Here is a 51,534-nt window from a genome sequence, read left to right as displayed (position 1 = left end):
CGATCGGTCCCTCGATCGGTTGGCTCGCGGAAGGCGAGTTCGCGATCGAAGAAGAGTTTGACGCCGTTCAGACCGTGTTCAACCTTTTTGAACAGGTTCCGGGACAGCATTTCATCGATACGATCCGTGACCAGAACGCGGAGACGAGTCTCATCCCTCGTGTTCCCCACTCCTCCGGTCTGCTCAACGAGCAGGTCACTCCTGACACTGAGCTTGGCGACGACGACCACCGCGCGTACCGTCCTGACGAATGGTACGAAACCGGCTGGGAGAAAGTCGATTCACTCCGGTTCCTCGAACGCGATGGGGAGCGAACGATGGGTCAAGCCGCCATCCAGTGGCTGCTCAGCCATGACGAGGTCGCCACGGTCACGCCCACCTTCCGAACCACTGCCGACATTGACGAGTGGGCTGCTGCGTCTGAAACGCCGCCGCTCTCGCCCGAGGAAACCGAGCGCGTCAGTGGACTCGCAGAAACCAACTTTAACGTTTCCCGTGACGACGGTATGGACAGCCTCCGCTCATCCGTCGATGGCGAGGATCTCGAAGACATCGAGAAAGGGTACGCTGGCAGCTAACGCGCCGTTTTGATCTTCGAAAGAGTCTTCATTTCAATTCGGAAAGGTCGGCGTCGTCCATGTGGCGAAGACGACCGCAACCGATGAGGACGTGACCCGGACCCAACTGTTCGTCACCGTTATTGATGATTGGGAGGAGATCGGCCGAGCACACTGGGAGGTGTTCGGAGAGATCCAACCGGCTGCTACGATGGTCCACGTCCAACGGCTCATCGATCCGTGCCTGGGCGTCGAGATCGAAGCGGACGCAGTCATTCCCGAGTCGTCAGGTTCGCAGTAGTGGGTCAGGATTTCGTCAGCGCGGCCTGATAATGCGGGTCGTCCAAATCCGACGATCCTCCGAGTTCGGTGACACGCCACCCGGTGCCGACGACAGCTTCTCGGAGTCGGTCGGGGCTGAACAGACGGAACAGCAGCGGCTCACCCCTCTGTCCCTCGTATTCGAACTGCAACACGCGGTAAGCGAGGCCGGGCGTCGGATCCGACCGGAAGCCCGGCAGTTCCGATGGCTCCCCCCGGTCGGGATCGATGCCGTGGAGTACGACGGTCCCCTCGTGGTCTGTGACGTACGCGAGAGCACCAAGAAATTGTCGAAGGCCCTGCATCGATCGCGTTAATCCGATCTGTGTGCCGTAGACGAGCACCGACCCGAATCGATCCCTGTCGAACGCCTCCTCCAACGCGAACATGTCGACCGTTCGGGCGTCGGCTACGCCGCGCTCGCGCATCGTCTCTGTGAGGTGATCACTCACCTCAATCGCAACCGTCTCGAACTGCTGTTGGAAATACAGGCTGTCGCGTCCCACACCGGCTCCGATATCGAGAAGCGGTCCCGAAAGCCACGCATCCAGAAACGCACCCCGATCGCTGTCCGGATCGTACCGCTCGAAGTAGAACGACTCGATCGGATGCGCTCGTGTTTCGTTCCCACCATGTTGGAGCAACGGTTCCCCCCGATCTCCACGATGGTGATCGTAGATCGCACGACCGAACGGATCTAAATCATCACACATGATCTCGTATCGTCAATGAAAACATAAATATTTCATCTATGTATGGTGTTAACGCTGAGTAATCGATTGATCGTCCGGTTCGAATGAACAGCTATGTCGGAAATGACAGCCCATATTTTTCGGATCGTGACTGTTTTGGGATGAGACACGACAATGACACAACCCTGAATTTTCATCGTACTTTGAACTCGTAGTGAGTTGACAAGCGATGAGCGGCGTGTAATCGATGAATACAAACGCTAAGCCGATTGTTCCTCATCGTTCATTCAGGTTGGTGGGGTGATAACGGCAGAATTTTTAGCCTGACGACGGAAGTTTTGGTATGGCTTCCGTTTACGATAGCGTTGAAGTGCCAGAGGATGGTGCGGCTATCGAGGTGGTAGACGCCGAATCAGACGACCTCAATGTTCCTGACAACCCGATTATTCCGATCATCTACGGAGATGGAATCGGAACGGACGTCGGCCCGGCTGCTCAGACTGTGCTCCAGGCCGCTGCGGAGGCGACGGGACGAGAGATCAATTGGATGCGCGTGTTCGCTGGCGAGTCCGCCCGCGAAAAATACGACGAGAACCTGCCGGACGACACGATCAACGCGATGAAGGAGTTCAAGGTCTCGATCAAGGGACCGCTGACGACGCCCGTCGGCGCAGGCTTTCGGAGTCTGAACGTCGCGTTGCGCAAGCGCCTTGATCTGTACACGAACATGCGGCCCACGTTCCATCTCGACGGTGTTCCCTCTCCCGTCTCTCGACCGGATCAGATGGATATGGTGACGTTCCGGGAGAACACCGAGGACGTGTACGCTGGCATCGAGTGGGAGGCAGGGACCGAGGAAGTCGAACAGGTTCGTGAGTTCGTCGAACAGGAGATGGGATACGACGACACCATTCATGATGGCCCAGTCGGAATCGGGATCAAACCGATCTCGGAGTTCGGCACTAAGCGGCTGGTCCGCAAGGCGATCGACTACGCCCTTGAACACGATCGGGATTCGGTGACGTTGGTTCACAAGGGTAACATCATGAAGTTCACCGAAGGGGCGTTCCGCGACTGGGGCTATGAAGTCGCAGAGGAGTACGGCGACGCGGTCATCACTGAGGATACGCTCTGGGAGGAACGCGACGGCGAGCCACCAGAGGACGCGGTCGTTGTCAACGACCGCATCGCGGACAACATGCTTCAGCAGATTCTCACCCGTACCCCACAGTACGACGTGCTCGCCCTGCCGAACCTCAACGGGGATTACCTCTCGGACGCGTGTGGCGCACAGATCGGCGGTCTCGGCATCGCACCTGGTGCAAACATCGGTGACGGCTTGTTCCTCGCTGAGCCCGTTCACGGGTCGGCACCCAAATACGCTGGACAGGACAAGGTCAACCCCACGGCCATGATCCTCTCTGGGCGCATCATGCTCGATTACATGGGGTGGGACGACGCCGCCGACCTCATCCGTGACGCACTCGAAGAAACGATCACCTCGAAACAGGTCACCTACGACATCGAACGCCAGATCAGCGGCGGCACCAAACTCTCTACCAGCGATTTCGCCGGCAAAGTCGCGGACACGATCCACGACCTCGCCTAACGCTACTCGCGATTCGATTGAAAAATACCATACAACCCATCCGTTTCGGAATCGTTTGTTGGCGGCTTTCCTGTTCTACCACTGCTTTCGCACTTATGCCGCGATCTCGAAGAAAGTCGTGTCGTTCGACCCGGATTGTGATTTGGCCGTTTCGATCCAGTCAGGCTTGTTGACGGCTGTTGACCCGATATCAGTGATACGAATTTCAGATGACATCTTCTGCGTTTTTCCGAAGGAGGTGGCTGTTATATCGAACGTTAACGATCGGAGGATACCTTCCTTATCGACTAGGATTGTGGCGTTGAACGTTTCGACGGAGTCGATCGTTGCACTCTGTGTAAGGTCAGTGTACGTTTCTGGATTGTCCACGTCCGTCGCGTTGTACCGGTAGAGCGTTTCACCGTTGCGGGTGACCGTTCCCGCCCCTTCGAAACTGGCGTTAGCGAACCACCCGTTCATATCAGTCGTGTTCGTCTGATTCTCCTGGAACGAGGAGAACGACTCCTCACTCGTGTTGTAGATGGTGCCGAGCAGGGGCATCTGTGTCTTCTCGTATGTTGTATTGTTTTCTTGATACATTTCCATACGAATCACTTCCTGTTCTTTCCTGTTGGCCGTGATGTCAGCAATAGACTGTTTGTTGGCTTCGTCAATTCGAATGGTGAAGTTCATCTCCACATCCTTCGAACTCGATACATTCATTTTGTATGTATAGGAGTCGTACTCGGACAACGCCTTACTGTGCTGGTTGGCCGCTGTCTCGGGATCAGTAATCCCGGATTCGTTGTATCCGTCCGGGTAGGCAGTGCCTGAACCGAACGGGGACAGTCCTGAACACCCCGTCAATCCGACTACGAGAACGACAGCAAGGACCAACCGTGAACGTGTGTTCATACACTCAAGGATTATAGAGTGGTAGTATTATTCTTGTGATTATCGATGCACAACAAACAGAACTGCTCTACTTCTCTTAGGCGGTTACTCGGCCGTTTCGATCCAGTCAGGCTTGTTGACGGCTGTTGACCCAATATCGGTAAACAGAACGCTGATCGTTGCGGTTTCGGTTTTGCCCTCATCTACGTACGTCGTTGTGGTCTTAAACTGCCGGATGATCCCTTCCTCATCAACGAGTACCGTCCCGTTGAACGACTCAACGGCGTCGATATCAACCGGTTGAACTGTTGAAACGAACGGTTCTGCTTTGCTCACGTTGGTCGCGTTGTACCGGAAAAGCGTTTCACCGTCATGAGTAACGGTCCCAGCGTTTCTGACGCTGACGTTTTCCAACATATTTTCCAGACCGGAGACGTTCGAGTTATTCGCCTTGAACGATGAAAACGGTTCCTTGGTCGTGTTGTACCGATCAGCACCGAGAATACTCGAACTGTCGTAAGTGGTGCCTTCTTCGTGATATGTTGTCTCATTAAATAGGCTGTTTCCAGCCCGAACGGTCGAGATCTTCATAGCGCCACGTTTTTCAGCGACATCGATCTGAGACGTGATATATATCTTCGATTTGGATGCACCGTCCATGATCGTCAGGTTCCGGGTGTGGTTGTCGTACTCGGACAACGCCGCCTGGTGCTGGTCGGCCGCCGTTTCGGGATCAGCGATCCCCGATTCAGCATAGCCAGCGGGGAACGAAATATCGGCTTCGTCAGTCGTGGTAACTGTCGCCTCAGTCTGGTTCGGTGGCGTGCTGGTATCAGACGCGTTACTCCCAAACGGAGAGACGCCTGCACAACCGGCCAGCATGATCGCAACGACAAGACACAACGTCGACACGTACCGCGCTTTCATGCGTAAAACGCATCAGATCTAAATATAATAGTTACGTTTTCATACCAAACTGAGTTCATCACTTGCGTGATTTAAACAGTTTATATAGATAGTAGTTACCTGAATGACGCTACGAACGGTGACAGGTAGACGGAGTAGTTCACTGCTTTTTCACGACCGGTTCGGAGCCGTTCGGTTCGGCGTAGGCCTTGGCCGCTCCGAGCCAGTCGGGTTTCTCGACGGCCGTGGCGTCGATGTCGGTAACGCGGTAGCTGATCGTTCCCTCCTCGGTCTCGCCATCCGAACTGTGCGTTACCGTGACTTCGAACACGCGGATGAGTCCTTTCTCGTCAACGAGGAGCGTGCTGTCGACCGACTCGATGGCGTCGATCGTGACGAATTCGGTGGTGTAGAAGAACGCTTCAGGGTCGTCCACCCCGGTCGAGTTGTACCGGTAGAGCGTTGCACCGTCACGGGTCACCGTTCCCGCTGCCTCGAAACTGATGTTTGCGAGCCAATTATCGATTTGGGAGGTGTTCACCAGGCTGTCCTGGAACGATGACAGTGATTCGTTCCCCGTTGCATACGTGTCACCGTACACGTCTATCTGAGTGTTCGTGTATCGCTTCGTGCCGTCGTGGTACATTTTCGAGTCCATGAACGTCTCTCCGGAGTTGTTGATCTCCAACGCCGCTGCTGATCGGTTCTCAACGGTGTCGGTTCGGATCGTCGTTGTGACGAACCCATCGAGTGTCGGACTCGTGATTCTCATCCGTTCGGTGTAATTGTCGTGTTCGGACAACGCGGTCGCGTGCTGGTCAGCAGCCAGCTCAGGATCGACGATTCCGGACTCGTTGTATCCCGTCGGGTAGGAGGTAGATTCGGATGGAGACAGTCCCGAACAGCCTGCAAGCCCGACCACGAGGATGAGAAGCACTGCACACTGGAATGATTTCATTTCCATGCTCTTTGTAACCATTGTGGTTGCATGGATTTTTTGGTATCTGATATTTGAAACAAAATATCTGGGATGTATGTTGATTAGATCGATCAACAATCGTATGCAGTGTTGTTTGGGCCTGAACGGATTCAATTCGCTTGTTTCCGTGCGGTTTCGACCCAGTCAGGTTTCTCGACAGTGGTTGAATCGATATCGGTGGTGCGGTAGCTGATCGTTACCGTCGGTATCTTGCTGTTCGAGAAGTGCGTTATCGTGACGGTAAACTGTCTGATAATTCCCTCTTCGTCAATGAGAAGCGTGCTGTTGACCGGCTCGTTGGTGTTCATCGTTGGGTTAGCTCCGCCGGTCGAATTGTACCGGAGCAACGTTTCACCGTCACGAGTGACCGTCCCCGCCGCCTCGTATTCATCACCGTTCGGGTTTGTGCGTCTTGTCACCTGTTCTGTGTCGTTTCGACTTTGGGCGGTCGTCTGCGAGCGACCGGTCCCGTGGTTTAACTACGATCCCACCGAATGCGCTCGTATGTACAGTGTGGTCGGCTGTCCGGAGTGTTCGGCGCTGAAGATCGTGGAAGACCGTCCGGAGACGACGCAGTGTCCCCGGTGTCGTCGTCGAACCGCATTCGAGAAGTTGCGGACGATCTACCAGAGCGACGATCTCGACGCCGCTCGGGAAATCCGTGCTCGACTACTCGCTGAGCGCAGCGGCCACAGCGACGCGTACGCTGCGGTGGACAGCTTCGCTGAACTCGACGCGCGAGCTGATGACGCGGGCATGAGCCACGAGGAATACCTCGAACGCGAAGGGATCGACACGGACGCCACTGCTGCCGCCGCAGAGCGCGCCACGACTGCCACCGGGTCGACACGTGGCGGCAGTCGAAAAGAAATCGTGCTCGATGTGCTCTCCGATCTCGATCGGCCGACACGCCAGGCGGTCGTGGATCAAGCTGGTGCTGCAGGCGTTCCTGAGAAGTACGTCCACGAGGCACTCGACAAACTCGCCAGAAACGGTGTCGTAACCGAAACCGACGGTCGGTATCGACTGCTGTGATGTCGTTCATTCTACGTTAGTCCTGAAATCACTCGCATACTCCTGTCGGTTGTTGGAAATCGACCTTCGAGTGAACACAACAGACGACGCGCGATACGACTACCATTGCTAGTTATTCACACTCCCTTTAATTCATCCCCACCATTTACACCTTGTAAACCGATTAAAGAATATTATCATTATCAATCATAACAGTTTTCACTGCAGCAATGGCATCGTCAAACGCACAGAAGCAACACAGCGCTCCCCCGTTGGCACAGTCTCAGCGGTTCGGCGGGGACTACAGACAACACTAACCATGACAAACGACACAGACGAGGACAAGGTCAAACAGCTCGTTGATAACAGAGAGGCAAGCATTCGTGACGTGGACAACAGCGCCGGGCGGGAGTTCCGCGAGCTACTCGATTCGCAGGATTTCGTGTTCGCACCGGGAATGTACCACGCGCTCGACGCCCGACTCGCGGAGATGGCGGGGTTGGACGCAGCGTACATGAGCGGTTACTCGACCGTGCTGGGTCAGTTCGGATTCCCGGATCTGGAGATGGTGACGATGACCGAGATGGTCGAGAACGCAAAGCGCATGGTGGAGGCGACGAACCTGCCGGTCATCGCGGACTGTGACACGGGGTACGGTGGCGTCCACAACGTTCGCCGGGCAGTGCGGGAGTACGAGAAGGCCGGCGTCGCGGCGGTTCACATCGAGGACCAGACCACACCCAAGCGGTGTGGTCACATCGCTGGCAAGCAGATCGTTTCGCGCGAACAGGCCGAGTCCCGGTTTTCCGCAGCTGTCGACGCAAAGCAATCGGAGGATACGGTCATCATCGCGCGGACGGACGCCTACGGGTCGGCAAACGGCGATTGGGACGAACATCTCGCTCGCGGCCGACTGTACGCTGATGCTGGCGTGGATCTCGTCTGGCCGGAGATGCCCGATCCATCGCGAGAGGACGCCGTCAATTACGCCGAAACCATCCACGAGACCCACCCCGACCTGAAGCTCGCGTTCAACTACTCGTCGAGCTTCGCGTGGTCCGAAGAGGAGGACCCGCTCACGTTCGAGGAACTGGGTGAGCTGGGGTACAAATACATCTTCATCACGCTGTACGGACTGCACTCGGGTGCCCATTCCGCCTACGAAGACTACGCGAACATCGCTGAAAACGACGAAAAGGCTCAATTCGACCTCGAAGACCGGTATCTCGGGCACGAGACCGAGAGTCACCACGAACTCTCGTTCGTCAGCCGCTATCAGGATATCGAAGCCGAATTCGATCCAGAAGCGAAGGCCCGCATGGAAGCCTCCGAAGGGTTCAGTGACGAACAGTCCGATCCCATCTCGTCCGACGACGACTAATCGAGTCGGATTGTACTCCGACGATGACTAATCGAGTCGGATTGTACTCCGACGATGACTAATCGAGTCGGATTGTACTCCGACGACGACTCGATCTCACAACTGGGCCGAGAGGAGCAGACCGTACTGCTTCACTCCACGGTGCTCTGAGCAGTCCAGCCGCCGCCGCGATCACAGCCGTCTCGTTCAGTGTATTCAATATCGGTTTCGCGGCTCACAGGACCGTCGCCGTCGACGCATTCGACGACGAACTCAATGTAGTGAGTGTTTCCACAACAGCCCGTATCCACGAACTCCTCGAAGCGTTCGCCCTCGCTGAAGGAATCGTGCGATCGGACAAGCCACGCCCGGAAATGGGTCTGATCGATCTGGAGCCGTCCCCACTCACTCAGTTCTGATGGGTGGGATAACACGGCACGGGAGATCATGCCACGGGTACGCCGAGAATGGCGGTGTATCTTTCGGCGTCGGAGTTCTTAACTCGTCTCCGAGTCGGTGTCGTCGTCCTCGTCGACGATTTCGAGTCCGCGGTTGTTGACGGCGTAGGGATCAAGCCCGACCTCTTCGAGGAACTGTTTGTACTCCCGCTCACAGTGTTCCGCGTCGGTCTGTTTATCGGAAGCCCGGTCACAGAGCTGGATAAGATCGACGGGCACGTCGTTGGTGTAGACGATCCAGTGGTTGATGAGATCTGACAGCCGACGAATCGGGCTGGTGAAATGGCCGTAGATTTCGAAGTTCAGCGCGTGGTGACCGCCAAAGGGATCGTTCATGTATTTCGCGCGGGGCATCACCCGCATCACGGCGCGTTGGATCTTGTCGAGTTGGCGGTCGGGTGCCTGTTCGAGGGTGGCGTTGACCGCCTTGCGAGGATCGTCCCAACTCCCTGCAGGGATCGAAACACCATTGAGCTCTTGGATCTCTTGTAGGGCTTCGTCCCACTCCTCGGGTGCGGGCTGGGGGTGGACGCGGTACATCGCCTCAACGCCTCGGTCCCACATGAGTTCGTGGGTGACAGCCTTGTTCGCTTTCAACATGCACTCTTCGATGATGGTGTGTGCACGGTCACGACTCGGATTCAACACGAGCGATCCGTCTGCCTTGCGCTGCTCGTGCATCTGCTCAGCCAACTCGTACACCAGGGCACACTCCTCGTGAAGCGGTGCGTCGGGATCGTCGAGACGACGCTCACACTGGGTGTACGTCAGCCGTTCGTCGGAGGTGATGACGGATTTGTAGATGTCGATCGACTCATAGGTGAGCGTTTCGGGATCCAGATGCATTTCGACGGTGTGGGCGAGTCGATCCTCGTTCGGAACGAGCGAACAGACCGTTTCAGCGAGCACCGGTGGGAGCATATGGATCGTGTAGGCAGGCAGATAGACGGTGTTGCTGCGCTCGATCGCTTCGGTCCACATGGCGCTGTCGGGGTGGACGTAGTGGGTCACGTCTGCGATATGCACCCACAGAATGTACTCCTCGTCGGTGCGTTCGATGCTGATGGCGTCGTCGAAGTCTTGAGCGTCGATCGGATCGGTCGTCCACGTCGTTCGGTCACGGAGATCGACCCGATTATCGATCTCGTTTTCGATCTCCGCTTGGACGTTCGCCGTCCGTTCTTCGGCTTCCTCGATCACTTCGGGAGGGAACTCGTCCCGGATCTCGAACTTCTCGAACAGCTCTTGGCGCTTGTTATCGAGGTGACGCGCCAGTTCTTGATCGATCGTAACTGGCCCTTGTCCCTCGGCAGTTCCTGCCTCCGCTTGGTCCTGAGAATCGCTCATAGAAGAGCTACTAGGGTGGGACAGTTAGCCGTATCGGGTATCGGTGTGCGTTCGCACGCCACAGAGCCTCCAATCAGGGTGGGATGGACTGGATCGAACTGTCTCGACTATTCCGAGCGCCCATAGCGTTCCTCGACCAGACGGTGGTAGTGGTGAATGAATTCCACCTGCGTCATGTGCTGTGGTTGCTCGATGTCGATTAGGAGACGTTCGAGTTCACCACGCGGATGGTGATCGATGTCATTGTGGCACGGTTTACAGAGGTGTTCGAATTCCTTGCCACTTCGTTCCCATCGATCTCCCTCTTTGTCGTATTCCCGAGCGTCCGATCGAGCGACTCGCGTTCCGCAGGCGATACATGTGACGCGCGCCTCGCGCCCGAGTCGCATCCCCCACATGAGTTGTATATACCTCACAGTGGTACTTAGCTCTGTGCCATGCACACCCACGGTGGTGCCCGCGGATCAATCCAGTCGGTCTAGATCGTCGAGGAACGACCGAAGCATCTCCCGCGTGACGTGGGGCATCATTACAACGCGGAGTTCGCCAGCACCGGTTTTCGAGACGCGCCATTCACGATCGCGTAGTTTCTTGATCGTGGATTGTGGGATGTCGGTTGCAACGAGTGGGAGTTCGGGGGGTACAACATCGTATCCTCGTTCCGTGAGGGCGGTCGCGAACCATTCGGCGTTCTCCTGTGCGGTTCGTGCGGCCGTCCGATAGCCGTCGGGCCACAGTGCTTCCATTGCGGCAACGGCGCTTGCGACCCCAGCCCCGCTTCGCGTACCAGTGAGCGTCACTTGCCCCGTTGATTCGAGATACGGTGTATCGATAGCCAGCGGATCGAGCAGTTCCGAAGACCGTGCGAGCAGTCCACCGGCGGGGACGACCGCTTGGCCCATCTTGTGCGGATCAATCGTCATCGTGTCAATCGACGCGTGTTCGAAGTTCCAGTCGTGGTCCGTGAACGGAAGCACGAACCCCCCCCATGCGGCGTCGACGTGACAGAGTGCGTCGTGTGCCTCCGCGAGCGCGGCGATCTCGGGGATGGGATCAACCCGGCCGTACTCGGTCGTTCCGGCCACGCCGACCACTAACACTGTCTGATCGTCGATGAACTCGGCCATTGCGTCGGCGTCGGCTCGATAGTCCCTGAGCGGCGCGCGTCGGAGTTCGATGCCGAGCACATCGGCGGCCTTCGTGAAACTGAAGTGAGCGCTTTCGGGGGCGACGACGTTCGGATCGGTGACGCCGTCGCGGTCCCGTGCACGGTTTCGCGCAATTCGAACGGCCTGAATGTTCGCTTCTGTCCCTCCAGACGCGACGTATCCGGCCGCGTCGGAGAGTCCAGCAATCCGTCCGAGCGTCTCGATCGCCTCCGCTTCGAGCGCCGCAACCGTCTCGTACGTTCCTGGATCACCGGGATTGGTCGCCAGAAACCGCTGTGCTGCGGCGCGGGCCTCCGGATGAGGGATCGTACACATCGATGAGAGAACGCGAGCGAAATCCTGCGGGTCGGCCCGCTGCATAGCTACCCTATCGAACTCTCGGGTTTAGCCATTGCGTTCTCGCTTCCCGATTCCCTCCGGCGACTCGGTCCCCATCCGTTCGATGGTGTACGTGATCGTGAGAAACGGCCGTCCGAAGATCCACAGCCCGTGTTCGGCCGTGAGATCGGTCCCAGAACCGTTGTCGGGCCACACGCGAAAGTCCTCGTGCATCGGGAGCCGTACCGTACCAACGGGCGTCAAGAGGTAGATCCCTTCGTCACCCGGTTCGTCCCGCTGCCGCGAGGAGAGCCTGATTCCGTGTCCGCCGTCAGCATCGATATCTGCGGTGTCGATCCACAGAACGGCCGATAGATTGCTCCACGGCAGCGGCAACCCGATGTTCATGTACGTTTCGTCCTCGTGTTCGTGGGTCGCGTAGGCAGCGACGAACACCGCATTTCCCGTTTCGGTGTCCGTCCGGATCCACGCCCGTGTTCCTGTTCGCCCGTCTGCGGCGTCATCGATATCGACGATCCGGCTGTCGGTCCGTCTTGTCGACGCGTCAGGTGCCGGGAGGTTGAGCTGTTCGATCCGTGATGTCACTCGCCTTCCAAACCGTCCGCCAAGCCGGAACCCGGCGTGATACTGCACGTCGTACTGCAACTCGTAGGCGGCGGTTTCCTCTTGACATCCTCCCCGCGCTAAAGCGCGAGGATTCCCGACCGCGTTGGGATATTAAGGTTCGCGGTTCACGACCTGTTCTCGTGGGGCGAAACAGCCCTCACTACGGTCGAACAGGTGAACCGCTGGCTGTGCCAACCAGCCGTTATCCCTATCGCCGCCATCCGTGGCGAGACTCGGGAGTACCTTTTGTCGAATATTCTCCGCGCCGTTCACGTCCGCGTTCGCAACCGTATCGCACTCATCGCACACGTACAGTCCGCGTTCAACGCGCTGATTGTCCTCGGTGTGACGGCACGCCGAACAGGACTTCGATGTATCGCGTTCGGACACCAACTCCACGTTGATACCTTCCGCTTCCGCTTTGTAGTCGAGAAGCGTCGTGAAGCGGTCGAACGCCCACCCATGCAAGTCGAGGTTGCCGTGGTCGCTCCAGTTGCGGGGGTCGCCGTTCTCGTCGTCCTCTCGGATGCCACCGAGGTCGCCAACGACAAGCGTTCCGACACCTCGTTCGACGCATCCCTCAACGATTGCTTTCGAGAGTGCGTGCAAGAAGTGCGTCCGACGACCCGTCCGCTTGCGGTCGAGACGCGTAGCCTCTCGGGACGAGGAATCGTCGCACTTGGCTTTCTTCTTCGTGAAGTAGTATTCGTCCTCTTTGAGTGCGCCACCCGGATACAACACCGATTCACCGCCGAACGAGACGGCGGCGAAGTTGCAAATACCGAGGTCAACACCGGCCACATCGTCGCCCGGTGGTTCCGGGTCGATAGTGATTCGACAGACGAATTGTAATCGCCACTCGTCGCGTTTGTAGACGGCCCTAACCTGTTGAATGTCCCACTCGGTCAGGTCAACATCTGGGCGGGTCTGGTACTCGCACAGGATGAAATCTGAACGGTGTTCTTTGAGGTTGCGGCCTTTCGAGAGGCGAACACGGGTGAACTGTGCGTCGTGCTTGAAGCCAGCCGCTTTGAACGACACGGTTGAACGTGGATGGGAATCTCCGTTTTTGCGGTAGCCGGGCGGTCGGGCACGGTCGTCGCCGTTCCGACGCTTGCCGAACCAGCCGTTGAACGCTTCAGCGAGTTCTTCGAGAACGCGCTGACTGGATTGAGAATGCAAGTCCGTGTAGCGTTCGTGGCTTTTGAGTTCGGCTTTGAGTTCCCCGTCATCGGGAATCTCGCCCGTTTCGTCCCACTGTTCTTGTGCGTAGTAGCGACCGACATTCCAGAGTTTTGAGGCGGCCCATCCGAGTTGGTCGAGGCCGTCACGAACCTGTTGCTGGTTCGTAATCGTGGCCTCGAAGGTCCGGATGGTTCGACTCATTTTCTGGCTTCATAACTGGTTATGAACGCCGTTCTCTTAATAAAACGTTCGAACAGCCGGATGGACGGCTTCTGGATCGAATCCCGGTCGGGCGTACGCCGCTAGCTGTTCCATCTGTCCGATCGGAGCGCCCGGTCCCTGGAGTCCGTTCCGTTTGAGGAACGCCGCTCCCACCCGACCGCTGGATGTGAGCGAACTGAGCGGCGGTGTTCGGTGTGTGTCAGCGGATGGTACGGAGACAGCCCAGCCGAGTGCACCCACCAGCCCGAACACGATCGCGTTCAACTGACCGTGGATCGCCACCATCGTGTCGATCCGAAGCCCGGCGATCGTCTGGCCGAGAAACTGTGAGAGTCCGTAGCCGAAGGCAAACAGCATCGACACCGCGACCGCGATCGACGAGATCGTCAGCGCCACCTGCTGGATCCGATTCGAGCGTTCAGGAACGATGCACAGCGTGACGAGCGCGAACGCGATCACTCCTCCGGCAAGCGTGGTTACAGCGACAATCTCGACCAGTGGCGACAGCGTGATCCCAGCGGCGATCAGCCCTGGACCGACGATGATCGTGGTGGCTGCCCCCGTATAGACGCGCCGCAGACTCGACCGTCCGATTACCTTGACCACGCGGCCGGTCACGCCCGTGAGGATCGGCAGAGTGAACCCGGCGTAGTGGAAGTGCACCGCTGTGAAAAACACGATCGCGTCACTGAAGCCCATCGGTTCGAGTCCAAGACGACTGCACAACAACCAGCTGCTCCCGACGACGACGTACAACAGTCCGGCGTCGACGGCGAGGGCGGAGACCGATACACGGTCCCGAGAAACGAGTCGCCCGAATCCCCACGCCGCTACTGTAACTGTCACGATGAGCCACGGAACGATCGACAGCCCGGCGAGTATTCCCCGACTGAGAGTGAACGAGACCACGACGAAGGCAGCCCCGATCGGTTGGAGCCACACGGCAGCGCGGTACCAACGCGACCGCACCCCGCGTCCAAGCAACACGAAAACCAGCGGCACGATCACCAGCGGTGCCAGCAAAAAGAGGCGTTCGAGCCGACCGACCGATCCCCACGCGACGAGCGCGAGCCAGCTTCCACCCCCGATGAGGGCGCTCAGTTCAGTCACTCGACGACTGAGTAACGGAGCGGACGAACGAACGCCATCGATCATCGACACTCACTGGAGATTGAATTTCCTACCATACAACACGTCCGAAACGATCACTAATCAATCATCGACATCGTGAGAGGCGAGCATCGCGTTCCGGGGATGCGTTCACGGATACAAACACGCAATGAGGCTGCCGTTCCCCACGACTAGCACTGATCCGAGTAACACGGGGAGGATCGCCGCACCGATCGACAACACGGGATCGACGAGGTCGTCTCTGGTTTGGGAGAGGGCTATCATCGTTCGCAGGAGTCCTTTGAGGACGAACAACGCAACGAGTGCCTCGAACATCGTCGTCACGACCAGTGTCGGGATTCCCATTTCGCCAGTCGTACAGAGCATGCTGTTGTTCGCGCCGAGCATTTCCATCCCGCCGAATGCGAGCCACACAGGTCCAAGTAGTCCGATCGAAACGATGGTCGCCGTGCGGATATCCTCCCGCCCGGACTGCAGGAGGACGCCTTTGAGTGTGACGCCGCACACGACGATCACTCCACCCAGCCACCGGACGCCGCTCCCCGCCGGACCCAACAACGACGATACCCTCTCAGTCAGCCGATCAGGAATGGTTACCATATAGTGTTATTACGAATATTCACGGGTAAAAAATTATTTGTAACGCGGCTATCCCATTCAGTCAGGTTGGCTACTCGCGGACGGATTCGAGTAGCAGTTTCTGCTCGACGCGTTTGACTTCGTGTTGAACATCCCTGACGGCGTCAATATTGGCGCTGATAGAGCTGATGCCAGTGTTGACGAGATACCGGACCATCTGTGGTTTCGACCCGGCTTGACCGCAGATGCTCGTATCCACGCCGTTTTCTCGGCACGTTTCGATGGTGTCTCCGATGAGTTTCAACACCGCAGGGTGGAGTTCGTCGAATCGGGACGCGACGTTCTCGTTGTTCCGGTCGACCGCCAGCGTGTACTGCGTGAGATCGTTCGTACCGAAGGAGGCAAAGGAGATGCCGGCGTCGGCCATCTCCTCGACGCACAGCGCGCTTGCAGGCGTCTCGATCATTACGCCCCACGTCCGGATGCTCGGATCGATACCGACGTCTTTCATGAGTGATTTCGCACGGTGAACGTCTTCGACATCGTTCACGAGCGGCAGCATGATCTCGACATTGTCGTACCCCATGTCGAACAGCCGTCGGAACGCTTCGAGTTCGTGCTCGAACACGTTCGGGCGGTCGAGACTCCGCCGAATACCGCGATAGCCGAGCATTGGATTGTGTTCGTCCGGTTCGTCCTCGCCGCCTTTGAGTTGGCGGAACTCGTCGGTGGGCGCATCAAGCGTGCGAACCCGCACAGGTCGGGGATAGAATTCGTCGGCAACGCCCCGAACGCCGCTGACGATCTCCTCGATGTACGCATCAGCCCCGTGGTCACGGATGTAGCGCTCGGGCGTTTTGTCGGTCGAAAGGATCATGTGCTCCAGTCGGAGCAGTCCAACGCCGTCGGCACCCGTGACAGCGGCACGGTGGGCGGCCTCCGGAATGGAGACGTTCACCTTCACCTCGGTCGCCGTCATCGGCTTGACGGGACTTTGTGGTCTGACATCCTCGTGTGGCTCGTGGTCCTCGGTGTCTTCTTCGGTCGCGCCCTCCTCGACGGTTCCCTTGTCACCGTCGATCGTGAGAACCTGCCCGTCGTCGATCTGGGTGGTTGCGCTGCCGGATCCGACGACGGCGGGCACACCCAACTCTCTCGAAACGATAGCGGCGTGAGAGGTCATTCCACCTTCGTCGGTGATGATCCCCGCCGCGCGCTTCATCGCCGGCACCATATCTGGCGTTGTCATCTCAGTCACGATGATGTCGCCCTCCCCGACCTTATCGAGCTGATCGAGTTTCGTTACGATCTGTGCCGGTCCCGAGACGACGCCCGGACTCGCACCGAGACCCTTCAACAGCACTTCGCTGCGTTGTTTCGCTTCGAGACCGCTTCCGTCCGTCGCCTCGGCCTGTGGCGTCGTGGTCTCATCGGAGATCGTTGTGATCGGCCGTGATTGGAGCATGAACACTCCGTCTCCGGATTCGTCCTCTGAGGGGTCGATGATCGCCCATTCCACGTCCTGCGGCGTGCCGTAGTGGTCTTCGACTCGCCGGCCGAGTTCAGTGAGCCGAGCGATCTCCTCGTCGGTCAGTACGCGCTCGGTGCGCTTCTCGTCGGGCACCTCCGTCTCGACGGTTTCGCCTGTTTTTGAATCTTTCACGTGCATCGCTTTCTTATCAGCGATGGTGATGGTCGTCGGCTCGGCAGTCGCGGGATCGATGACGTAGTTGTCCGGTGAGACCGACCCGGAGACGACAGCCTCGCCCAATCCCCACGCGGCTTCGACGATGATCTCGTCGTCACCGGTCGATGGGTGACTGGTGAACATGACGCCGCTTTTCTCCGCGTCGACCATCTCCTGCACGACGACGGCGATATCCACTATATCGTGGTCGAATCCCTGCTCTTCGCGGTAGTAGATCGCGCGTTTCGTGAACAGCGACGCCCAACACTGTTTCACCCGGTCAAGCAGCGCTTCACGGGTGATGTTCAGAAACGTCTCCTGTTGGCCCGCGAAGCTCGCGTCCGGGAGGTCTTCTGCTGTGGCCGAAGACCGCACCGCAACGAACGCCTCACCGTTACCCACCTCGTCGTACGCTTCGAGGATTCCGGAGGCGATTTCCTCAGGCAGCTCCGTGTTCATAATGAGCTCCTCAGCCGTTTCCTCGGCGTCGGCCAGTGCCGAGGAATCGTCCGGATCGATATCGACTGCTTCGAACAGCGCGTCGTCGATCCCCGTCTGCTCGATGAACGATCGATACGTCCCCGCCGTCACCACGAATCCCGGCGGAACGGGCAGCTCCGCCCCTGTAAGCTCACCGAGCGACGCCCCTTTTCCGCCGACGGAATCGAGGTCATCCGACCCGATCGTATCCAGCCAGAGTACAGCCATTGCGTATTCGAAGGGTCGCCAAGGCCAATAAAGAACCTTCCGACCGACGCGAATAGAATTAACTCGAACTTAAGTTGTTGATTATGGCGGGCAGAAGGGGCAGTGTAACACAATTACTTGCTTCTTTACTTTCACTTCACTTTTAATAGTACGGGATAGGTGATCTCGCCGTCGTAGTAAGCGGCCGCGATTTCCTGAACGAGGTCAGCGTCGTGCGCAGCCGCTTGGAGATACGCCCGAATCGCGGTCACGAGGAGATCCGTCCGGTCGTCACCGGAAACGGCCGCAACTGCGTCAGTTCGGTCAATCGGTCTGTGAGGGGCGCGAAACTGGACGCGTTTCTTATTAGCATCTATTACATGTACATTGTGAGCCAATGGTTTAGCTACTGTTGTGTGTACAGCGTGAGCGACGTTCGGGACACAGCCGGGTGTGTGCTTGTGTCGCGTGTACCATCGTCTCTGACAATTCTTATCCGTACTCCGTGGTGAGACACCCGATATGAGCGATCTTCCAGAGGAGTTCAAATGCACGATCACCACCTGGGAGTACATCTACGATCTCTGTCGAGACGTTTCACAGCAGGTCACGGGGGCGTCGTTCGAGCCAGATGTGATCGTGGCGTTGGCGCGCGGAGGGTGGTTCGCTGGTCGGTGTTTGTGTGATTTCATCGGGTTGGACGACCTTGCGAGTCTCAAGATGGAACATTACGTCGGAACGGCCGAGAAGACCGACGAGCCACAGGTTCGGTATCCGATGCCGGAGGGCAGCGTCGAGGGCAAGGACGTACTCATCATTGACGACATCGCTGATACGGGGGGGTCGATCCGACACGCCGAGGAGTACGTCACCGACCGCAATCCCAACGAAGTCCGGACGGCGACGCTTCAACTGTTGGGGACGAGCGAGTTCGAACCGGATTTCGTCGGTGAGCGCCTCGAAGAATGGGCGTGGGTGGTCTACCCGTGGAACTTCATTGAGGATATGATCGATCTGATCGGCGGTGTGATGGAAAAAGCGGACGCGAAGACGTTCACCCGCCACGATGTCCGTCACCTTCTCCGTAAATACCACCGGATCGACCGGATCGAGATGGAGATCGCACAGCCCGACCGTCTCGAAGAGGTGCTTGCGGAGATGGTGCGCCGGGATCTCCTCGAACGGACTGCTGATGGGTGGCGACAGCGACACTGACCGAAAGTCCCGGTGTGTTAATAGTCATGGCTCATACGACCGGCCATGACAGTTGGATTCATTGGTGGAAGCGGCATCTACGAATCGCTCGATATCAAGAACTCCCGCGAGAAACGCGTCGAAACGCCGTTTGGAGACCCCAGCGCGCCGATCACCATCGGAACGGTAGCCGACACCGAGATCGCGTTTCTCCCCCGACACGGCCGTAACCACGAGTACTCACCGACAACAGTGCCTTACCGCGCGAACATCCACGCGCTCAAACAGCTCGGCGTCGATCGAATCCTCTCAAGCAACGCTGTCGGCAGCCTCAGAGAGGATCTCCCACCCCAAACGCTCGTGATTCCGGACCAGATCTTCGATCGAACTTGTCACCGTCAGTCCTCGTTTTTCGAGGATTTCGTGGTCCACATGAGTTTCGCCCAGCCGTACTGCCCGCAACTGACAACTCACCTCGCTGGGTGTCACGAGGCAACCGACACGACGGTCGTCGATGGCGGGACGTACGTCTGTATCGAAGGCCCCCAGTTCTCGACGCGCGCCGAAAGCGAGTTCTACCGCGCCAACGATTGGGACGTTATCGGTATGACCGCCATTCCGGAGGCGAAACTCGCCCGCGAGGCCGAGTTGTGTTATGCGACTGTCACCGGCGTCACCGACTACGACGTTTGGAAACAGGACGAACAGGTCACCCTTCAGGAGGTACTCGACAACGCGACTGCGAACGAACGCGCTATCAAACGAGTCATCGAACGCGCGATCGAGACGCTGCCAGACGAACACGACTGTGAATGTCACCAGGCGCTTGCGAACGCGATCAACACCCCGTCTGCGGCGATTCCAGAGGAGACGAAACGACAAACTGAACTGCTCGTTGGCGACTATCTGTGATTCTATTGAACTTATTGTATAGTTTAAAATAAGTAGCGACGCCTTGCTGGCTACGCTATTGATCGGTATCGAAGCCGGATCACGATCCGTCCTCACGGACGTACATGAGCGCTTGCGCCAACTCCTGGGGATCGACGCGCCCTTCCGTTTCCGCCAATCGTTCTTGGAGCCGGTCGGGTGTCATACTGTGACATAGATACCGGTATAATATAAATCTTACTACGAAGAAAGTAGCGTAATTTTTGGTGTGTTGTTCGAATATTAATCCGCAACGGCTTCATCTGCCGTCGATCCGGCTGTTTGGTCGTGTATCCAGAGGTCTCCGAAGAGTTCGTCCTGTTCGAGGCGAACTTGCCCCCGGTGCCCGAGGAACAGCAGCGCGAGAAACGTTTCGACGCGTGAGCCACCAACCGCATTGATCTCGGCGTACAGCACTGCATCCCGTCCTCGGTCGTACTGTTCACACAGCGCACGATAGACGGTTTGAATGGTTGTTTCGATGTCTTCTGTGTGGGTCGTACCAGTGACCTCCGTTTCTGATGGTTCCTCGTCCATCCGGCGGGCGTCGTCGTCGCGGTAATCGAGTGTTTGGGTACCACGGCTGAATCCACGCGGCGAGTCACTCGTGTCGTAGGTCCGTGATTCCTTCCAGTGTGTGTTTCGCTCGCGCTCTCTGAGTTCTCGAACGAGTTCGTCGAGCGTTTGGGGCGTGCCACGTGCGCGTTTCCGATCGAGCCGCCGATCCATCTCCTGTTCGAGCGCGTCGAACGGATCCCGGCCGTTTTCGGGGGCTGTTCCCGGCGCCTCGGTCGCTGTCGGCTCTATCCATTGGTGCTCTTCCTCGATGTCTGCCGACTCCTCCGGTTCGCTCGCCTCTGTCAACGCTTCGCTTTTCATGCGCAACAGAACGCTGGCGTAAAACAGCGCCCGCCCACCCGCCCGGAGATCGGCTGAATCGAGCGCACCGAGGAACTTGTCGGTGACAGCCACGAGGTCGATGTTCCATGGATCGATTTCCTCGTCTTCTGCGAGTTGCACGAGCAACTCGACCGGTTCGACTTCCTCGTCCGTCGCATCCGCTTCGGTGGCCGGTTCGTTCGTGTCCTCGGCTGTGCTCTCGGGATCACCGCTGGTGAGATCGATCGTAACGCCGTCGACGTGTTCAGTCATCTGCGGGTACCTCTCTGTCCGTGTCGCCACTCAGATCGATTCCCGTGACCGCGCTGATGTTGTTGCCCTGCATGGTGACGCCGATGGCCCGCTCGGACCGTTCAAGCAGCGCCGACCGGTGTGAGACGACGACGAACTGGGCATCGCCGGCGAGTTCGTCGATGAGTTCACCGACGGCGTCGGCGTTGGCCGCGTCCAGAAACGCGTCGACTTCATCGAGCGCGTAAAACGGCGCGGGATTGTGTCGTTGGATCGCAAAGATGAACGCGAGCGCCGTCAGCGATTTTTCACCCCCAGACATCGCTGCGAGTCGTTGGACCGGTTTGTCGCCGGGTTGGGCCTTCATCGTCAGACCGCCCGCAAACGGATCATCCTCGTCTTCGAGAAACAGCGTCCCAGACCCATCGGACAGCCGCGCAAAGATCTCCTCGAACTGTTCGTTGATGCCCTCATACGCGTCCATGAACGTCGCCCTCTTTTTGGTCTCGAATTCCTTGATGCGGGTCTGGATAGCGTCACGCTCCTCTGTGAGCGTCTTCCGGCGCGTTTCGAGGTCGGACAGCTCCCCGGAAACGCGATCGTACTCATCGATAGCGAGCATGTTGACTGGTTCGAGCGCAGCCATCTCCTCTTCGAGCCGCGCAATCTCGCGTTCGAGTGTCTCGTGAGCAGGAATCTCCTCGGGGTCGTACGAACCGACCTGTTCGGCCAGTTCCTCGATCTCCGAGCTGAGCCGCGTTTTCTGCTCCCGTAGCGATTCGAGCCGGCTTTCTGCGCGGTCGACCGCGTCGGCGGCCGTTTCGTAGCTCTCGCGGGCGTCCTGTAGCTCCGTTTTGAGATCCGTTCGCTCGTCTTTGAGATCAGCCAGCTCTTCTTCTAGTTCCGCTACCTGCTCGTGTTTGCGTTCGAGGCGTGCCTCCTCGTCTCCGATCTCCGCTTTGCGCTCCTCGATACGCTCGGTCGCGGCTGCGTGGCGTTCCTCTGCGGCTTCGATCTCGCCTTCAAGATCGTCGATCGTCTCCTCCGCGTACTCTCGTTCCAGCTTCAACTCGTTGAGATCGTCGTCGATCCGCCGCATCTCGTCTTCGAGATCGGTGATCGTTTCCCGAAGGGTTTCAGCGTGGTCGGTGAGTTCCGCGACGGCCGAGGATCGGAGTTCGGCTTCGAGATCGTCGATCTCCGCTTCAATCCCGGCGATCGTCTCGTCTTTCTCTTCGATCTCGGCTTCGATCGTCCGCATCTGCTCTTCGGTCTCCTCGCGGGCGCGTCCGATCTCCGTGATCTCCGCTTTTTTGTCCTCGATTGCCGCCTCGGTGGATTCGATGCGCTCATCGATCTCTGTGCGCTCGGCCTTGATATCGCGCACCTGATCGGTGGCAGCAGACTGGCGCTCCCGTGCGTCGTCGAGTTGTGATTCGACCGATCGAAGGTCTTCACGAAGCGATCGACGCCGGTCTTCGAGTTCAGTAATGCGCTCTGCGACCTGTTCGAGCCGGCTGGTATCGGAAGAAAACGAGTACCGGGTTCCGTTGTTCGAACCGCCTGTCATCGCGCCGCTTTTTTCGACCAGATCTCCGCCGAGCGTGGCCATCCGGAATTCGCCCATTAGCTCGCGGGCGGTGTCGATGTCTTCGACGACAAGGGTGTCACCCAGCACGTACGAAAAAACACCTGCGTACCGACGGTCGAACTCCACCAGGTTGTACGCGAAATCGACCACACCCGTGTGTCCCGGAAGCGAGGGCAACGAGCGGTGCTGCATCTCCGAGATCGGGAGAAACGTTGCGCGGCCCGCGTTGCGGGACTGGAGGTGTTCGATACAGTGCTGTCCAACGCCATCGTCCTCGACGACCACGTGGGCGAGTCGTCCCCCGGCTGCCGTCTCACACGCGACTGCGTACCGGCCGGAGATGCTACCGAGTTGACTCACCGCTCCGTGAACACCGTCGATCCCGCTGTTGAGGACCGTCGACACCGCGCGGCCGTACGAGCTGCTCGTGTCGTCGGTGTTCGCTTCGAGTTCGGCGTACTCCTGTTGGGCCGCGCTCAGCTCGTCTTCGATCTCGTCGATTTCCGCTTGTAGTTCGTATTTTTCGTCCCTGAGATCGTTGACCGCCGACTGGATCGTGGCTTTGTTTTCATTGGCCGCTTCGAGCTCTGCTTCGATGTCCGTGCGTTTCGCTTCGAGTTCGGGGATCGTCTCTTCGAGCGACTCGATTTCCGCTTCGAGGTCGCGCCGTTCGTTCGACCGGCGTCGGGCCGCGTCAAGCAGCCGATCCTGTTCGCGTTGGCTGTCGTTTCGCTCCGATTTCGCCGTTTCGAGCCGGTCACGCGCGTCGGCCAACTCCGTCTTTAGCCGCTCGTACTCCGTGTCGACTGCTTCGATCTCGTTTTCGACTTCTGCAAGCTCGGACTCGTGGTCTTGAATCTCGGCTTTGATCGAGACCTTTTCGACCTTTTGTGCTTTGATCTGGCCGGCCAACTCCTCAATATCCTCCTGTTTCCCATCGAGCTTTACGAACGCTTGGCTACGCTTCCGTTCTGCTTCTTCTGCGCGCTCGGTAGCGGTCTCGATGGCGTTTTCTTTCCGTGCGATCTCGCCTTTGATCTCCTCAATTTCCTGTTTGACGCGGAGCTGTTCGTCCTCACCTGTCCGTTCGATCTCAGCGTTTAACTCCGACAGCTCCGCCTCCAGTTGAGACACCCGGTCCTCCCGCTGTGAGCGCGTTGCTTGGCGGTCAGTGAGCGTCGCTTCAGTGTCGACGATCGTCTCCGTGATTCTATCGAGGCGGTCGCGCTTTTCTTCGAGTTCTGCGGCCGTGAGATACCCTTCGTACTCGGATTTCTCATCTTTGAGCGTCTGGTATTCGAGGGCCGTCTCCCGTTCGTCTTCCAACTGTTCCAACCGCTCGCGTTTCTCCTCGATCCGGAGATCAGCCTCTTCGAGTCGTTCTCGAACCACCTCTAACTCCTCGGCAGCGTCCTCTTTGCGAGCGTCGAACTCCGCCACGCCCGCGATCTCATCGATGATCCGACGGCGGTCGCCCGCCGACATGTTGATGATCTCGGTTACGTCGCCCTGCATCACCACGTTGTACCCCTCCGGAGCGACACCGACCTGAGCCAATAGGTCTTGAATATCCGAGAGATTCACCGATCGACCGTTGAGATAGTAGTACGAATAGTAGTTGTCTTCGGTCTGTTTGATCCGTCGTTTGACGGTGATCTCTTCGGTATCCCCGACGTTGTCCGTGCCGGCTGCGTTGACCACCTGTGAGCGCGACACCGCTCCGGCACTGTTGTCGAGAATCACTTTGACGCTCGCTTCACGCGTACCGGATGGTTTCTCGTCGGTGTCATCCGGATTGTAAATGAGGTCCGTGAGCTTCTCCGCACGGATACCCGATGTGCGCGCAAGCCCGAGCGCAAAGAGGATCGAATCAATGATGTTCGATTTTCCAGATCCATTGGGACCGCTGATCGTGGTAAAATCCTCGTAGAATGGGATCCGTGTCTTCCGACCAAAGCTCTTGAAATCGTCCAAAACGAGTTCTTTGATGTGCATCGATAGTTGATCGAGACGACAACCGGCCTATGCGACGATGATCCCGTCGCCGTCTTCCTCGGTCTCCGTTTCTGAATGGGATTCTTCTCCCTCCGTCGTATACGTGTCGACTTCGTCCAGGATCGACATCGAACTGGTGACCGATTCACCAGTCGGTGACGACTCAGACGGGGCGTACATCCCCGATGACGATCCCTCAGCGTCGGACCCCTCCTCAAGAGTGTCCTCGACTTCGCTGAGGCGCTGTTTGCACTCTAACAGTTCCTCAGTTAGTCCGGTGACGGTCGCTTCCAATTCCCGAACCTGCGTTTCGAGTTCCTCGACACGATCACTGCGACCCATGTTCGCTAGGGATCGCCCAAACCGTATAAAATTGCGTCAGACATATATGTTCCCTTTGATATTTATTGGGGAGTATCAGAACGTCGTCACTACAGTCACAGTCGAACACCACAATCGAAGCGGTGGGAGCATCGACCGGGTCAAAGCATAGCGTCCACAACCGAGACGATTGTGATGACAACGGCGGCCGTGAGCAGGATCGCTCCAGCCATGAAAAGCGTCGTGTGCAAAAGGCGGTGACGACGCGCCTTGGACGGCGAACGCCGTCGACGAGTGGGTTGCTGGCGTTTCTCTCTCGGTGGTCGGCCACCGGGTTTGTTCGCCATACTTACACTACGATAGGCATCGTGTAAAACGAATCGGTCGAACACCACTGCAATACCACCACAATCAACCCTAGAGGAGATCCGCCAGATCTCGATTGTTTTTATTCGTGTTATGTGTATTTATTTCCATACTATTGAACGCGTCACGAAGATACATTACAGTGGGCAGAGAACACCACGTGTCTATGAGTGCCAGTAGTTCCAATTACGTCAACGACGTGTTGGTGTCAGCTGACTGGGTCGAAGATCGTCTCGATGAATTCAAAACGGACGCGCCGGATCTGCGATTAGTCGAGGTAAACAGTCCGGAGTCGCCCGAAGAGGACTTCCCTTCGCGGTATGAGGACGGCCATATTCCCGGTGCGATCGGTTTCCAGTGGGACGAGGATCTTTCCGACGCAGTCGAGCGAGACATCCTCGACAAACCGGAATTCGAAGAGACGGTCGGTGCGGCCGGGATCACCGAGGAGTCGACGGTCGTCTTCTACGGGAACGGTTGGATTCCGAACTGGTTTGCGCTGTTTGCGTACTGGGAGTTCAAATATTACGGCCACGAAGACGTTCGCGTCCTCGACGGTGGCAAGGACTACTGGGTTAACAACGAGTACCAGCTCACAGAGGAGTCCACTGATTTTTCTTCGCAGGAGTACACTGCTCGCGGTCCGTTTGAGGGGATTCGTGCTTATCGAGCGGATGTCGAACAAGCCTTAGAAAGCGGACTTCCGATGGTTGACGTTCGGTCTCCCGAGGAGTTCACTGGAGAAATCATCGCACCAGAGGGTCTCCAAGAAACCGCTCAACGCGGCGGCCACATTCCGGGTGCAAGTAACGTTCCAACCGCGTCGGTGCTTGACGACGACGGCACGTTCAAAAGCGCCGAAGAACTCAAGCAACTGTACGAAGAGCACGACGTTACCGAAGATCAAGCCGTCGTGACGTACTGCCGGGTTGGAGAACGCTCTTCGATCGCGTGGTTCGTCCTCACTGAACTGCTCGGCTTCGACGACGTGGAAAACTACGACGGGTCGTGGACCGAGTGGGGCAACTCCATCCGCGCACCGATCGAACGTGCTGAGTAACTATAGCAATACAGATAACACGCTTGATCAATTATTTAGTAACAGGGCGCTATAAAGTCACGAAACGTCGATTAATACTAACCATACTTACCACAATATGATTTTATAGCTATATAGATGGTAAATAATAAATTAGCATCGGTTTACTACAGCAAAAGTCATAAAACACAACCCGGCAATACTACTAGTAGAACGGAAGGATGTCCACGACGAACACGGTGATGAGTCAGTCCTGTAATATGATCAACGAAGCAACATGAGTTTGAAAGGAACGTTAACGAACCGTCGAGGATTCCTTGTGAGCGTGGGCGTCGGCGTCTGTGGCGGGCTTGCAGGGTGTTTAAGCGATGGCAACGACGCAGGGACCCCTACTACGACACAGAACGATAGAAGCGCAACTCCGGAGACGGACACCCCAGAACAGGTAGTGAAGACTGCTCCATCCGACGACGCACCGATGACTACGTCGACAGAGACGTCGACCACTTCGACCCCTTCGGAACCGGTCTCGCCCCCGCTCCGTTCGGAGTCAGGAACGACGAGCTACGGGATTGGGCTGGCGGGCAATCCCATCATAGCCAACACGTCGGATCCGACGGTCGACATCTACTACTGGTCTGATTACCAGTGTGCATATTGTAAACAGTTCGAGATGGGGGACAACGGAGCGCTCCCGAAACTCATCCGCAACGAAGTGTCTGATGGGGTAGCTCGGATCGTCCTTCTTCACTATCCGAACTACGGAGACCACTCTTGGACGGCCGATGTGATGGCTACGTGTCTCTGGAACCGCGTGAAAGACGATCGTCCAGATCGTTTCTGGGAGTGGCACCGGACCGTCTTCGAGAATCAGCAACTCGATGGCGGAGAGTGGTCCTCCCGGAGCAACCTTCTGGGCTACGCCCGTGATATCGATGGGATTGACGCCAATGCCCTCGATCAGTGTATGAAACAGAACCGCAAACAACACGAAGCAAAGATCAAACAAGAACGAAAGCGCGCCCGAAACGAGGGGTTCTCGGACACCCCCGGCTTCGTGCTGTATCATTCGGGATCGGACCAAACCACCTCCTTTTTCGGCGCGCAGCCGTACTCCACCTTCAAACAACAGATCGATGCGTACCGCAACCTATAACCCATGAGTAGCGATTTCAGGACGTACACACGAGCTGGCACGAACCGACTCCAACGATTCGGTGAGGAGTTGTCGACGGCGCTTTCCTACCCGTTTCTATCCGGGGGGCGAGTTGTACTCACGACTGTTGTGGCTGGACTCACGTTTTTCGTGCTTGTCCTGTTCGCCCAGTCGATGGGTGTGATCAACATGGTCCTCAACAATCCCCAGCTTGTCACTGTCGATTATTTCAAAAGCATCTTCTTGATAAACATCGAGCAGATCGGCACCATCTCAATCGCGATGAACGTCGCGTACGCGATGTTGACGGGGATCGCGATCACGAACATGGTCGCACAACTGCGGATGTTTCAGGTGGGCAGCGTTGCCAACATCAGCGCCGTTATTCCCGGACTGTTCGCTGCGGGCTGTGCGAGTTGTGGTCCTGGTCTCTTTGCCATTTTCGGTCTCACAGGGGCGGTGTCGTTCATTCCGTTCCAGCAAACCGTGCTCCGTGTCGCTGGAATCGCCCTGTTCCTCCTGTTTCTCGGATTTGCTGGCGACCCCCGTGAATGTCGGATCGACTGACGCCGGTGCTCTCCCGGTCCGTTTTTCGACTGTAACCGTGGACAGTCCGGTGTTTTCCCTGTATTCGTCTCACAACTGAGTGCTATTGATCCTGTTACGGTATTCAGTATATGATTATACTATGTCCATTTCTGAATTGACACCATAATTTACGAAGATATTTACCAATATTATCCAACTATCACCCACATAATTATGATCCGTGGAGTTCTTGATTCCATTGCCGATATGAGAAACTATTCAAATAGACGTAAGTTCATCACAGCAATCGGATCCATCGGAACAGCGTCACTCGCCGGCTGTTCATCGATCTTGGGTGGTAAGGACGGGTCGAATCTACTCGATTCGACCGACAGCTCGAATTCTACCACCGATACTGACACGCCCGATGGGATTTCCACTTCTGGAAAATCAGTTGATAAGTTCAACAATATGTCGTCGCAGTGGGAAGTACAGTACGGTAAGCCAACAACCACTACGAAAGACGTGTTTCAGGGCGACCAGTCGGTCGTACTCCGGCCGAAGAAGAATGGAAAACAGGCCACTGCCAAGATTTCCCGCACGTTCTACCCGGAGGCGTTGGATCTGAGCAACCACGATCTTTCGTTAGCGGCGAAAGTGAACAAGCCCGATACCGTCAAGATACGGGCCGAGATCATTGCTCCGGCTCAAAGTGCAATGCTCACTGCGACTCGCCATATTCCCAAGGAGTTGAATGGGTGGGTTCGGTTCGATCTCGGTTACACGGACAAACAAGGCAATCCAGTGTTGGGTAACGTGGCGAAGATCAACCTCCAGATCGGGCCGATGAACAAGCCGTTCGAAGTGCTCATTGACGATCTTCGGAAGGTTCCCAAGGGGAACAAGGGGAAGGTGATGTTCCAGTTCGACGACGGACACGTGAGCGCCTACGAAACGGTGTATCCATTGTTTAAAGAGAAAGATTGGACGGGTTCGGTCGCCATCATCCCGGACGCGGTCGGCGGAGATGATCGCATCACCGAGGCCAATATGCGCGAAATGGGCAAAAACGGATGGGATATGGTCGGCCACGCTAGCGAACTCCTCCCGAAATACTCCTCTGAAAAACAACGACGGATCCTCCAGGAAACGAAACGCTATCTCAACGTGAAGGGTTTCAAACGAGGCTCGGAACATTTCATTGTTCCATACCATCGAGTGAACAGCGCGAGTCTCAAGCATATTAACGAGCTGTTTAAAACGGCCTATCTTCAGGGCGGCGGCCCGAACAACGCCCGCCGACCCAGCAATCCCGCGTTCATTTCCCGTGTGAACGGTGAGTCTATCCGTGGTACCCGCCAGATCGTTAACATGGCTGCCGAATTCAACCAACTGGCTGTCATCTACTATCACGAGATCGGTGGTGAGGGATTGCCGGTAAACGCCCTCAAGAAGGTCATCGATCACGTCGCCAACAAGGACGTTGACGTTATCACCCCCTCTCAGTTCGTTGATAACAGTCACTGGTAGCCGAATGCCCCTCTGCATAGGTGTGATATCACTTACCACGCCATCGGAAAAACTAATATAATTGCGATTATACGAAGGGATACATCGTGGGCCGGTGATACGAATGATGAACACGCTTTCCACACACCGACTGTTCGCTGTTGCCACCGAGGAATTCGAGAACGGGGTAGGCCCGTTCTCGAATACATCTCTTGGCAGTGTGGACGGGCGTTGTTCATCGCTTACCTGTCCACACGCCCGCCGTGACACTGCTTCCCGATTCGGGAAGTGAGTGTTACGTCGGGTCCGTTCCTCGTGTCTCTCATCCCAGAGACGACCGTCCCGGCGACGGTGTAGAGAACGGACTGTTCTGTGATCGGTGGCTCGGTGTTGGATATCCATACTCCAATCCGATCGGAATCGACTATCCGACCGATATTCCCGTGGTGTAGCAGGTACGCACGCGGCCGGGGGCCGAAGCCCGAGTTCGAGTCTCGGCGGGAACGTATGACCATGGAGGAGTCGGTGCTCGTTGTCACGGCGAGCACCGACATCACCCTCTGGGTGTCTCGTGGAGCAGCGGGCGATCTCACTGCTGGCGCAATGGATGTCCTCACAAGCGCCACCCCGGTCGCCGCCGTTGAGGAGATTGACGTGGTGGGCTGTCGGCCCACAGCGACAGATATCCGTGTCGATCTCGTCGTCGAGGTGCAGGTCCGAACGGCAACGACGGAAACGGGGGCTGTCGAAGCGGCGCTCTGTGATGGCTTTGGTATCATCACAGCCGACGTATCGACAGTCAGGACGTGAACGCCTGTGGTCGTCCGTAACCGCATGAACGGCACGATCGACGATCTCTCGGAAAACGGGTCGGAGATCGCCATGCACGACCCACAGCGCTCGCTGCGCTCGCAGATGAATAATAGGTTCCGCCGATAACTGGCAGTGTGTTTATCCACAATACGCCGGAGAGTACACACCGATGGCAATCACACTCCTGAGTGAAGCTGACGAATGGATCACGAGGTGGCGCGATCGATTGAACGAGAACGAGGAGTTCCAGCAGGCAGCGTCGGGATAGGGCGTCGAGTTCGACGGCTCCTTCCGTTTTGAGATTCAACCGGATGATCGCTACGACGGTAAGCCGTTGTACTTTCTCATCGATATCGTCGACGGCAGATGCACCCGCGCGCGACAGATCTCTTATCCGCCTACGGAAACCTTATCCGCCTACGGAAACTGCCGCGTTCAGATACTACGGTCCGACAGTCCATTGGAAACGCCTCATCCAGGGTGAGCTCGACGCGGTCGAAGGACGCCCTGAAGAGATGTCCGAACGCGACGGCGATATTCAGAACGTTCTTCAGTACAGCGAAGCCACCCAGATCATGACACAGAACGCACAGCATCTCGATACCGAGTTTGAGGACTGAGCGTATCGAATACTGTGCTCTGACTGCCATCGCTCCGGGTCGTTTTTCCGTCTCCTCGTCGTTCGGTTCGGTGAGGTAGTAGCGTGATCGAGAGCCAGACGATCTATCGATATCGACGACCGTGAATCCGACTCGTATCGAATCCGAATTTCCAGCCGACGCGTACCGTGGTGCGCAACGGCAGGCCCTCACCGACATCCGGACAGCGTTCGCGGCGGGCAACGACATCGTACTCGTTCGCGCACCCACCGGCAGCGGAAAGTCGCTACTCGCGCGGGCCATCGCTGGCTGTGCCCGACGGGCCGGAGAAGCCGACGCCGGGCAACCGATCGGTGCGTACTACACTACGCCACAAGTCTCCCAATTGGACGACGTGGCGGCGGATCCGCTGCTCGACGATCTGAACGTCATTCAGGGCAAAGGGAACTATTCGTGTGTTCTACCGGGGGAGACAACGACGCCCGTTGACCGCGCGCCGTGTGCTCGCGAAACGGGGTTTGACTGCCCCGTCAAACACCGGTGTCCGTACTTTTCGGACCGGGATCTCGCGGCAAACCGTCCGATCGCCGCGATGACGCTGGCGTATTTCATGCAAACGGCCGGCTCTACGGTGTTCGACCAGCGCGACGTACTCGTTATCGACGAAGCTCACGGGTTGGTCGACTGGGCGGAGATGTACGCCACAATCGAACTCGGTCCCGAAACGGTTCCTGTCTGGGATCGCACGCCGGCACCGGAGGTCACGGGTGTGGATGGGGCCATCGAGTACGCCGAGACGTTGGTCTCGGTCTGTGACCGCAAGCGGCAGGAACTCCAACGCGAACCCGAACTCAGCGCCGCGGACGTGGCTACGCGCGATCGGCTTGCCGAACTTATCAGGGAACTACAGTGGTTCGTCACTGATGTCCGCGATCCTGAGAGCGCAACAACGTGGGTCACAGACCAGCACGGCGGCGAGGGAACACCCCTCACCATTAAACCGATGAACCCCGAACGGTACCTCGTTCATACTGTCTGGGATCGGGCCACATCCTTCGCGTTGTTGTCAGCGACCATCCTGAACAAGACGGCGTTCTGCCGCCAGACCGGACTCGATCCGTCTCGTGTCGCCCTCGTGGATGTCGAACACACGTTCCCTGTCGAGAACCGACCGCTGTTCGACGTGACACAGGGGAAAATGACACACGAACACCGTGATGAGACGCTTCCGAAACTCGCACGCCTTCTCGTTCGTCTCATGCAACACCATGAGCAGAAAGGTATTGTTCACTGTCATTCATACGCGATCGCTGAGCGACTCGCAACGCTGTTGTCCGACTTCGGGGTCGGAGAACGCGTTCGATCACACGACCGGGAGAATCGGAACGCCGTGCTCTCCTCGTGGAAACGCGACGACTCAACGGTGTTGCTCTCCGTGAAGATGGAGGAAGCCCTCGATCTGGAGGGGGATCTCGCTCGGTGGCAGGTGCTGTGTAAGGCCCCGTTTCCGAACACGCGCGACTCTCGTGTGGCTCGCCGGCTCGAAGACGGACAGTGGGGGTGGTACTACCGCAGTGCGCTCCGAACCGTGATCCAAGCGTGTGGGCGTGTTGTCAGATCTCCCACCGACGAGGGAGCAACCTACCTCGCTGACGAAAGCCTCCTCGATCTGTTCGACCGGGCGCGTTCTGACGTTCCACCGTGGTTCCAAGCGCAGATCGACCGCATGCGTGCGCCGTCGCTCCCGGCGTTCGATCCGAGCGAAGCGTGTTTGGAGACCGCCACGGATCGACGCCGGTCGACCGCCGCTTCGACTACGCCCTCGATCGAGAACCATCCACTTGATGATGTCTGGCAGTGATTTAATATCATGTTTTGTATGGATTTCCGGATCGAGGACGCCGTTCAGTCTTGATCCCAAACCGAAGATCAGAATGATTATATTTGATATTCTCATGGAAGATAGTATGGGCGGTGAGACCCTCCGGCGCGCAGGTATTCGACTTGAGGAGGCAAGCGAAACAGTGGAGAACGGACTGATCAGCAAACGGTTGGCGCGACTCGCGGATCAGTGTCGGTCTCTTGCTGATCGTGATCCGGACCCCGATCAACTCGCCCGGTTGGAGACCACGATCCGATCAGCGAGCCGACGACTCGATGGGGATGTTGCTGTCACCGTTCGCCGGGCCGGACAGGATGTCGTCGTGTATCGAGACCAACGCGAATGAGCCGCACTGATCGGTCGGTCCCTGATCGGTTATCCCTGCGTCACGAGGCGTCAAAAACCTGCGATATCAGACTCACTGATCCCTGATCGCATCCGTGGGCAACACGTGCAGCCCGCTTCTGTGTTTTATGACGGTCACGGTGTCGGCGTCGGCATCGAGATACGACGGTCGAGGGATGGTTTTCGCCTCATAGGTGTCGGGATCGAGCACTTGCACGGCGTGGTCGTCTTCAACAGCAACGAGGGTCGTTTCTCGGGCGTCAGTGACATCACCGAGCCGGCGAGCGTCGGGGGCGATCCCGTCTTCTGCGTCGGCCTCGTACTGTTCTCCAGTCGTGAGTCGTCGTCCTTTCAGATTGTTGTGGGCGCTGTGGACGAGCACCGGCTCCTCCTCGTCCGGTTCGATGATAGTTCCGGCGGGAAACGGCGGGAGTCGGACAGCGTAGGTGACTCGGTACACCTCGTTTCCGTCTTCGTCTTCGGTAACTAGCGTCTGGGAATCCGTTACTGTTCCACCGAGTTCTCGCTGGATGTGGGTGGCAACGGTTCGACCGAGCTGTGTGGTTGAGAGCCGGACGTTCACCCCATCGTGGCTTTCGCTGATCTCGGTGATGAAGGCGTTGCGGTCGCCCTCGCGTTCGTCGACACGCTCGCGGGCGATTTCAGCCGCGCGCGTTCGCTCGGTTTCAGTCGGCGTGCGGTCCATGGCGCGGACCTGTACCGTACTCGCGTAGTACTCCCCAGCGATACGCGAACAGCGCGTACACGTTGTTCGGTTGAATCGCACGCGAACGTCGTGTTCCGCTTCGATCACCGTATCGCGCAACACGCCCGTGAAATAACAGTGCATCTCGATCGTGTTCTGATCGATCTGCTCAGGGTCGACTATCCACTCCACGTCCTCGGCCTCAACGTGGACTCCGAGGGCGTCGGTGGTCTCCTCGATTGCGACATCGGTGTAGTCGTCTGCACCGACATCGACCCACTGCTCGCCGCGCCTGACGGCCCCGCACTTGCTACAGATCTCGACGATGCGTTCTTCTGGCGCGTCGACGAGATCGAACTCCGCGAAGTAACACTCGTCACACAGGCGCGCCCGGTGACCACTGGGGGAACCAGGGCGTGGTTCCGATCGCGGTTCGACAGGCTCGCCACATCGAGGACAGAATTCGCCGGAACCCATTGACGAGGGTAGTGTCCCAGTGCGTTTAAACTCGTCTGCTCCGATCGTTACTAATTCACGACGTGTAACGACACAGCTGTGTTGGACTTCTCCCGTTGCCAGCGGCGCGCGTGGTGCACTCGACCCTTTGCGTGCGTGCCTGTCTCTGATTAGCTGTGCGATTAACTGTACGTCGAAACGGTCATGTAGTCCCTCTGTTTCGTTCTAGACGGTCCCGCTTTCGTTTCCCATGGCGGGCGGGACCGGACCGGGCGTGCCCTTTGAGCCGTGGCGCACAGCACTGTCAGACCCTGATTCCTGTGTGAAATGCTGACACTGTACGTATAGCGGAGAGGCTATATGTTCTTGACTGGTATTCCGACTATGGAGTGGAAATCGGATTGGAACCTCAGAGGGCGGATGGCCTTCACGATGTTCCTGTTGTTCGCCCTCTATATCGTGTTTGTCGCCGTACTGGCAAGAGCGGGGATGTGGGTAATCATGCCCGTTGTAGGTGTGTTTTTGCTGGGCCAGTTGTTCTTCAGCGACAAGCTCGCGTTGTATACGATGGGTGCACGTGAGGTGAGCGAAGAGGAGTATCCCGAGCTTCACGCCTCGATTTCGCGCCTCTCCCAACAGGCAGATCTCCCGAAACCCACAGTCGCAGTCACGGATTCTCGGGTCCCGAACGCGTTTGCCACGGGTCGGTCACAGGACAGCGCGACGGTCTGTGTCACCACCGGCATCCTGAACACACTGAACCAAGAGGAACTTGAAGGCGTGTTGGCCCACGAGCTCGCCCACGTCAAAAACCGGGACGTGATGGTGATGACGATCGCCTCGTTCCTCTCGACCATCGCGTTCATGGTCGTCCGGTGGGGGTGGCTGTTCACCGGTGGCGGCGACGACGACAATCCCGGCGCGCTCGTCGCTATCCTCGCCTCCCTCGTCGTTTGGATCGTCTCATTTTTCCTCATCCGGGCGCTTTCGCGTTACCGCGAATTCGCCGCCGATCGGGGTGGGGCGATGATCACCGGCAACCCGAGCGCGCTCGCCTCCGCACTCATGAAGATCTCGGGCCGCATGGACAAGGTTCCTGACCGCGATATGCGTGAACAGTCGGAGATGAACGCCTTCTTCATCATCCCGGTGAAGGGCAGCTCTATCATGCGGCTGTTCAGCACGCACCCGAGCACTGAACGCCGGATCGAACGGCTTCAGGACATGGAGCGCGAAGTTCAGTTCGCGTGAACCGTCCCTGATTGATTGACTGTTTCCATTGTTTTTCTCTTCTTACAGCATGGAAAACCCCAAGCAGCCACACGTCCGTGAATAACACATGGGTGTTTTTGATTCGATTCGACAGGTGCTCGGTCTCAGCGCCGAAGCGGACGCCACTCGCGCGGCCGAACCGGAGGATCTGTTCGGGATGAGCACCGCGTACATCACGATGGAGGCCGACCTCGGCTACGCGCCGACGGGGGAGGCCGCACTCTGCTTTTCAAACGTTGACAGCGCGGCGTTCGAAGAAGCGGAACGGGAAGTCAAGCGCATCCTCGAAGCTGGTCGCCAAGAAACGGGCACCGAAGCCCGGTTTAACACCGATTCACACGGCTATCAGTGGGTCATCCTTGAGGATCCGGATTTCGAAGACCTGATCACGAGTATGCATTTCGCGGCAGACACGTTCGTTGAGGAAGGATTTGGAAGCCGGCTGCTTGCCGCTGTGTTCGCCTTCCAGAAGGATGCTACTCCCGTCTACTGGGTGTACTCGTTCCGTCGCGGCGCGTACTACCCGTTCGCGCCGCTTCCCGGCAACGAACGCGATTCGAGCGCCGAGTTCAAGCTCCAAACCGCGCTTGAAAACGAAATCGAACTCGAAGACGACACCGACTACTGGTATCCGCTCTGGCCCGACGGTTCCGGCGATCCGTGGGACTGAACTGACTCACTGCTGTTTTCTGTGTTCTGCACGTACCTCCCTGCTGTCCCACGGTTTCACTTTCACTGGGGTGTTAACGAGTTTTTATGAAGGGTGGGGAACAACGGAGAACCATGGCAACAGATTTGGAGAACCTTCCGGGCGTCGGCCCGGCAACGGCGGAGAAACTGCAAGACAACGGGTACGATTCCTTTCAGGGCATCGCCGTCGCAAGTCCGGCGGAGCTTTCGAACACCGCCGACGTGGGTGAGAGCACGGCGCACGACATCATTCAGGCGGCGCGAGAGCAGGCGGATATCGGTGGGTTCGAAACGGGGGCGTCGGTGCTCCAGCGCCGCGAGCGGATTGGCAAGCTCGAAACGCAGGTAACGGAGATCGACGAGATGCTCGGTGGCGGCGTCGAAACCCAGTCGATCACGGAGGTGTACGGCGAGTTCGGCGCGGGAAAATCACAGGTCACTCACCAGCTGGCGGTAAACGTCCAGCTGCCGCCTGAAGTGGGTGGATTGGGTGGGAGCGCCATCTTCGTTGATTCCGAAGACACGTTCCGTCCCGAGCGTATCGACGAGATGGTCCGTGGGCTGGATGATTCGCTCATCGCTGCCGCCATGGACGACAAGGAGATTGACGGCGATCCGGACGACGAAGAAGCTGTTTCTGCGCTCGTCGAGTCGTTTCTCGACCACATTCACGTTGCAAAGGCGTTCAACTCCAACCACCAGATCCTGCTCGCGGAAAAGGCCCAAGAGATCGCGAGCGAACACGAAGACAGCGAGTATCCCGTGCGGTTGTTGTGTGTCGATTCGCTCACTGCCCATTTCCGAGCTGAGTACGTCGGTCGTGGCGAGTTGGCTAACCGCCAGCAGAAGCTCAACAAGCATCTCCACGACATCGATCGGGTCGGCAATCTGTACAACGCCGCTGTCGTCGTAACCAACCAGGTCCAGTCGAATCCGGACGCCTTCTTTGGCGATCCGACGAAACCCATCGGCGGCAACATCCTCGGTCACAAATCCACGTTCCGCATCTATCTCCGCAAGTCAAAGGCGAACAAGCGCATCGTCAAACTTGTCGACGCGCCGAACCTCCCTGACGGCGAATCCGTCATGCGCGTTGAAAATGAAGGACTGAAACCCGAGTAGCCGCGTTTGATCTCCGTTCACCACGTTGCATCGAACGCCATCGTCTCGATTCCTTCAGTTGCGGTGGCGTACTCGCTGCGCACAACAGTGAACCGGTGTTGATCAGTAACGGTACCGTTCGGACGCGCCGAGTGTTGCCGTAACAGCCCTTCGTGGCGACCGCCGTATTTCTCGACGTACTTCTCTATCATGCGTCGAGAAGGTTCGTTGTCGGTAGCACAGGTCGTATAGTATGCGTCGAGGTCGTACCGCTCGAACGTCAACTCGATGAAGACCGACGCCCGCTCCGTTCCGTACTCCCGGCCCCAGTACTGCCTTGCGAGAACGATATCCGATCCCGCGCGGCGTTGTTCCCACTCCGGTTTGTAGGCCGTCGTGCCAATAATGTCGCCGTTTTCCTCTTTGGATCGCAGGAGATACCGAGCACTGTCCCGGTCCGTCCAGCGCTGTTCAGCTCGATCGATGAACTCAGCGACGTGGTCGAGCCGCTGGAACTGAAACCACGGCATGTGCTCGGTCGCGTCTCTGTGCCAATCGTCTCGACTCACGAACTCGTACAGTTCGAACGGATCAACGGTTCGATGACTCACCCGTTCGAAGGCGAGCCGCTCTGTCTCGATCCGTTCGGGAAACAACGTGTGTGCCATTGATCTTCAGATCCGCTGAACCGACATGTCACTTTCTCATTCTGCCTTCCTCGGGATGACCGTTGAGCGTCTTGGAAGAGCTGCGTTCAGAACAGAGGATGCTGACTGAACTACTCGGTTTGTGTCGTGTCGATTTCGATGTCACCAGTGTGGATCTTCGCACCGTCCTGTGCGACTTTCTCGGCAAGCACGGCGCATTTGACGCGCATCGGGCTGATCTCGACGCCCAGCATGTCGATCACGTCGTCGCGGTCGAGTTCGTGGAGTTCAGTGAGCGTCATGCCCTGAAGTTGCTGGGTGAGCAGCGAGGCGCTGGCCTGACTGATCGCACAGCCGTCGCCGGAGAAGGCGATGTGTTCGATCGTTTCCTCATCGTCGGCAAGCACAACGTCGATCTGGATCGTGTCGCCGCAGGTCGGATTCTCGCCAGTGTGTGAGAACGTCGGCTCCTCGAGTTCCCCGTAGTTTCGGGGGTTCTTGTAATGATCGAGGATCTGCTGGCGATACATATCGGAGCCCAGTCCCATCGTTGTCTTCGATAGCAGGTAAAGCCGGAAAAACGTATCGTGAGTGACGATGTGTCACGGCGCGCCAAGCTCAGGCGAACAACTCGCGCGCGTCGTCGATCCCCTCGATGAGCGCGTCGATCTCCTCGCGGGTGTTGTAGAGGTAGAATGAAGCCCGTGCGGAGGCTGCGGTGCCCAAGGTGTCATGCAGCGGCTGCGTGCAGTGGTCGCCTGCCCGGATGGCGACTGCGTGGTCGTTGAGGATGCTCGAAAGGTCGTGCGCGTGGACGGAGTCGAGATTGAACGAAACGAGTCCGACTCGATCGTTGCCAGGGGGACCGTACACCGTGATGTCCTCGAACGCAGTCAGCCTGTCGTAGGCGTATTCAGCCAGCTCGTGCTCGTGCCGTTGGATGCGTTCCAATCCGATCTCGTCGAGGTAGTCACACGCGGCCGCGAGCGCGATGCCCTGACCGATGACCGGCGTGCCGGCCTCGAACTTCCACGGCAGTTCCTCGAATGTCGTCTCCTCGTAGGTGACTTTCCGTACCATCGAGCCGCCGTACAGGTAGGGCTGCATCGATTCGAGTAGTTCACGCTTACCGTACAACACGCCGATGCCCGTCGGGCCACACATCTTGTGACCGGAGAAGGCGAAGAAATCCGCGTCGATCGCTTCGACATCAACCGGCTGATGGGGCACCGACTGGGCACCATCGACAAAGATGTACGCCCCGTGGTCATGAGCGATGTCTGCCAGCTCTGAAACGGGGTTGATGGTTCCCAGCGTGTTCGAGACGTGGGCAACGCTCACCATCGCTGTGTCGTCGGTGATCAACTCTCTCGCGTGATCCATGTCGAGGTAGCCCTCCTCGTCGATCTGGATGTACTTCACCTCTGCGCCCGTCTTTTTACCGATCTGCTGCCACGTCACGAGCGAGGAGTGGTGTTCCATCTGGGTGGTCACGATCTCGTCCTCAGGACCGAGCTCTGCAAGTCCCCACGCGTAAGCCACGAGGTTCATCGATTCCGTAGTGTTTTTCGTGAAGACGATCTCCTCGCGGCCGCCCGACGCGCCGATGAACTCCGCCACGCGGTCGTGGGCTTCCTCGTAGGCGATCGACGCCTCCTGACTCAGCTGGTGGAGTCCTCGGTGAACGTTCGCGTTGTACGTGCGGTAGTACTCCGCGATGGTGTCGATAACTGGTTCGGGTGTTTGACTGGTCGCGGCGTTGTCGAGATACACGAGCTGCGTGCCGTCAAACTCCCGCTGGAGGATCGGGAAGTCCGCCCTGATATGCTCAATATCCAGCGGGTCGGTAGTGCTCGCTTTCATTACCTTAACCGATGCCCCCCAGACAAAACACTTCTTCGGTCGAGCCACATTTCTTTTCGCTTTTTCCCAACCGGCTGCAGCGATCGCGTTACTCGTCTGCGAGCTGTTCCCGGTCGAGTTCGACGCCGAGTCCGGGTTCTTCAGGTGCGGTGATGGTGCCGTTCTCGTGGTTGAGCGTCTCAGTCAGGAAGCAATCCCGGACTGCTGGCGTCCACGGCGGATCGATCGAGAACTCACACCACGGGCTCCCGGCGGCGGTCATCACGTGGAGGTTTGCGACAAAACCCAGCCCGTTGGTCCACGTGTGCGGCACGAACGTCACGCCGTGCTGGCGCGCCATCGCCGCGATTTCAGTGGCGCGTTTGATACCGGTTGCGAGCGCAGCATCGGGTTGGACCACGTCGAGCGAGTCGTGGGTGAGGTGCTCCCGGAGCTGCCACGCGCCGTTGTTGAACTCTCCACCGGCGATCGGGATGTCGGTTGCCTCTCGGAGCCGAGCGTATCCCTCGAAATCGTGGCGGGGAAGCGGCTCCTCTAGCCATCCGATTCCGCCGATCTCTTCCAGTTCGCGGGCGACTGTCAGCGCCTCAGCGAACGACCACTGTTGTTCCTCATCCATTACCCGGACGGCCCACCCCTTGTTCGCGTCGACCATCAGCGTCAGCTCCGGGAATGCGTTGCGCACTGCGCGGACGATCTCGACGTGCTCCGGCTCGGTGATCCGCAGCTTCACCGCCTCGTACCCCTCGTTCACGCGCTCTTGGACGTAGTCGACCCGTTCGTCCGCGTCGATCACTTGCCCGGTGCTCGCGTACACCGGAATCTCACGGTTTTCTGCACCCAACAGCTCGTACACCGGTTTGCCCGCGTCTTTGCCGATGATGTCCCACAACGCGTGTTCGATGTGCCACGGGCGTGGTCCGACGAGATTGAACCCCTCCAGCTTGCGCAAAATCCCCTCGACGTTGTGGGGATCCTCACCGAGCAGAAAGTACGATAGTTGGTCCTCGTAGTCCAGTCCGCCCGCGAAGCTCGGACTGGCTGCCAGTCCCGTGATTCCCGCGTCGGTTTCGATCTCGAACAGCTCGGCCTCGTGGCTCGCCTGGGGATAGCCCGGAATCCACGTCGGGTGAAATGGCTCGTCCATCGCGTGCTCGACGTGGTGTTGGGTAACACCTGTTATTTTCATGCCAACAGGCGACAGGGGCACCGGGAAATAGGTTCGGCCTCGGATACGAGGTAGCAAGTAGTGTTTCTGTCTGATGCAAGTTCAAAATCGGAGGAAGGCGGATGTGACCGTCACGCGTTCGATTGCGTGTCCCAGTCACGGCGTCTCGTGAGGAATTGCTTCGCATCGATGTACTCCGACCGCTCATAACCGGCATCGGTGAGCACGCTGTCGAAGCAGGTGCCGGCCGCGATGTCGTTGCTGATGACACCGATATCGGTATCGATACCGCGTTCGAGTCGGTCGGCAGCCAACACGACGAGTTGGATATCCGTGCTTTCGATCGCAGATGGTGGTCGGTTCGTCGTTGTGGCGATGCATGCTCTGGTACGCTTCTCAAGCCCCGTGATCGGATCGTCGGGAACGGTCGCCATGTTCGCCCACCCTTCCTCGATCGTCCGTTGAAGGGTCCGGTGGCGCGGATACGTCCGTGTCTCGTGAGTCAGATCGGTGGCTGTATCGGTCCTCTTGGGCTACTTGCGCAGCTATTCGCTCTCGTGCTCGGGGCTAAACTGTCTCCTCCTGATCCATTCACACAGCTGCTACAGCTCTCGCTCCTCGTTGTCGTTGGACTTCTCCCCGTTTACTGGCTGGTCTGGGGTGGTAGCTGCGCCCGCCTCCGTCGCCGGGTCGGATTGGTTCATGAGGACGAACAGCGCCACTGAACCACACTATTCTCAGTCTCGAAACACCCTGATTCGTTCACCACTCCTCGCGTAGCAGGCCGTACAAGCGCATATCGTGGTACTCGCCACGAAACCACGCCGCCTGACGCCGGGTCCCCTCGTGTACGAAGCCCAGCGATTCGAGCAGCCCGATCGAGGCGTCGTTAAAGCTCCCGGCTCTAGAGCTGATCCGCCGGAGATTCCGGTCCTCGAAGGCGTACTGCACCATTCGCGCAGCGGCGTCTGATCCATACCCCTCGCCGTGGTGCTCAGGCGTGAACCAGTAGGCGAGTTCTGCGTCCCGCGACCGAACGGTTTCGTCTGGGCCGTACTGGCTCCCCGTCAACGAGACGACGCCCAGCGGCTCCTCCCCATCGCAGGCAAGACAGTGAACGCTATCGGAGTCACAAATCACCGTTTCGAAGAATTCGGCACCCTGTTCGTGGTTCATCGGATTGATGTCGAGTGCGGGCCGCCACACCCTCGGGTCGTTCATGGCGCGCTGAAGAAAGTCGATGTCTGCTCGTTCGATCGGTCGGAGAGTCACGGCGTCTCCCTCCAGAAAGGGCGGGCCAGGCATTCATCGGTCTTCAGGTCAATCAAGTAAAATTTTTATGGAATCGTGTGTTTCGGTGTCGTCACGAATGATCTCTTCTCACGCTACTCGTACTCTTGATCGCCAGTCCACTGGCTGAGCCTAGCCACTCCTCCTGTGAAGACGAGCGTCTCTGCATTCTCTACTGTGATTTTAAATTGACTAGTATATGCGGCAATAAATTAATACAATCGTTTCTACTGGTGCTACTCGCACGCTGCAGAAACGAGCATGCGACCGCACGATCAACGATGCAGACTCCTGATACGACACGGACGAGTGATCGACGCACAACCACCCGATCGAACGCAGCCACGGCCGTGACGGACGGTGAATCAGAACCGACGCGCCGGGCGTTTCTTCGGAGAACCGCCACCACGAGTGCGATCATCGTCGGGGCTGGAGGGCTACCCACTCGTGGGGCCGGGCGTTCTCCGCCGACGCGTGACGTGATGGTCACGGGGAACGCGAAAAACGGCACTGTCAGCGTCTCAGACGCGCAGACGTACACAGATCTCCGGACGATCGACGTTTATCCAGACAGAGACAAAGAGGACGCACTTGAGGACGTGATCGATTCGATCTCACCAGTGTTTCTGAACGCCGTCGTTCGGGACAACTACCTTGAACACGCCTCCCTTTCGCCGGACGGCCGGACGCTGTACGCCTCACGAGGCCACGTCGGTGACGTTGTCGCTATCGACATCGAAACCGGGGAGAAGCTCTGGGAGACGAATCTGGACGGATTTCGCGCCGACCACCAGACGATCTCTCCCGATGGGACGTATCTCTACGTTTCGGACCTCCTCGCGGACCAGATCGACAAGATCGACACTGAAACTGGTGCCGTTGTCGCTGACGGGGTGGCCCACAACCTTCCCCACGGCAACCACCTCCACCGAGTAGCGGGGTTCGACAAGCAGCTGTTGATCAACGGCAGCCTCGGAAACATGGTGTTTCCGGATTCCGCGCTCGGAGACCCGTTTCACCACCAGCTCACGTTTCTCGTCCCGGAGACGATGGAGACGATGCGGACAGTGCAGTTCAACGAGGGTGTTCGACCCATTGCGATCACAGATGACGGGCGGTGGATCTACGTCCAACTATCGTATTTCCACGGCTTTCACGAATATGATGCTGTCAACGATCAGATTACACGCACCAAGCGGCTACCCAAGACGGACCACGTTCCGGACGCAGAGCACGAGTATCCCGCCCAATCGGCGCACCACGGCATCGACATCTCCGGTGATGGCAAGTACCTCTGTATCGCGGCGACCACGTCGTGGTACGCTGCGATCGTCCGCCGGTCGGATCTTCGGTTGATCGAAATGATTCCGGTTGGGAAATTTCCCTACTGGGTACAAACCGCTCCAGACGGCGAACACGCGTTCGTGCCTGTCCGTAAAGAAAACGAGATTTCAGTCATCAACTACGAAGCCGCAGCAGAAGTCGCACGTATTCCGACTGGCGCTGAACCTCACGTGACCGAATACGGTGCCGTGCCTGAAGCGATCTTGTGAACGACGTAGCGATCATCACACAGCGATGCTCACCCAAGAGACGGTGCGTACGCCTCGAACACCGCCTCATCCAAGGCGAGTTGGATGTGGCCTTTGTACGGAATGAAGACGTTTCGTGCGCTGGAAACCGATTCACACTCCGGGCTTGGGAGCATCGCGTACTCGTCGGGTGTGATCAGTTCGTCAAAATTCGACCAAAGCGCCGTGTAGTCGACGCTTTCTGCGAGCTGTCCGTCGTTCAGTTCCCGTAGGAAGTCACTGCCCGGTATCATGTCCCGACCGCCGGGTGTGATGTACGCGAGATACGCGACGTACGTCCCTTGGTGAGGCGTGCCGAGTGTGATGAGCGAATCGACGTACTGATCGGCTCCCATCTTTTCGATCGCCCACCGGGAATCGAGTCCTCCCATCGAATGAGCGATGATGTCGACATCGCTACCGTGATCGGTGCTCATGGATTGGAGCTTTGCTGTTACCTCCTCAGCGTACACCGTTGGTGAATCGACTGTCGTGCCGAGCGCGCCGAGACGCAACAGGTACAACTCATCGTCTGTGTAGCCGATCTCTTGTAGTCGATGCGTGGTGATGTCCCACCACGGCGTCCTCCTGGAATCGAGAAAGCCGTGGACCATGAGCACTGGTGAGCGGTCGCTCGCTGGCGCAGCGCTACCGATCCCCGTAATGCCAGCTGCCGTGACGCTGGCGGCCCCGAGTCCCGCGAGAAATCCCCTCCGAGTGATCGTTCGACTGACCTGTTGATGAGTCATGATATCATCCCCCAGTACAAATGAGACCGATTCACAATTGAGGGTGTTGCCGGTTATTTATTGTTATTAATACCTACTGGAATCAATTCAGCGCATTCGGTGTCTTCGAGCGACAGTTCCAGAAAACGAACGCGGGACGCAATGCCCGGGGTGGGCTCCGAACCCACGATCTCCGCATATCCCAGGTACGAGGCCTCGGCACGACCTCAGGGATGCGGGTTGGTACCGCACGGTCTCGTGACCCTATGAGTGCGGCGCTATGTCCAGCTAAGCCACCCGGGCTCACTTGCTCTTATCACACTCCTCCTCTTTAACCTTCCTATGTCGAGCCATCTCCTTACTCCCGTCCGGTGACTTTTCGGATGCAGGTCGAGCCAAAGGGACCGTGGTCCCCGGCGGGGAGTCGCATGAAATGGCCTGTCGAAAGGGTTGCGCCACACCGCCGGCAGGTGAACTCTCCGTCTTTTGTAACCACCTCGCTCTGGAACCGGAGAAACTGGCCCTCAGTCGGCGTGACGGTGTCCCCGTCTCGATCGATCACGCCCCGAGATTGAGCGGTTTCGAGGATTTCGCGCGTCGTGGCGGGATGGCTCGTGATCGTCTCCAGCCGATCGATGGTTTCAGCCAGCGACAGCTCCGCGTGCTCAAGTCGTTCGAGCAGTTGAACGCCGAGTTCGACCGGATCGTCGGTCACACCCCTCCTATCTCCTGGAGGTGAATAACTCTGTGTGCTTGTCCTGTCTCACCGCTCGACTGCACACGGGAGGGTCATGAGTCCATGAAACGTCGGTCGCGGCGTTCGATCGGTCAGATCCGGTTCGATCGTCGAGAAGCGATCGAGGAGTGCACCGAGTACAACGTCGGCTTCGACACGCGCGAGTGGAGCGCCCAGACAGAAGTGAATCCCCCGTCCGAACGCGAGATGTGGATTAGGGCGGCGTTCCGGCCGGAACGCCGCGGGGGCGTCGAACATCTCCGGATCACGGTTCGCGGAACCGACCCACGGCGTCACTCGCTCGCCCGCCGTGATCTGTCGTCCACCGAGTTCGACATCTTCGGTTGCGACACGACGAACCATCTGCACCGGCGATCGGTAACGAAGTACTTCCTCGATCGCTTGTGCGCGATCGATCTCACCGGCACGGATTCGTTCGGTCACGTCGTGCTCCTCGAAACACCAAACGGCGTTCGTGATGAGATTCGTCGTCGTCACGTTGCCGGCGATGAGCAGGAGGATGCAAAACCCAATCGTCTCATCCCGGTCGAGTTCCGTTGCCGTCGCTGCGAGAGTGATGAGATCGTCGCGCGTACCGTTTTTCCGCTCCTCGATTAGCTTAGAAAAATATGTTCGCATCTCTGTCCATGCGTCCGATCGCCGTTGCTGGACTGCGGTGTGGGCGTCGGTATCCTCCGGAGCACGCGCGACAATTGCGTCCGACCACTGTTTGAACTGGTCGCGGCGGTCGATGGGAATCCCGAGCAATTCAGCGATGACCGAGACGGGAAGTGGATAGGCGAGATCGGAAACCACGTCAATCCGGTCGTTGTCTTCGATCTGCGCCAGTTGCTTGGCAGTCAACTCCTCGATCCGTACGCGATTCGTGCGGATCGCCCCTGGCTGGAACCGTTCGTTGACGAACTCCCGAAGCCGCCCGTGCTCCGGCGGATCGGCCCTGAGCATCGTCAGAACGCCTGAATCGTCGTCTCTTCCTCGTGGCTGGACGGTAGCCGTGGTGAGATCGGACGAAAACGTCTCGTGATCGCGGAGCACGCGATCAACCTCTTCATACCGGAAGACATCCCACGTCTGCCGCCGCTCATCGTATCGAACGGGGTTGTTCTGTCGCATCTCGGCGTACCAGTCGAACGGATCGAGCTGACTTTCTCGATCACTGATTGCGGTCGGTGGCGCTGTGAGCGGAGCCTCCGAATTGGAAGACGACATCTATTGAATGAACGTTCAGTCATTTTGTAGGTTTTTTGGTTGTTCGGGGGGTGGGCGGCGGTGGGGTCAACCCGCGTGTGGTCTCACCAGAACGTATCAGAACAGTCGTAGATGACGCCGTGTTGTGAACAGACGTACTTACAGTGGCGGTGGGTCATCGGGCGGTCACAGATCGGACACGGTCGTCCGCCGTTCATAGCTAGGGTAGGAGAACTGACGAACAAACGCTTTCGATCGGGATCCCCCGAGTTAGTGTGATGATCGCGCTAGTTCGGCTTACCGCGGTTCAACACTCCGACCAGCCGCAGTTTTCACAGGTTTTGCAGCCTTCGCTGAAGTACAACGACATAGAACCACAGTCGGGGCATTCCGGACTTTCCCCGGCGTCGATGAGCGATTGCGTGTCGACGTCGGCCGATCGGTCGTCAGTCTCGGTAGCCGATTCAGCGACTTCCGTCAACTGTTGCTGTTGTGGGTAGGGTTTGCTGATCTCGTCGTCGAGATATCGCCGCATTGCGACGCCGATCGCGTCGGGAATAGAGTTGATCTGCTCGCCTTTGTCCCACGCGACCTTTGGACTCCGGATTCCCTGAAGATCTTCGGCAATCTCGTGGGGATCGACGCCCGAACGCAGCGCGTAGCTGATCGTTTTTGCCAGCCCTTCAGTGAACGACGCTGTAAAGCCACCGGAGTTGCCGATCGTGGCGAACAGCTCGAACGGCTCGCCGTTCTCGTCTTCGTTGATGTTGACGTACATCTTGCCGTAGCCGGTGTCGATGCGCTGGGTCACACCGTACAGCACGTCCGGCCGGGGCCGTTCGCGCGCGTATGCACCACCAGCCTGTCCCTTTAACAGCTCCTCGATATCGGTTTCGAATTTCTCCCGCACGTCCTCGTTATCGAGGAACGCTTCGACATCTCCGAACACCTCGTGGATCTGCTCAACGATCGTCGCTGCGGCCTCGCGCTCGTCGGCAAACTCCGCGTTGTCGGCTCGTGTGGTCAACACCTGCTTTGAGCGTGTTCCGTCTCGGTAGTACGTGACGCCTTTGCCGCCGTGATCGTAAATGTACTCGAAGACTTCCTTTGCGTCGGCCATCGTGGAGTCGTTCGGAGCGTTCACCGTCTTCGAGATCGATGAATCCACTCCGTTTTGGCAGGCACACTGGACGGCCGCGTGCTGTTTAGCGGAGACATCCGCGGTGATGACGAACAGTTCGCTGATGGCGTCGGGCACCGTTGTCAGCGAACGCACGCCGTCGAACGTGTTGCTCGCCATCTGCTCGGTCGCTTCAGCCTTGACGGCGTCGACATCGATGTCGTTGGCCTCTAACACGCGAAGGAAATAGTCGTCGAACTCCACGAGCATCTCATCACCTTGCACGTCGTCTGAAACGTTCTTGTAGTAGGCGACGTTGTAGATTGGCTCACAGCCGCCTGTGGTGTTTCCGACCATCGACGTTGTGCCGGTTGGCGCGATCGTCACCGTGTTGTGGTTCCGGATCGGGAATCCATCCGCCCACTCCTCGGCGGACTCTCCCGTCTGGTGTTCGAACCACTCTTGGTATTCGAGCGGGTCGGCGTATTTGGAATCGCCCCATTCCGCAAAGCTTCCGCGTTCTGTGGCCAACTCGTGCGACGTCTGTTTCGAGTGGTGGTTGATGTGGATCATGAGCTGGCGGGCGACCTCGTTGCCGATGTCCGAACCGTATCGGATACCGAGCTGAATGTACAGCTGTGCCAGCCCCATGATGCCGAGTCCGATCTTGCGCATCTCTCGGACCTTCTCCTCGATCTCCGTGACGGGGAAGTCGGACATCGTCACCACGTTCTCCAAAAAGCGGGTGCCCAACTCGATCCGCCGGTCGAACTCCGCTGTGTCGATCGCTTCTTCTAAGAACGCCTCGACCGCTGCCGCCTGTGAGTCGTAGTCGTTCGCGTGGTTTTGTGACCATACCCGCCAGTCGGGTGCGTTCCGCGCCGCGAGCGTCGAGAGGTTGATGTGCCCGAGGTTGCACGCTTCGTACTCCTCCAACGGTTGTTCACCACACGGGTTTGTTGCTAAAATCTCGTGGTCTGGGTGTTCTTCCACGTCGAATGAGTGTTGTTTATTCACCCGTTCGAGGTAGATCACGCCGGGTTCGCCGTTTTCGTGTGCACCCTCGATGATGCGCTCCCAGATGAGTTCGGCAGGGATCGACAGCTCTTCACCGATCTCGATGTGCTCGCCGAGATCGTACCGCTCGTACATCTCTTTGGTTTCGGCGGTGGCGATGTGTGGCTCTTCTGTGCGGGGATTGGTGAACGTGAATTCCTCGTCCGCGTACAGCGCTTCCATGAACTCGTCCGTAACGCCGACGGAGATGTTGAAGTTCGAAAGATGGCCTTCGACGGCGTTGCGGAGGTGTTTGGGCACGCGGCCCTCCTCATCAATCAGTCCGCGAGCCTCTTCGAGTGCCTCAGAAAAGGAGGTGTAGGTGTAGTCGTCGGGATCGTTCAAGCGGAGACAGTGGGCCAACGAAACGTCCTTGTTCTTCGAATGGATGAACTCGATCACATCAGGGTGGGAGACGCGCATGACGCCCATCTGTGCGCCCCGGCGGGTGCCACCTTGGGCAATCGTCTCACACAGCTGGTCGTACGTCCGCATAAAGGTAATCGGACCCGAGGCGATGCCGCCGGTCGAGCCAACGGGGTCGCCGTACGGTCTCAGCTGCCAGAACGCATACCCGCACCCGCCGCCTGACTGGAAGACTTCTGCGGCATTCTTTGCTGTTTCATGAATGTTTGTCAGGTCGTCGTCTGGCGACATCACGAAACAAGCAGAGAGCTGTTGAAGTTCGTCCCCGGCGTTCATGATCGTCGGGGAGTTCGGGATGAACGCGAGTCGTTCCATCAGCTCACGGAACGTGTCGGTCATGGACTCGACGTGATCCGCGATCTCGGTGGGGAGTTCGGGGACAACCGTATCGTACGCGAATTTGTTGACGTTGTAGACAGAGAGCGGGGTTTCGGTGTCGTCGTCGGCTGTCACACCGGCACCGAACACCTCGGCGGCGAGTTCGTCACGGCGGGGGTGATCAGGTTTCAGCTGGTCGGGTTGGACGGTGATATCGATCCCCTGTCGGTCGCTTTCGAACACCGCTTCGGCTAGTGCGATGTTCTTTGCGATCCGCTCGAACAGTTCCTCTTGGGTCTCGATCGGCGCACCCTCCGCGTCCTTGCGGAGATAGCGCGCAGGCAGGATGTTGTTGTACGCGTTTTCGGTCATCCGGCCTTCGAGTGTTTCCTCTTCGGTCCGCTTGATCGGAAGCGTGATCTCTTCCGCAGACTGGTGTGGCTGGCTCATACTGTACACTCCGTGCGGGTTCGTGTGGTGGCCTGTTGGTCTCCGTTTCGAGTCATCGATGAAAGGCGAGTCCGATTGCAACTCATTTCAACGCTACGGCTCAGGTCGCATGTGATAATATGATCACATATATCTCTCCGGGTCTTGGGCTGCACGTTTGAGTTCCTTCGTGCCCGTCCCAATAACGGTTCTTAGACCGGAGTGAAAGTGAACCTTACGTCTACTAATCACTGGCAGGGAGACTGATTGGAGGGGAAATGATTCGGGGTTTAATCAGGATATTGAAGTGATGAATCGATCGGCAATCGAATGTATTTCGTCCGCGTGCTCGTCCATAGTGGTATGATTTAACTAGCAGGATACTGTGGCCCAATCATGAACAACGTGTTACCACTTCAGTTGCTTACCGTTCCGGACGCGTTCATCACGCTTGTCGTCGTTGGTGCCGTGTTGCTGGTCGGTCGGTTCCTGATGAACTTGGCGATCAAGGTCGTCGTTCTCGTGGCGCTCATCGCCGGAATGCTGTGGCTCTTCGGGATCAGCTCGTTCGTTTCGCTGGCTGTGCCGGTGTTCTCTCCGATTTTCGGCTGAACCAAAATAACCGATTCAGCGCGTTCGAGTCGTCACTTCACAGCCGTTCTCGGTGACGATGATCGTGTGTTCTTTTTGACTCACGAGGTTGCCGTTGTCCTCTTGGAGGACGGGGTAGCTGTGAACCACGTCCGCTCGTTGCAACCGCCGGAGGGCCATCTCGGCGCGGTCGACATCAAGCCACCGGGTGGCGAACGGAAGCGTTTTGAACTGATCTGTGATCTGTTCGAGCGCCGTTCTGGCACGACGGTTTCTGACTGACCGTTCATGATCGAGCGCGAAAATCTCCTCGGTGGCTCCCTCATTGACCTTCCCGCTGCCGTCGGTGGCGAACGGTTCGACAGCGACCACGTCGCCAACTTCGAGTTCGACGCCGGAATCGACGGCGCGATTGGGGATGTTCGGCGGAACGTGTTGTTCCCAGTGGCCGAGTCCGTGCCCGGTGAGGTTCACGACGGGGTTGAAGCCGTAGCCGTTGATCACGTCCTCGATCTCGGCGCCAATCGCCCCGGTGTGGACGCCCGGTTCAATCGTTTCGAGCGCAGCCCCAAGGGCTTGCTCCGAAGCCTCTTTCAGCTCGTCGTTCCCGGAATGATCGACAGTGATCGCAGTATCAGCCAGCCACCCATCGATGTGCACGCCGATGTCGAGGTTAACCATTTCCTCACCGAACGTGGTTTCGTCATCAATCGCGGGTGTTGCGTGAGCGGCTTCGTGATCGACGCTGATGTTGACCGGAAATGCCGGCTCGCCGCCGAGTTCTCGGATCCGTTCTTCGGCCCACTCGGCGACTTCGAGGTGACTCGCGCCGACCTCAACGCGGTCGGCAGCCCCATCCCGAACCTCCGCGAGGATCCGACCGGCCTCCCGGTGTTTTTCGTACTGTTCGTCGGTGAGGTCGACATCGCTCATGGTTCTCTTCCGTTCGACCGGAGGATATGCGTTGTGTTCTACCACCTTTTTTCCGCTCGGGTGGCCTTCGGCCACCACTCCCGGAAAAAAGATGGGGCAAAAAA

The 51,534-nt window shown here is 57.9% G+C and carries 51 protein-coding genes, 2 tRNA genes and 2 pseudogenes; 22 read left to right on the top strand and 33 right to left on the bottom strand.

Features of this window, described 5'->3' with window-relative positions:
• Both EIK79_RS16910 and EIK79_RS16905 read left to right on the top strand, forming a co-directional pair.
• Nucleotides 1–578 (top strand): aldo/keto reductase (locus EIK79_RS16910; protein WP_148094162.1); only part of this gene is annotated, 578 nt, incomplete at its 5' end.
• A 67-nt stretch (nt 579–645) separates the two neighbouring features.
• Nucleotides 646–858, top strand: a pseudogene (locus tag EIK79_RS16905) (Rid family hydrolase); the annotation flags it as partial.
• 4 nt (nt 859–862) lie between these two features.
• On the opposite strand, the gene EIK79_RS16900 reads toward EIK79_RS16905, so the two are convergent.
• Nucleotides 863–1,591, bottom strand: coding sequence for a methyltransferase domain-containing protein (locus EIK79_RS16900; RefSeq protein WP_124956834.1), 729 nt, complete (start codon nt 1,589–1,591; stop codon nt 863–865).
• A 322-nt stretch (nt 1,592–1,913) separates the two neighbouring features.
• On the opposite strand from EIK79_RS16900, the gene icd reads away from it, so the two are divergent.
• Nucleotides 1,914–3,179: an isocitrate dehydrogenase (NADP(+)) gene (gene icd / locus EIK79_RS16895; RefSeq protein WP_124956832.1), complete on the top strand. Its 1,266-nt coding sequence runs from the start codon at nt 1,914–1,916 to the stop codon at nt 3,177–3,179.
• A gap of 93 nt (nt 3,180–3,272) precedes the next feature.
• On the opposite strand, the gene EIK79_RS16890 is transcribed toward icd, so the two are convergent.
• From EIK79_RS16890 to EIK79_RS16875, 4 genes are all read right to left on the bottom strand, one after another.
• Nucleotides 3,273–4,073, bottom strand: a complete 801-nt coding sequence (locus tag EIK79_RS16890) for a DUF7537 family lipoprotein (protein WP_124956830.1) — start codon at nt 4,071–4,073, stop codon at nt 3,273–3,275.
• An 84-nt stretch (nt 4,074–4,157) separates the two neighbouring features.
• On the bottom strand, nt 4,158–4,979 hold the full coding sequence (locus EIK79_RS16885) for a DUF7537 family lipoprotein (RefSeq protein ID WP_124956828.1): 822 nt from the start codon (nt 4,977–4,979) through the stop codon (nt 4,158–4,160).
• Nucleotides 4,980–5,118: 139 nt separating this feature from the next.
• Entirely contained in the window at nt 5,119–5,922 is an 804-nt protein-coding gene (locus EIK79_RS16880) for a DUF7537 family lipoprotein (RefSeq protein ID WP_124956826.1), read from the bottom strand.
• Between the two features lie 125 nt (nt 5,923–6,047).
• Complete coding sequence (locus tag EIK79_RS16875; RefSeq protein WP_124956824.1) at nt 6,048–6,356, bottom strand: DUF7537 family lipoprotein; 309 nt, start codon at nt 6,354–6,356, stop codon at nt 6,048–6,050.
• Between the two features lie 85 nt (nt 6,357–6,441).
• Between EIK79_RS16875 and EIK79_RS16870 the strand changes: the two genes are divergently transcribed.
• Entirely contained in the window at nt 6,442–6,972 is a 531-nt protein-coding gene (locus EIK79_RS16870; RefSeq protein WP_124956822.1) for a DUF5817 domain-containing protein, read from the top strand.
• Between the two features lie 298 nt (nt 6,973–7,270).
• Nucleotides 7,271–8,332 (top strand): isocitrate lyase, encoded by a 1,062-nt coding sequence (gene aceA, locus EIK79_RS16865; RefSeq protein WP_124956820.1) that lies wholly within the window; start codon nt 7,271–7,273, stop codon nt 8,330–8,332.
• A 131-nt stretch (nt 8,333–8,463) separates the two neighbouring features.
• Here the strand turns inward: aceA and EIK79_RS16860 are convergent, their stop codons facing one another.
• The 10 genes and pseudogenes from EIK79_RS16860 to EIK79_RS16815 all read right to left on the bottom strand — a co-directional run.
• Entirely contained in the window at nt 8,464–8,760 is a 297-nt protein-coding gene (locus EIK79_RS16860) for a hypothetical protein (protein ID WP_124956818.1), read from the bottom strand.
• 48 nt (nt 8,761–8,808) lie between these two features.
• Complete coding sequence (locus EIK79_RS16855) at nt 8,809–10,116, bottom strand: RNB domain-containing ribonuclease (protein ID WP_124956816.1); 1,308 nt, start codon at nt 10,114–10,116, stop codon at nt 8,809–8,811.
• Between the two features lie 107 nt (nt 10,117–10,223).
• Nucleotides 10,224–10,514, bottom strand: a complete 291-nt coding sequence (locus EIK79_RS16850; RefSeq protein WP_124956814.1) for a DUF7562 family protein — start codon at nt 10,512–10,514, stop codon at nt 10,224–10,226.
• A 66-nt stretch (nt 10,515–10,580) separates the two neighbouring features.
• The gene (gene mfnA / locus EIK79_RS16845) at nt 10,581–11,645 is read right to left on the bottom strand and encodes a tyrosine decarboxylase MfnA (protein ID WP_124956812.1); all 1,065 of its coding nucleotides are present in this window, start codon (nt 11,643–11,645) and stop codon (nt 10,581–10,583) included.
• Between the two features lie 24 nt (nt 11,646–11,669).
• Nucleotides 11,670–12,269: a hypothetical protein gene (locus EIK79_RS16840; protein WP_124956810.1), complete on the bottom strand. Its 600-nt coding sequence runs from the start codon at nt 12,267–12,269 to the stop codon at nt 11,670–11,672.
• A 72-nt stretch (nt 12,270–12,341) separates the two neighbouring features.
• Nucleotides 12,342–13,616 carry an RNA-guided endonuclease InsQ/TnpB family protein gene (locus EIK79_RS16835; protein ID WP_124956808.1) on the bottom strand — a complete coding sequence of 425 codons (1,275 nt, stop codon included), beginning with the start codon at nt 13,614–13,616 and terminating at the stop codon, nt 12,342–12,344.
• A 36-nt stretch (nt 13,617–13,652) separates the two neighbouring features.
• Nucleotides 13,653–14,792, bottom strand: a complete 1,140-nt coding sequence (locus EIK79_RS16830; RefSeq protein ID WP_124956806.1) for a YndJ family protein — start codon at nt 14,790–14,792, stop codon at nt 13,653–13,655.
• 105 nt (nt 14,793–14,897) lie between these two features.
• The gene (locus EIK79_RS16825; protein WP_124956803.1) at nt 14,898–15,368 is read right to left on the bottom strand and encodes a hypothetical protein; all 471 of its coding nucleotides are present in this window, start codon (nt 15,366–15,368) and stop codon (nt 14,898–14,900) included.
• Nucleotides 15,369–15,438: 70 nt separating this feature from the next.
• Nucleotides 15,439–17,742, bottom strand: a complete 2,304-nt coding sequence (ppsA, locus tag EIK79_RS16820) for a phosphoenolpyruvate synthase (protein ID WP_124956800.1) — start codon at nt 17,740–17,742, stop codon at nt 15,439–15,441.
• Nucleotides 17,743–17,888: 146 nt separating this feature from the next.
• Nucleotides 17,889–18,098, bottom strand: a pseudogene (locus EIK79_RS16815) (hypothetical protein); the annotation flags it as partial.
• A 145-nt stretch (nt 18,099–18,243) separates the two neighbouring features.
• On the opposite strand from EIK79_RS16815, the gene EIK79_RS16810 reads away from it, so the two are divergent.
• Nucleotides 18,244–18,936, top strand: a complete 693-nt coding sequence (locus EIK79_RS16810; RefSeq protein WP_124956798.1) for a phosphoribosyltransferase — start codon at nt 18,244–18,246, stop codon at nt 18,934–18,936.
• Nucleotides 18,937–18,981: 45 nt separating this feature from the next.
• The gene (gene mtnP / locus EIK79_RS16805; RefSeq protein ID WP_124956795.1) at nt 18,982–19,827 is read left to right on the top strand and encodes an S-methyl-5'-thioadenosine phosphorylase; all 846 of its coding nucleotides are present in this window, start codon (nt 18,982–18,984) and stop codon (nt 19,825–19,827) included.
• 261 nt (nt 19,828–20,088) lie between these two features.
• Here mtnP and EIK79_RS16800 read toward each other — a convergent pair whose 3' ends face one another.
• From EIK79_RS16800 to EIK79_RS16785, 4 genes are all read right to left on the bottom strand, one after another.
• Nucleotides 20,089–20,997 carry a segregation and condensation protein A gene (locus EIK79_RS16800; RefSeq protein WP_124956793.1) on the bottom strand — a complete coding sequence of 303 codons (909 nt, stop codon included), beginning with the start codon at nt 20,995–20,997 and terminating at the stop codon, nt 20,089–20,091.
• Nucleotides 20,990–24,562, bottom strand: a complete 3,573-nt coding sequence (gene smc / locus EIK79_RS16795) for a chromosome segregation protein SMC (protein ID WP_124956791.1) — start codon at nt 24,560–24,562, stop codon at nt 20,990–20,992. The genes EIK79_RS16800 and smc overlap by 8 nt, the downstream gene beginning before the upstream one ends.
• A gap of 27 nt (nt 24,563–24,589) precedes the next feature.
• Complete coding sequence (locus EIK79_RS16790; protein WP_124956788.1) at nt 24,590–24,904, bottom strand: DUF7518 family protein; 315 nt, start codon at nt 24,902–24,904, stop codon at nt 24,590–24,592.
• A gap of 140 nt (nt 24,905–25,044) precedes the next feature.
• Complete coding sequence (locus tag EIK79_RS16785; protein WP_124956786.1) at nt 25,045–25,230, bottom strand: hypothetical protein; 186 nt, start codon at nt 25,228–25,230, stop codon at nt 25,045–25,047.
• 185 nt (nt 25,231–25,415) lie between these two features.
• On the opposite strand from EIK79_RS16785, the gene EIK79_RS16780 reads away from it, so the two are divergent.
• The 9 genes from EIK79_RS16780 to EIK79_RS16745 all read left to right on the top strand — a co-directional run bounded on the left by EIK79_RS16780 (nt 25,416) and on the right by EIK79_RS16745 (nt 33,121).
• Nucleotides 25,416–26,309: a sulfurtransferase gene (locus EIK79_RS16780; protein WP_124956784.1), complete on the top strand. Its 894-nt coding sequence runs from the start codon at nt 25,416–25,418 to the stop codon at nt 26,307–26,309.
• Between the two features lie 256 nt (nt 26,310–26,565).
• Nucleotides 26,566–27,444, top strand: coding sequence for a DsbA family protein (locus EIK79_RS16775; RefSeq protein WP_124956781.1), 879 nt, complete (start codon nt 26,566–26,568; stop codon nt 27,442–27,444).
• 3 nt (nt 27,445–27,447) lie between these two features.
• Nucleotides 27,448–28,011 carry a hypothetical protein gene (locus EIK79_RS16770; RefSeq protein WP_124956779.1) on the top strand — a complete coding sequence of 188 codons (564 nt, stop codon included), beginning with the start codon at nt 27,448–27,450 and terminating at the stop codon, nt 28,009–28,011.
• Between the two features lie 228 nt (nt 28,012–28,239).
• Entirely contained in the window at nt 28,240–29,502 is a 1,263-nt protein-coding gene (locus tag EIK79_RS16765) for a polysaccharide deacetylase family protein (RefSeq protein ID WP_185715688.1), read from the top strand.
• Between the two features lie 242 nt (nt 29,503–29,744).
• Nucleotides 29,745–29,933: a hypothetical protein gene (locus tag EIK79_RS16760; protein WP_124956775.1), complete on the top strand. Its 189-nt coding sequence runs from the start codon at nt 29,745–29,747 to the stop codon at nt 29,931–29,933.
• Nucleotides 29,919–29,987: transfer RNA gene (locus tag EIK79_RS18295), tRNA-OTHER, on the top strand. The genes EIK79_RS16760 and EIK79_RS18295 overlap by 15 nt, the downstream gene beginning before the upstream one ends.
• Before the next feature lies 1 nt (nt 29,988).
• Nucleotides 29,989–30,291 (top strand): hypothetical protein, encoded by a 303-nt coding sequence (locus EIK79_RS16755; protein ID WP_124956773.1) that lies wholly within the window; start codon nt 29,989–29,991, stop codon nt 30,289–30,291.
• A 744-nt stretch (nt 30,292–31,035) separates the two neighbouring features.
• Entirely contained in the window at nt 31,036–32,754 is a 1,719-nt protein-coding gene (locus tag EIK79_RS16750) for a helicase C-terminal domain-containing protein (RefSeq protein ID WP_124956771.1), read from the top strand.
• A gap of 106 nt (nt 32,755–32,860) precedes the next feature.
• On the top strand, nt 32,861–33,121 hold the full coding sequence (locus EIK79_RS16745) for a DUF7553 family protein (RefSeq protein ID WP_124956769.1): 261 nt from the start codon (nt 32,861–32,863) through the stop codon (nt 33,119–33,121).
• A 72-nt stretch (nt 33,122–33,193) separates the two neighbouring features.
• Here the strand turns inward: EIK79_RS16745 and EIK79_RS16740 are convergent, their stop codons facing one another.
• The gene (locus EIK79_RS16740) at nt 33,194–34,303 is read right to left on the bottom strand and encodes a 60S ribosomal export protein NMD3 (protein WP_124956767.1); all 1,110 of its coding nucleotides are present in this window, start codon (nt 34,301–34,303) and stop codon (nt 33,194–33,196) included.
• A gap of 363 nt (nt 34,304–34,666) precedes the next feature.
• On the opposite strand from EIK79_RS16740, the gene htpX reads away from it, so the two are divergent.
• The 3 genes from htpX (at nt 34,667) to radA (ending at nt 37,366) form a co-directional block, all read left to right on the top strand.
• Nucleotides 34,667–35,533, top strand: a complete 867-nt coding sequence (gene htpX / locus EIK79_RS16735; protein WP_124956766.1) for a zinc metalloprotease HtpX — start codon at nt 34,667–34,669, stop codon at nt 35,531–35,533.
• A gap of 88 nt (nt 35,534–35,621) precedes the next feature.
• Nucleotides 35,622–36,224: a PspA-associated protein PspAB gene (pspAB, locus tag EIK79_RS16730; RefSeq protein WP_124956764.1), complete on the top strand. Its 603-nt coding sequence runs from the start codon at nt 35,622–35,624 to the stop codon at nt 36,222–36,224.
• Between the two features lie 113 nt (nt 36,225–36,337).
• On the top strand, nt 36,338–37,366 hold the full coding sequence (gene radA / locus EIK79_RS16725) for a DNA repair and recombination protein RadA (protein WP_124956762.1): 1,029 nt from the start codon (nt 36,338–36,340) through the stop codon (nt 37,364–37,366).
• Between the two features lie 17 nt (nt 37,367–37,383).
• On the opposite strand, the gene EIK79_RS16720 is transcribed toward radA, so the two are convergent.
• The 5 genes from EIK79_RS16720 to EIK79_RS16700 all read right to left on the bottom strand — a co-directional run bounded on the left by EIK79_RS16720 (nt 37,384) and on the right by EIK79_RS16700 (nt 41,457).
• Nucleotides 37,384–38,013, bottom strand: coding sequence for a GNAT family N-acetyltransferase (locus tag EIK79_RS16720; RefSeq protein ID WP_124956760.1), 630 nt, complete (start codon nt 38,011–38,013; stop codon nt 37,384–37,386).
• A gap of 110 nt (nt 38,014–38,123) precedes the next feature.
• Nucleotides 38,124–38,540, bottom strand: a complete 417-nt coding sequence (gene sufU / locus EIK79_RS16715) for a Fe-S cluster assembly sulfur transfer protein SufU (RefSeq protein ID WP_124956758.1) — start codon at nt 38,538–38,540, stop codon at nt 38,124–38,126.
• A gap of 70 nt (nt 38,541–38,610) precedes the next feature.
• Complete coding sequence (locus EIK79_RS16710; RefSeq protein WP_124956756.1) at nt 38,611–39,855, bottom strand: aminotransferase class V-fold PLP-dependent enzyme; 1,245 nt, start codon at nt 39,853–39,855, stop codon at nt 38,611–38,613.
• An 88-nt stretch (nt 39,856–39,943) separates the two neighbouring features.
• Nucleotides 39,944–41,044 (bottom strand): mandelate racemase/muconate lactonizing enzyme family protein, encoded by a 1,101-nt coding sequence (locus EIK79_RS16705; RefSeq protein ID WP_124956753.1) that lies wholly within the window; start codon nt 41,042–41,044, stop codon nt 39,944–39,946.
• A 110-nt stretch (nt 41,045–41,154) separates the two neighbouring features.
• A complete protein-coding gene (locus tag EIK79_RS16700; protein ID WP_124956751.1) occupies nt 41,155–41,457 on the bottom strand; it encodes a hypothetical protein in 303 nt (100 codons plus the stop codon).
• A gap of 39 nt (nt 41,458–41,496) precedes the next feature.
• Here EIK79_RS16700 and EIK79_RS16695 point away from each other — a divergent pair, with 39 nt between their 5' ends.
• Nucleotides 41,497–41,748, top strand: coding sequence for a DUF7534 family protein (locus EIK79_RS16695; RefSeq protein ID WP_124956749.1), 252 nt, complete (start codon nt 41,497–41,499; stop codon nt 41,746–41,748).
• A 37-nt stretch (nt 41,749–41,785) separates the two neighbouring features.
• Here the strand turns inward: EIK79_RS16695 and EIK79_RS16690 are convergent, their stop codons facing one another.
• Entirely contained in the window at nt 41,786–42,328 is a 543-nt protein-coding gene (locus EIK79_RS16690) for a GNAT family N-acetyltransferase (RefSeq protein WP_124956747.1), read from the bottom strand.
• 266 nt (nt 42,329–42,594) lie between these two features.
• On the opposite strand from EIK79_RS16690, the gene EIK79_RS16685 reads away from it, so the two are divergent.
• Nucleotides 42,595–43,866, top strand: coding sequence for a YncE family protein (locus EIK79_RS16685; protein ID WP_124956745.1), 1,272 nt, complete (start codon nt 42,595–42,597; stop codon nt 43,864–43,866).
• A gap of 29 nt (nt 43,867–43,895) precedes the next feature.
• Here the strand turns inward: EIK79_RS16685 and EIK79_RS16680 are convergent, their stop codons facing one another.
• The 6 genes from EIK79_RS16680 to EIK79_RS16660 all read right to left on the bottom strand — a co-directional run bounded on the left by EIK79_RS16680 (nt 43,896) and on the right by EIK79_RS16660 (nt 49,927).
• Nucleotides 43,896–44,633, bottom strand: a complete 738-nt coding sequence (locus EIK79_RS16680) for a lipase family alpha/beta hydrolase (protein ID WP_124956743.1) — start codon at nt 44,631–44,633, stop codon at nt 43,896–43,898.
• Nucleotides 44,634–44,775: 142 nt separating this feature from the next.
• A tRNA-Met gene (locus EIK79_RS16675) sits at nt 44,776–44,915 on the bottom strand.
• 55 nt (nt 44,916–44,970) lie between these two features.
• On the bottom strand, nt 44,971–45,327 hold the full coding sequence (locus EIK79_RS16670; protein WP_124956741.1) for a DUF5830 family protein: 357 nt from the start codon (nt 45,325–45,327) through the stop codon (nt 44,971–44,973).
• Between the two features lie 48 nt (nt 45,328–45,375).
• The gene (locus EIK79_RS16665) at nt 45,376–46,578 is read right to left on the bottom strand and encodes a cytochrome P450 (protein WP_124956739.1); all 1,203 of its coding nucleotides are present in this window, start codon (nt 46,576–46,578) and stop codon (nt 45,376–45,378) included.
• A gap of 83 nt (nt 46,579–46,661) precedes the next feature.
• Nucleotides 46,662–46,775: an HVO_2523 family zinc finger protein gene (locus EIK79_RS19130; RefSeq protein WP_303645422.1), complete on the bottom strand. Its 114-nt coding sequence runs from the start codon at nt 46,773–46,775 to the stop codon at nt 46,662–46,664.
• Between the two features lie 89 nt (nt 46,776–46,864).
• The gene (locus EIK79_RS16660; protein ID WP_124956737.1) at nt 46,865–49,927 is read right to left on the bottom strand and encodes an adenosylcobalamin-dependent ribonucleoside-diphosphate reductase; all 3,063 of its coding nucleotides are present in this window, start codon (nt 49,925–49,927) and stop codon (nt 46,865–46,867) included.
• 375 nt (nt 49,928–50,302) lie between these two features.
• Here EIK79_RS16660 and EIK79_RS16655 point away from each other — a divergent pair, with 375 nt between their 5' ends.
• Nucleotides 50,303–50,518: a hypothetical protein gene (locus EIK79_RS16655; protein WP_124956735.1), complete on the top strand. Its 216-nt coding sequence runs from the start codon at nt 50,303–50,305 to the stop codon at nt 50,516–50,518.
• Nucleotides 50,519–50,533: 15 nt separating this feature from the next.
• On the opposite strand, the gene map is transcribed toward EIK79_RS16655, so the two are convergent.
• A complete protein-coding gene (gene map, locus EIK79_RS16650) occupies nt 50,534–51,430 on the bottom strand; it encodes a type II methionyl aminopeptidase (RefSeq protein ID WP_124956733.1) in 897 nt (298 codons plus the stop codon).
• Nucleotides 51,431–51,534 lie beyond the last annotated feature (104 nt).

The organism is Halocatena pleomorpha (assembly GCF_003862495.1).
GTDB classification, from domain to species: Archaea; Halobacteriota; Halobacteria; order Halobacteriales; family Haloarculaceae; genus Halocatena; species Halocatena pleomorpha.
The sequence above is the reverse complement of the archived record's forward strand: the minus strand, read 5'-3'. Positions and strand labels throughout refer to the sequence as shown.

Excerpts from the sequence above, each read along its gene's own strand:
- EIK79_RS16685 (WP_124956745.1), top strand. The coding sequence starts at position 42,595 with ATGCAGACTCCTGATACGACACGGACGAGTGATCGACGCACAACCACC.
- EIK79_RS16835 (WP_124956808.1), bottom strand. The coding sequence starts at position 13,616 with ATGAGTCGAACCATCCGGACCTTCGAGGCCACGATTACGAACCAGCAA.
- mtnP (WP_124956795.1), top strand. The coding sequence starts at position 18,982 with ATGACAGTTGGATTCATTGGTGGAAGCGGCATCTACGAATCGCTCGAT.
- EIK79_RS16870 (WP_124956822.1), top strand. The coding sequence starts at position 6,442 with ATGTACAGTGTGGTCGGCTGTCCGGAGTGTTCGGCGCTGAAGATCGTG.
- EIK79_RS19130 (WP_303645422.1), bottom strand. The coding sequence starts at position 46,775 with ATGAACGGCGGACGACCGTGTCCGATCTGTGACCGCCCGATGACCCAC.
- EIK79_RS16710 (WP_124956756.1), bottom strand. The coding sequence starts at position 39,855 with ATGAAAGCGAGCACTACCGACCCGCTGGATATTGAGCATATCAGGGCG.
- EIK79_RS16740 (WP_124956767.1), bottom strand. The coding sequence starts at position 34,303 with ATGGGTTCCGGCGAATTCTGTCCTCGATGTGGCGAGCCTGTCGAACCG.
- EIK79_RS16860 (WP_124956818.1), bottom strand. The coding sequence starts at position 8,760 with ATGATCTCCCGTGCCGTGTTATCCCACCCATCAGAACTGAGTGAGTGG.
- EIK79_RS16780 (WP_124956784.1), top strand. The coding sequence starts at position 25,416 with ATGAGTGCCAGTAGTTCCAATTACGTCAACGACGTGTTGGTGTCAGCT.
- EIK79_RS16850 (WP_124956814.1), bottom strand. The coding sequence starts at position 10,514 with ATGTGGGGGATGCGACTCGGGCGCGAGGCGCGCGTCACATGTATCGCC.
- EIK79_RS16655 (WP_124956735.1), top strand. The coding sequence starts at position 50,303 with ATGAACAACGTGTTACCACTTCAGTTGCTTACCGTTCCGGACGCGTTC.
- EIK79_RS16775 (WP_124956781.1), top strand. The coding sequence starts at position 26,566 with ATGAGTTTGAAAGGAACGTTAACGAACCGTCGAGGATTCCTTGTGAGC.
- EIK79_RS16770 (WP_124956779.1), top strand. The coding sequence starts at position 27,448 with ATGAGTAGCGATTTCAGGACGTACACACGAGCTGGCACGAACCGACTC.
- EIK79_RS16690 (WP_124956747.1), bottom strand. The coding sequence starts at position 42,328 with ATGCCTGGCCCGCCCTTTCTGGAGGGAGACGCCGTGACTCTCCGACCG.
- EIK79_RS16890 (WP_124956830.1), bottom strand. The coding sequence starts at position 4,073 with ATGAACACACGTTCACGGTTGGTCCTTGCTGTCGTTCTCGTAGTCGGA.
- EIK79_RS16830 (WP_124956806.1), bottom strand. The coding sequence starts at position 14,792 with ATGATCGATGGCGTTCGTTCGTCCGCTCCGTTACTCAGTCGTCGAGTG.
- icd (WP_124956832.1), top strand. The coding sequence starts at position 1,914 with ATGGCTTCCGTTTACGATAGCGTTGAAGTGCCAGAGGATGGTGCGGCT.
- EIK79_RS16765 (WP_185715688.1), top strand. The coding sequence starts at position 28,240 with ATGAGAAACTATTCAAATAGACGTAAGTTCATCACAGCAATCGGATCC.
- smc (WP_124956791.1), bottom strand. The coding sequence starts at position 24,562 with ATGCACATCAAAGAACTCGTTTTGGACGATTTCAAGAGCTTTGGTCGG.
- sufU (WP_124956758.1), bottom strand. The coding sequence starts at position 38,540 with ATGGGACTGGGCTCCGATATGTATCGCCAGCAGATCCTCGATCATTAC.
- EIK79_RS16755 (WP_124956773.1), top strand. The coding sequence starts at position 29,989 with ATGACCATGGAGGAGTCGGTGCTCGTTGTCACGGCGAGCACCGACATC.
- EIK79_RS16705 (WP_124956753.1), bottom strand. The coding sequence starts at position 41,044 with ATGAAAATAACAGGTGTTACCCAACACCACGTCGAGCACGCGATGGAC.
- EIK79_RS16885 (WP_124956828.1), bottom strand. The coding sequence starts at position 4,979 with ATGAAAGCGCGGTACGTGTCGACGTTGTGTCTTGTCGTTGCGATCATG.
- EIK79_RS16680 (WP_124956743.1), bottom strand. The coding sequence starts at position 44,633 with ATGACTCATCAACAGGTCAGTCGAACGATCACTCGGAGGGGATTTCTC.
- map (WP_124956733.1), bottom strand. The coding sequence starts at position 51,430 with ATGAGCGATGTCGACCTCACCGACGAACAGTACGAAAAACACCGGGAG.
- EIK79_RS16855 (WP_124956816.1), bottom strand. The coding sequence starts at position 10,116 with ATGAGCGATTCTCAGGACCAAGCGGAGGCAGGAACTGCCGAGGGACAA.
- EIK79_RS16665 (WP_124956739.1), bottom strand. The coding sequence starts at position 46,578 with ATGTCGTCTTCCAATTCGGAGGCTCCGCTCACAGCGCCACCGACCGCA.
- htpX (WP_124956766.1), top strand. The coding sequence starts at position 34,667 with ATGGAGTGGAAATCGGATTGGAACCTCAGAGGGCGGATGGCCTTCACG.
- EIK79_RS16700 (WP_124956751.1), bottom strand. The coding sequence starts at position 41,457 with ATGGCGACCGTTCCCGACGATCCGATCACGGGGCTTGAGAAGCGTACC.
- mfnA (WP_124956812.1), bottom strand. The coding sequence starts at position 11,645 with ATGCAGCGGGCCGACCCGCAGGATTTCGCTCGCGTTCTCTCATCGATG.
- pspAB (WP_124956764.1), top strand. The coding sequence starts at position 35,622 with ATGGGTGTTTTTGATTCGATTCGACAGGTGCTCGGTCTCAGCGCCGAA.
- EIK79_RS16790 (WP_124956788.1), bottom strand. The coding sequence starts at position 24,904 with ATGGGTCGCAGTGATCGTGTCGAGGAACTCGAAACGCAGGTTCGGGAA.
- ppsA (WP_124956800.1), bottom strand. The coding sequence starts at position 17,742 with ATGGCTGTACTCTGGCTGGATACGATCGGGTCGGATGACCTCGATTCC.
- aceA (WP_124956820.1), top strand. The coding sequence starts at position 7,271 with ATGACAAACGACACAGACGAGGACAAGGTCAAACAGCTCGTTGATAAC.
- radA (WP_124956762.1), top strand. The coding sequence starts at position 36,338 with ATGGCAACAGATTTGGAGAACCTTCCGGGCGTCGGCCCGGCAACGGCG.
- EIK79_RS16785 (WP_124956786.1), bottom strand. The coding sequence starts at position 25,230 with ATGGCGAACAAACCCGGTGGCCGACCACCGAGAGAGAAACGCCAGCAA.
- EIK79_RS16720 (WP_124956760.1), bottom strand. The coding sequence starts at position 38,013 with ATGGCACACACGTTGTTTCCCGAACGGATCGAGACAGAGCGGCTCGCC.
- EIK79_RS16745 (WP_124956769.1), top strand. The coding sequence starts at position 32,861 with ATGGGCGGTGAGACCCTCCGGCGCGCAGGTATTCGACTTGAGGAGGCA.
- EIK79_RS16880 (WP_124956826.1), bottom strand. The coding sequence starts at position 5,922 with ATGGAAATGAAATCATTCCAGTGTGCAGTGCTTCTCATCCTCGTGGTC.
- EIK79_RS16660 (WP_124956737.1), bottom strand. The coding sequence starts at position 49,927 with ATGAGCCAGCCACACCAGTCTGCGGAAGAGATCACGCTTCCGATCAAG.
- EIK79_RS16810 (WP_124956798.1), top strand. The coding sequence starts at position 18,244 with ATGAGCGATCTTCCAGAGGAGTTCAAATGCACGATCACCACCTGGGAG.
- EIK79_RS16800 (WP_124956793.1), bottom strand. The coding sequence starts at position 20,997 with ATGACTGAACACGTCGACGGCGTTACGATCGATCTCACCAGCGGTGAT.
- EIK79_RS16825 (WP_124956803.1), bottom strand. The coding sequence starts at position 15,368 with ATGGTAACCATTCCTGATCGGCTGACTGAGAGGGTATCGTCGTTGTTG.
- EIK79_RS16900 (WP_124956834.1), bottom strand. The coding sequence starts at position 1,591 with ATGTGTGATGATTTAGATCCGTTCGGTCGTGCGATCTACGATCACCAT.